The organism is Luteibacter sp. SG786 (genome assembly GCF_011759605.1).
Classification (GTDB): domain Bacteria; phylum Pseudomonadota; class Gammaproteobacteria; order Xanthomonadales; family Rhodanobacteraceae; genus Luteibacter.
In genome coordinates this window covers 686,661-741,991 of record NZ_JAAOYX010000002.1, presented here as the reverse complement: position 1 = coordinate 741,991, position 55,331 = coordinate 686,661, and the positions used below count along the sequence as shown (strand labels likewise).

General features: G+C 65.7%; 56 protein-coding genes (2 of these 56 cut by a window edge). 32 read left to right on the top strand and 24 right to left on the bottom strand.

Annotated elements, in window-relative coordinates; translation table 11 throughout:
• The 4 genes in view from FHS47_RS15200 to FHS47_RS15185 are tightly spaced (at most 29 nt apart) and all read right to left on the bottom strand, a layout consistent with a single transcriptional unit that may run on beyond the window.
• Positions 1–627: the 5' portion of a DUF3379 family protein gene (locus FHS47_RS15200; RefSeq protein ID WP_167029689.1), read on the bottom strand. Its footprint begins 108 nt before the window's first position; only the first 627 of its 735 coding nucleotides appear in the window; the start codon lies at positions 625–627; the stop codon falls past the left edge of the window.
• Positions 624–1,157 carry a sigma-70 family RNA polymerase sigma factor gene (locus FHS47_RS15195; RefSeq protein ID WP_167029686.1) on the bottom strand — a complete coding sequence of 178 codons (534 nt, stop codon included), beginning with the start codon at positions 1,155–1,157 and terminating at the stop codon, positions 624–626. The genes FHS47_RS15200 and FHS47_RS15195 overlap by 4 nt, the downstream gene beginning before the upstream one ends.
• Before the next feature lie 29 nt (positions 1,158–1,186).
• Positions 1,187–2,059, bottom strand: a complete 873-nt coding sequence (locus FHS47_RS15190) for a ParB/RepB/Spo0J family partition protein (protein ID WP_167029683.1) — start codon at positions 2,057–2,059, stop codon at positions 1,187–1,189.
• A gap of 15 nt (positions 2,060–2,074) precedes the next feature.
• Positions 2,075–2,929 (bottom strand): ParA family protein, encoded by an 855-nt coding sequence (locus FHS47_RS15185; protein WP_208382047.1) that lies wholly within the window; start codon positions 2,927–2,929, stop codon positions 2,075–2,077.
• Positions 2,930–3,189: 260 nt separating this feature from the next.
• Here FHS47_RS15185 and FHS47_RS15180 point away from each other — a divergent pair, with 260 nt between their 5' ends.
• Positions 3,190–4,509: an ABC transporter permease gene (locus FHS47_RS15180; protein WP_167029680.1), complete on the top strand. Its 1,320-nt coding sequence runs from the start codon at positions 3,190–3,192 to the stop codon at positions 4,507–4,509.
• Positions 4,510–4,519: 10 nt separating this feature from the next.
• Complete coding sequence (locus tag FHS47_RS15175) at positions 4,520–5,779, top strand: ABC transporter permease (protein WP_167029677.1); 1,260 nt, start codon at positions 4,520–4,522, stop codon at positions 5,777–5,779.
• A 31-nt stretch (positions 5,780–5,810) separates the two neighbouring features.
• On the opposite strand, the gene rsmG is transcribed toward FHS47_RS15175, so the two are convergent.
• Positions 5,811–6,440 (bottom strand): 16S rRNA (guanine(527)-N(7))-methyltransferase RsmG, encoded by a 630-nt coding sequence (rsmG, locus tag FHS47_RS15170; protein ID WP_167029674.1) that lies wholly within the window; start codon positions 6,438–6,440, stop codon positions 5,811–5,813.
• 100 nt (positions 6,441–6,540) lie between these two features.
• On the opposite strand from rsmG, the gene FHS47_RS15165 reads away from it, so the two are divergent.
• Positions 6,541–7,536 carry a restriction endonuclease gene (locus FHS47_RS15165; RefSeq protein WP_167029671.1) on the top strand — a complete coding sequence of 332 codons (996 nt, stop codon included), beginning with the start codon at positions 6,541–6,543 and terminating at the stop codon, positions 7,534–7,536.
• A gap of 51 nt (positions 7,537–7,587) precedes the next feature.
• On the opposite strand, the gene FHS47_RS15160 is transcribed toward FHS47_RS15165, so the two are convergent.
• On the bottom strand, positions 7,588–8,022 hold the full coding sequence (locus FHS47_RS15160) for a hypothetical protein (protein ID WP_167029668.1): 435 nt from the start codon (positions 8,020–8,022) through the stop codon (positions 7,588–7,590).
• A 245-nt stretch (positions 8,023–8,267) separates the two neighbouring features.
• On the opposite strand from FHS47_RS15160, the gene FHS47_RS15155 reads away from it, so the two are divergent.
• From FHS47_RS15155 to FHS47_RS15105, 11 genes are all read left to right on the top strand, one after another.
• Positions 8,268–8,537 carry a hypothetical protein gene (locus tag FHS47_RS15155; protein WP_167029665.1) on the top strand — a complete coding sequence of 90 codons (270 nt, stop codon included), beginning with the start codon at positions 8,268–8,270 and terminating at the stop codon, positions 8,535–8,537.
• Positions 8,537–8,797 carry a hypothetical protein gene (locus FHS47_RS15150; protein ID WP_167029662.1) on the top strand — a complete coding sequence of 87 codons (261 nt, stop codon included), beginning with the start codon at positions 8,537–8,539 and terminating at the stop codon, positions 8,795–8,797. Before FHS47_RS15155 ends, FHS47_RS15150 begins: the two co-directional genes overlap by 1 nt.
• A 2-nt stretch (positions 8,798–8,799) precedes the next feature.
• Entirely contained in the window at positions 8,800–10,398 is a 1,599-nt protein-coding gene (locus FHS47_RS15145) for a PepSY-associated TM helix domain-containing protein (RefSeq protein WP_208382046.1), read from the top strand.
• Between the two features lie 293 nt (positions 10,399–10,691).
• Positions 10,692–11,714: a LacI family DNA-binding transcriptional regulator gene (locus tag FHS47_RS15140; RefSeq protein ID WP_167029658.1), complete on the top strand. Its 1,023-nt coding sequence runs from the start codon at positions 10,692–10,694 to the stop codon at positions 11,712–11,714.
• Between the two features lie 244 nt (positions 11,715–11,958).
• A complete protein-coding gene (locus FHS47_RS15135; RefSeq protein ID WP_208382045.1) occupies positions 11,959–14,979 on the top strand; it encodes a TonB-dependent receptor in 3,021 nt (1,006 codons plus the stop codon).
• Positions 14,980–15,082: 103 nt separating this feature from the next.
• A complete protein-coding gene (locus FHS47_RS15130) occupies positions 15,083–16,603 on the top strand; it encodes a tryptophan halogenase family protein (protein WP_208382044.1) in 1,521 nt (506 codons plus the stop codon).
• Positions 16,604–16,722: 119 nt separating this feature from the next.
• Positions 16,723–18,204 (top strand): glucoamylase family protein, encoded by a 1,482-nt coding sequence (locus tag FHS47_RS15125; protein WP_167029649.1) that lies wholly within the window; start codon positions 16,723–16,725, stop codon positions 18,202–18,204.
• 35 nt (positions 18,205–18,239) lie between these two features.
• Positions 18,240–19,490, top strand: coding sequence for a sugar ABC transporter substrate-binding protein (locus FHS47_RS15120; RefSeq protein WP_247741498.1), 1,251 nt, complete (start codon positions 18,240–18,242; stop codon positions 19,488–19,490).
• A complete protein-coding gene (locus FHS47_RS15115; RefSeq protein WP_167029646.1) occupies positions 19,487–20,365 on the top strand; it encodes a sugar ABC transporter permease in 879 nt (292 codons plus the stop codon). The genes FHS47_RS15120 and FHS47_RS15115 overlap by 4 nt, the downstream gene beginning before the upstream one ends.
• Complete coding sequence (locus FHS47_RS15110) at positions 20,362–21,183, top strand: carbohydrate ABC transporter permease (RefSeq protein WP_167029643.1); 822 nt, start codon at positions 20,362–20,364, stop codon at positions 21,181–21,183. Before FHS47_RS15115 ends, FHS47_RS15110 begins: the two co-directional genes overlap by 4 nt.
• A 1-nt stretch (position 21,184) precedes the next feature.
• Positions 21,185–23,917 (top strand): discoidin domain-containing protein, encoded by a 2,733-nt coding sequence (locus tag FHS47_RS15105; protein ID WP_167029640.1) that lies wholly within the window; start codon positions 21,185–21,187, stop codon positions 23,915–23,917.
• Positions 23,918–24,130: 213 nt separating this feature from the next.
• Here the strand turns inward: FHS47_RS15105 and FHS47_RS15100 are convergent, their stop codons facing one another.
• From FHS47_RS15100 to FHS47_RS15045, 12 genes are all read right to left on the bottom strand, one after another.
• Positions 24,131–24,487 (bottom strand): hypothetical protein, encoded by a 357-nt coding sequence (locus FHS47_RS15100; protein ID WP_167029637.1) that lies wholly within the window; start codon positions 24,485–24,487, stop codon positions 24,131–24,133.
• A gap of 88 nt (positions 24,488–24,575) precedes the next feature.
• Positions 24,576–25,259, bottom strand: coding sequence for an HAD family hydrolase (locus FHS47_RS15095; RefSeq protein WP_167029634.1), 684 nt, complete (start codon positions 25,257–25,259; stop codon positions 24,576–24,578).
• A gap of 56 nt (positions 25,260–25,315) precedes the next feature.
• Positions 25,316–26,149, bottom strand: coding sequence for a pirin family protein (locus FHS47_RS15090; protein WP_167029632.1), 834 nt, complete (start codon positions 26,147–26,149; stop codon positions 25,316–25,318).
• Between the two features lie 289 nt (positions 26,150–26,438).
• Positions 26,439–27,110, bottom strand: coding sequence for a YecA family protein (locus FHS47_RS15085; RefSeq protein ID WP_167029629.1), 672 nt, complete (start codon positions 27,108–27,110; stop codon positions 26,439–26,441).
• The gene (gene xth, locus FHS47_RS15080; protein WP_167029626.1) at positions 27,107–27,874 is read right to left on the bottom strand and encodes an exodeoxyribonuclease III; all 768 of its coding nucleotides are present in this window, start codon (positions 27,872–27,874) and stop codon (positions 27,107–27,109) included. Before xth ends, FHS47_RS15085 begins: the two co-directional genes overlap by 4 nt.
• Before the next feature lie 53 nt (positions 27,875–27,927).
• On the bottom strand, positions 27,928–29,973 hold the full coding sequence (locus FHS47_RS15075) for a M3 family metallopeptidase (RefSeq protein WP_167029623.1): 2,046 nt from the start codon (positions 29,971–29,973) through the stop codon (positions 27,928–27,930).
• A 77-nt stretch (positions 29,974–30,050) separates the two neighbouring features.
• Positions 30,051–30,590, bottom strand: a complete 540-nt coding sequence (locus FHS47_RS15070) for a gamma carbonic anhydrase family protein (protein WP_167029620.1) — start codon at positions 30,588–30,590, stop codon at positions 30,051–30,053.
• A 59-nt stretch (positions 30,591–30,649) separates the two neighbouring features.
• Entirely contained in the window at positions 30,650–30,982 is a 333-nt protein-coding gene (locus FHS47_RS15065) for a hypothetical protein (RefSeq protein WP_208382042.1), read from the bottom strand.
• A 143-nt stretch (positions 30,983–31,125) separates the two neighbouring features.
• Positions 31,126–31,422, bottom strand: coding sequence for a hypothetical protein (locus tag FHS47_RS15060; protein ID WP_167029618.1), 297 nt, complete (start codon positions 31,420–31,422; stop codon positions 31,126–31,128).
• A 98-nt stretch (positions 31,423–31,520) separates the two neighbouring features.
• On the bottom strand, positions 31,521–32,054 hold the full coding sequence (locus FHS47_RS15055; protein ID WP_208382041.1) for a hypothetical protein: 534 nt from the start codon (positions 32,052–32,054) through the stop codon (positions 31,521–31,523).
• A gap of 186 nt (positions 32,055–32,240) precedes the next feature.
• Positions 32,241–33,155, bottom strand: coding sequence for an alpha/beta hydrolase (locus FHS47_RS15050; protein WP_167029615.1), 915 nt, complete (start codon positions 33,153–33,155; stop codon positions 32,241–32,243).
• A 24-nt stretch (positions 33,156–33,179) separates the two neighbouring features.
• Complete coding sequence (locus FHS47_RS15045; RefSeq protein ID WP_167029612.1) at positions 33,180–34,109, bottom strand: pyridoxamine 5'-phosphate oxidase family protein; 930 nt, start codon at positions 34,107–34,109, stop codon at positions 33,180–33,182.
• A 162-nt stretch (positions 34,110–34,271) separates the two neighbouring features.
• Here FHS47_RS15045 and FHS47_RS15040 point away from each other — a divergent pair, with 162 nt between their 5' ends.
• Positions 34,272–35,171 (top strand): LysR family transcriptional regulator, encoded by a 900-nt coding sequence (locus FHS47_RS15040; protein ID WP_167029609.1) that lies wholly within the window; start codon positions 34,272–34,274, stop codon positions 35,169–35,171.
• A 36-nt stretch (positions 35,172–35,207) separates the two neighbouring features.
• On the opposite strand, the gene aroE is transcribed toward FHS47_RS15040, so the two are convergent.
• Positions 35,208–36,044: a shikimate dehydrogenase gene (aroE, locus tag FHS47_RS15035; RefSeq protein ID WP_167029606.1), complete on the bottom strand. Its 837-nt coding sequence runs from the start codon at positions 36,042–36,044 to the stop codon at positions 35,208–35,210.
• Positions 36,045–36,233: 189 nt separating this feature from the next.
• Here aroE and FHS47_RS15030 point away from each other — a divergent pair, with 189 nt between their 5' ends.
• The gene (locus FHS47_RS15030; protein WP_167029603.1) at positions 36,234–36,452 is read left to right on the top strand and encodes a hypothetical protein; all 219 of its coding nucleotides are present in this window, start codon (positions 36,234–36,236) and stop codon (positions 36,450–36,452) included.
• Between the two features lie 117 nt (positions 36,453–36,569).
• On the opposite strand, the gene FHS47_RS15025 is transcribed toward FHS47_RS15030, so the two are convergent.
• Positions 36,570–38,054, bottom strand: a complete 1,485-nt coding sequence (locus FHS47_RS15025) for a RimK family protein (RefSeq protein ID WP_167029600.1) — start codon at positions 38,052–38,054, stop codon at positions 36,570–36,572.
• Positions 38,055–38,279: 225 nt separating this feature from the next.
• Here FHS47_RS15025 and FHS47_RS15020 point away from each other — a divergent pair, with 225 nt between their 5' ends.
• From FHS47_RS15020 to rbsB, 14 genes are all read left to right on the top strand, one after another.
• The gene (locus FHS47_RS15020) at positions 38,280–38,750 is read left to right on the top strand and encodes a GNAT family N-acetyltransferase (protein WP_167029597.1); all 471 of its coding nucleotides are present in this window, start codon (positions 38,280–38,282) and stop codon (positions 38,748–38,750) included.
• Between the two features lie 57 nt (positions 38,751–38,807).
• The gene (locus FHS47_RS15015) at positions 38,808–39,020 is read left to right on the top strand and encodes a lipoprotein (RefSeq protein ID WP_167029594.1); all 213 of its coding nucleotides are present in this window, start codon (positions 38,808–38,810) and stop codon (positions 39,018–39,020) included.
• A gap of 7 nt (positions 39,021–39,027) precedes the next feature.
• Entirely contained in the window at positions 39,028–39,855 is an 828-nt protein-coding gene (gene dapF, locus FHS47_RS15010) for a diaminopimelate epimerase (protein WP_167029591.1), read from the top strand.
• 75 nt (positions 39,856–39,930) lie between these two features.
• Positions 39,931–40,617, top strand: a complete 687-nt coding sequence (locus FHS47_RS15005; RefSeq protein ID WP_167029588.1) for a DUF484 family protein — start codon at positions 39,931–39,933, stop codon at positions 40,615–40,617.
• Positions 40,614–41,525 carry a tyrosine recombinase XerC gene (locus FHS47_RS15000; RefSeq protein ID WP_167029585.1) on the top strand — a complete coding sequence of 304 codons (912 nt, stop codon included), beginning with the start codon at positions 40,614–40,616 and terminating at the stop codon, positions 41,523–41,525. The genes FHS47_RS15005 and FHS47_RS15000 overlap by 4 nt, the downstream gene beginning before the upstream one ends.
• Before the next feature lie 205 nt (positions 41,526–41,730).
• On the top strand, positions 41,731–42,264 hold the full coding sequence (hslV, locus tag FHS47_RS14995) for an ATP-dependent protease subunit HslV (RefSeq protein WP_167029583.1): 534 nt from the start codon (positions 41,731–41,733) through the stop codon (positions 42,262–42,264).
• A 4-nt stretch (positions 42,265–42,268) separates the two neighbouring features.
• A complete protein-coding gene (hslU, locus tag FHS47_RS14990) occupies positions 42,269–43,606 on the top strand; it encodes an ATP-dependent protease ATPase subunit HslU (protein WP_167029580.1) in 1,338 nt (445 codons plus the stop codon).
• Between the two features lie 39 nt (positions 43,607–43,645).
• Positions 43,646–44,263 (top strand): hypothetical protein, encoded by a 618-nt coding sequence (locus FHS47_RS14985; RefSeq protein WP_167029578.1) that lies wholly within the window; start codon positions 43,646–43,648, stop codon positions 44,261–44,263.
• Positions 44,264–44,387: 124 nt separating this feature from the next.
• Positions 44,388–44,741 (top strand): DUF971 domain-containing protein, encoded by a 354-nt coding sequence (locus tag FHS47_RS14980; protein WP_167029575.1) that lies wholly within the window; start codon positions 44,388–44,390, stop codon positions 44,739–44,741.
• A gap of 82 nt (positions 44,742–44,823) precedes the next feature.
• On the top strand, positions 44,824–45,720 hold the full coding sequence (gene rbsK / locus FHS47_RS14975) for a ribokinase (RefSeq protein WP_167029571.1): 897 nt from the start codon (positions 44,824–44,826) through the stop codon (positions 45,718–45,720).
• Positions 45,717–46,115: a D-ribose pyranase gene (gene rbsD, locus FHS47_RS14970; protein WP_167029568.1), complete on the top strand. Its 399-nt coding sequence runs from the start codon at positions 45,717–45,719 to the stop codon at positions 46,113–46,115. Before rbsK ends, rbsD begins: the two co-directional genes overlap by 4 nt.
• Positions 46,115–47,596 (top strand): sugar ABC transporter ATP-binding protein, encoded by a 1,482-nt coding sequence (locus FHS47_RS14965; protein ID WP_167029565.1) that lies wholly within the window; start codon positions 46,115–46,117, stop codon positions 47,594–47,596. Before rbsD ends, FHS47_RS14965 begins: the two co-directional genes overlap by 1 nt.
• Before the next feature lies 1 nt (position 47,597).
• A complete protein-coding gene (locus tag FHS47_RS14960) occupies positions 47,598–48,542 on the top strand; it encodes a ribose ABC transporter permease (protein ID WP_167029562.1) in 945 nt (314 codons plus the stop codon).
• Between the two features lie 17 nt (positions 48,543–48,559).
• Positions 48,560–49,495: a ribose ABC transporter substrate-binding protein RbsB gene (gene rbsB, locus FHS47_RS14955; protein WP_167029559.1), complete on the top strand. Its 936-nt coding sequence runs from the start codon at positions 48,560–48,562 to the stop codon at positions 49,493–49,495.
• Between the two features lie 153 nt (positions 49,496–49,648).
• Here rbsB and FHS47_RS14950 read toward each other — a convergent pair whose 3' ends face one another.
• Together FHS47_RS14950 and FHS47_RS14945 are read right to left on the bottom strand one after the other, a co-directional pair.
• Entirely contained in the window at positions 49,649–52,162 is a 2,514-nt protein-coding gene (locus FHS47_RS14950; protein ID WP_167029556.1) for a DNA translocase FtsK 4TM domain-containing protein, read from the bottom strand.
• Positions 52,163–52,319: 157 nt separating this feature from the next.
• Complete coding sequence (locus FHS47_RS14945) at positions 52,320–53,114, bottom strand: SDR family NAD(P)-dependent oxidoreductase (RefSeq protein ID WP_167029553.1); 795 nt, start codon at positions 53,112–53,114, stop codon at positions 52,320–52,322.
• A gap of 80 nt (positions 53,115–53,194) precedes the next feature.
• On the opposite strand from FHS47_RS14945, the gene FHS47_RS14940 reads away from it, so the two are divergent.
• Positions 53,195–53,638, top strand: coding sequence for a helix-turn-helix domain-containing protein (locus tag FHS47_RS14940; protein ID WP_167029550.1), 444 nt, complete (start codon positions 53,195–53,197; stop codon positions 53,636–53,638).
• 3 nt (positions 53,639–53,641) lie between these two features.
• Here the strand turns inward: FHS47_RS14940 and FHS47_RS14935 are convergent, their stop codons facing one another.
• The gene (locus FHS47_RS14935; RefSeq protein WP_167029547.1) at positions 53,642–54,004 is read right to left on the bottom strand and encodes a hypothetical protein; all 363 of its coding nucleotides are present in this window, start codon (positions 54,002–54,004) and stop codon (positions 53,642–53,644) included.
• A gap of 3 nt (positions 54,005–54,007) precedes the next feature.
• Positions 54,008–54,952: a hypothetical protein gene (locus FHS47_RS14930; protein WP_167029544.1), complete on the bottom strand. Its 945-nt coding sequence runs from the start codon at positions 54,950–54,952 to the stop codon at positions 54,008–54,010.
• A gap of 165 nt (positions 54,953–55,117) precedes the next feature.
• Between FHS47_RS14930 and FHS47_RS14925 the strand changes: the two genes are divergently transcribed.
• Positions 55,118–55,331, top strand: the 5' end (the start) of a protein-coding gene (locus tag FHS47_RS14925; protein WP_167029539.1) for a hypothetical protein. It continues 653 nt past the right edge of the window; 214 of the gene's 867 nt are visible here — the first part of the coding sequence; the start codon lies at positions 55,118–55,120; the stop codon falls past the right edge of the window.

Below are 55,331 nucleotides of genomic sequence, written 5' to 3'. Positions count from 1 at the left end.
GGTACCGCCGCTCAAGGGAATCTCGCGGCCGTCCCAGCCGTCGCGATGGAAATCGGCGCCCTTGTCGATCATCTTGCCCGGCATGTACAGCGCCACGACCGGCTCGTCATTCATTCGGGTGACCACGTGCACCGCCGGATAGGGACCTACCATGCAGTCGTGCACATAGGTGACGCCGGCCGGCGCCGGCCCCTTGAGCCGGGTGGCCCGGCCGACGAAGCCGGCTTCCACCTGCGCATCGGTAATTGCCTGGGTGAGGTTCAGCGCGCCCATCTCTTCGGGCATGTGCGCCACGGCCAGCGCGGGCAGCGACCGGAGATCGGCCTGACGCCAGAAGAGGCCGGCGCCGGTGAAGGCGATGAGCAGCGAGGCGGCCAGCGCCATGAAGGCACGGCGGCGCCCCACCTGCCGCCGGCGCTCGCCGGTGGCCTGGGCAAGCAGGATGCGATCGGCGAGGCCTTCGGGCACGGGCACTGCCAGCGCGGCTTCGAGGTCGTCCTCGAAACGCTGGGCACGCTGCCAGAAGGCGGCGCAGCCTTCCTTGCAGGCGTCGCGGTGGGCGAGCAGTTCGGGATCGCGCGAGCGCGGCTCGGCGCCGATGCGGCGGCGGAAGTCGAGGCAGTTCATTTCCGGCCCCCCTCGGCCGAGGCGCGCCCGCCGAGCAGGGCCTTCAGGCGCTGGCGGGCACGGAACAACTGGGTCATCACGGCACCGGGCTGCTGCCCGGTGCTCTCGGCGATTTCCTCGCACGTCATGCCGCCCAGCACCTGCATGGCGAGGGGATCGCGATACTTGTCGGGCAGCTTCAGCATCGCCTCGCGCACCTGCGCGGCGTCGCCGCTGCGCTCGGGGCTGGCAAAGGCGGCGTCCTCGGCCACGTTGTCGTCAAGGTCCACCAGGTCGAGCCGTTTGCGCTCGTACAGGCGGGCGTGTTCGCGGCGGAGGATGGTAATGAGCCAGGGCTTGGCCGCATCCACCTCGCGCAGGGCGTCCAGGTTCTTCCACGCGCGCAGGAAGGTCTCCTGGACCAGGTCCTGGGCGACGGCTTCGGAGCGCGACAACCAGAAGGCGTACCGGTAGAGGTCGGCCGACAGGGCGCGCACCATGGCTTCGTACTGGCGCTGCTTCGGATTCACACCCTCTTTGACCGGCGCCATGGCGTTTCTCTTACAGGCGATGCCGCGCTTCAGCGGACCTTGCTGAGAATGCCGTCCAGCTCGTCGAGGCTGTGGTAATGGATCACCAGCTTGCCTTTGCCGCCGCGGCCGTGCGCCACTTCGACCCGCGTGGCGAACCGTTCGGCCAGTTCGCGCTCGAGGTTGGCGATGTTCGGGTCCATCGGGGCGGACTTCGCCTTGCCCTTGGGCGCCAGCTGGGCCTTGCGCGCGGCTTCTTCCAGCTCGCGCACCGTCCAGCCGTTGCGCGCGGCCTCGAGCGCCAGCGGTTCGGCGACTGTCGAAGGCAGCGTGAGCAGTGCGCGGGCGTGGCCCATTTCCAGCTTGGCCTCGTCGAGCAACTGCTTGATGGACTGCGGAAGCTCCATCAGGCGAAGGAGGTTGGACACCGCCGCGCGCGAGCGGCCGACGGCATCGGCGGCCTGCTGGTGGGTCAGGTCGAACTCGTCGATGAGGCGCTGCAGCGCCTGGGCTTCTTCCAGCGGCGTCAACTCCTGGCGCTGGATGTTCTCGATGAGCGCCATGGCGAGCACCGACTGCTCGGGCACGTCTTTCACCAGCGCCGGAATGTCGCTCATCGACGCGCGCTGCGCGGCGCGCCAGCGGCGCTCGCCGGCAATCAGCTCATAGCTGTTCTTGCCGATGGCGCGGACCACCACCGGCTGGATCAGGCCCTGGGCCTTGATCGAGGCAGCCAGTTCGTCCAATGCCTCGTCGTTCCAGTGGCGACGCGGCTGGTACTTGCCGGCCTGGATCTGGTGGATCGGCAGCGTGCGCAGCTCGCCCTCCTGTTCGATGACCGAGGGTGTGGCCGCGGGACCCGCACCGCCGCCGAGCAAGGCGTCGAGGCCACGGCCAAGTCCACGTTTCTTCGCTGCTGCCATGGGTACGGATGCTCCTTAAAAGGTCGTCGGGGCGGCGCCTGGGGCCGCCTGTGCTGCGTCGCCGGGATCGGTCGCGTCCGCCGTTTCGGTGCCGCTGCCGCCGCTCATCGCCCGCTCGCGCCGGATGATCTCGCCGGCCAGACCGATGTAGGCGATGGCGCCGCGCGAACCGCGGTCGTAGAGGTGGATCGGCTGTCCGTGGCTAGGCGCCTCGGCCAGGCGCACGTTGCGCGGAATGATCGAACGCAGCACCTTCTCGCCGAAATGCTGGGTCAGCTGGGCCGAGACCTCGTTGCCGAGGTTATTGCGCACGTCGTACATGGTGCGGAGCAGGCCTTCCACTTCCAACTGCGGGTTCAAGCGCTGGCGCACGGCCTCGATGGTGTCGAGCAGGCTCGACAGGCCTTCCAGCGCGAAGTATTCGCATTGGACGGGAATCAGCACCCCGTCGGCTGCCGTCAGTGCGTTCAGCGTGAGCAGGTGCAGCGAAGGGGGACAGTCGATCAGGATGGTGTCGTAGCGGTCGGCCACCTTCGCCAGCTGTTCCTTCAGGCGCTGCTCGCGGGCCAGGCCGTCCATCAGCTTGAGTTCCGCGGCGGTGAGGTCGCCGTTGCCCGGCAGGAGGTCGAACCCCGCTTCCGTCCGCACCAGCACGTCGGCGATCTGGGCTTCGTCGAGCAGCACCTCGCAGCCATTCGGCTTGGCTTCGTGCTTGTCCACGCCGGATGCCATGGTGGCATTGCCTTGGGGATCGAAGTCGACGAGCAGCACCTTCCGCTTCGCGGCGGCCAGGGCCGCGGCAAGGTTCACGGAGGTGGTGGTCTTGCCGACGCCGCCCTTCTGGTTGGCGACTGCGATGATGCGGGCCATGGGGTATCGGTAGCTGCCGTGCGCTGAAAGGGCGTTAGGTTAGCATCGACCGGGCGCCTCGCCCTAGGCAAATGCCCGCCGCGGCGCTCGCGGCGAGGTAGCGGATGTCCGGCCATCGTCCGCCCGTGGTGTCCGCGGACAACCCCTTCGCTGGGGTCAGAGGCCCGACGGTGCTCCGGCAGGGACTTTCCCGGCCCGGCGCGCATGGCACGACACTTGCTCCGCAGCTTGGCCGGACACGTGTCCGCAAGGGGACAATCATGCTTGGTTACTACGTTGAACTGGCCTTGCGCAGTCTGAAGCGCAGTCGCGGACTGACGGCACTCATGGTTCTGGCGATCGGCTTCGGGGTGGCCGCATCCATGACCACCTACTCCGTGTTCCGCGCGGTGTCGGGCGACCCGATTCCCTGGAAATCGTCGCGGCTGTTCGTTCCGCAGCTCGATGCGTGGGGGCCGAGCACCCTACGTAACCGCGACAACGAACCGGTGGACGCGCTGACCTACACCGATGCCATGGCGTTCATGCGCGACCACCGGGCAAAGCTGCAATCGGCGATCTACGTCATCTATCCCTCGATCGTGCCGTCGCGGCCCGGCGAACATCCGTTCAATATCGGCGGTCACGCGGTGTATGCCGAGTTCTTCCCCATGGTGGAAGCGCCGTTCAAGTTCGGCGGCGCCTGGAGCGACGACGACGATCGGCAACGCTCCGCCGTGGCAGTGATCGGCAGCAAGTTGAACCAGAAGCTGTTCGGCGGCGAGAACAGTGTGGGCAGGTCGATCGACGTCGACGGCAAGAACTATCGCGTGGTCGGCGTGCTGGACAACTGGAACCCGCAGCCCCGCTTCTACGACATACAGAACACCGGTGGATTCTCCGTTGCGCCCGACGAGCTGTTCCTGCCCTTCACGCGCGCCATCGAATCGGGCGTGGCGAATGACGGCAACACCAACTGCGCCAAGCCTCCGAAAGAGCCCGGCTTCGTCGGGTTGCAACGCTCGTCCTGCGTATGGGTGGGCTACATGGCGGAGCTGGACGACGCCGCGGCCGTCACCTCGTACCGGAGTTATCTCGAGAACTATGCGCGCGAGCAGCAGAAAGCGGGGCGGTTCAATTGGGCGCCGAACTACCGCCTGCGCGATATTCCCGCCTGGTTGGACAGCCAGCAGGTAGTGCCGTCGGACACCAAGGTGTCGCTGCTGGTGGCGCTCGGCCTGCTGGTCGTGTGTCTGGTCAACACCTCCGGCCTCTTGCTGGCGAAGTTCCTGCGCCGAAGCGGAGAGATCGTGGTGCGGCGCGCCTTGGGCGCCGCACGCTTCGCCATCTACGCCCAGTTCCTCACCGAGGCCGGACTGATCGGACTGGCCGGTGGAGTGCTCGGCCTCGTGCTTACCGGCGTGGGTACGCTGGGCATGGGGCTGGTGCTGCCGAAAGATATCGCCGAACTGGCGACGGTGGACCTTCCGTTGTTGTTGATGACACTCGCGATGGCCGTCGCTTCCACCCTGGTGGCGGGCATCTACCCGACGTTCCGTGCCGCGCGCCTGCAACCGGCCTTGCAGCTGAAGTCGAACTGAGGACAAGGACATGACTCTTCATCCCATACTCGCGGCGCTGCGCAAACACAAGGCGGGCGTCACGCTGATCGCATTGCAGATCGCCTTGACCCTGGCCATCGTCTGCAATGCCCTTTTCATCATCGGCCAGCGGTTCGCCAGCATCAACCAGCCCACCGGTCTGGAGGAAAACGATCTGGTGCTGGTGTCGCAGCAATGGGTCGGCGCGCCCAACGCCGATCTGCCCGAAGGCGTCGAAAAGCTGGACGCCATGTTTAAAGAGGATCTGGCAGCCCTGCGAAACATGCCGGACGTGCAAGCCGTGACGTCCACCAATTCGTTGCCGCTGTTTACCTCGTCGCGGGCCGGTTCCGTCGGTATCAACCCTGGCGACGGTTCGTACGACGGCACCAGCCCGGGCACGACGCGCACCAGCTATTTCTTCTTCGACGAGCAGGGAATCGCCGCGCTCGGACTGAAACTGGTAGCCGGGCGCTACTTCGACGCCGGCGAAGTGCAACATTACTCCCTGCGCGAGGATCGCCCGCCGGCAGTGATCGTGATCACCAAGGCCATCGCGGAGAAGCTGTTTCCGGGCAAGGACGCGGTGGGGCAGGTCCTGTACGTCGACGGCACCGCCACGCCGTCGAGGGTGATCGGCGTCGTCGACCGCCTGCAGGGCGCCGTGTGGGCAAAGACGTTCGCATGGAATGTCGTGGTGATACCCGCGCGCCAGAACGGCAACTTCTCCCGTTATGCCGTGCGCGCAAAGCCGGGACGGAGGGATGCCGTCATGAAGGCCATACCGTCATTGCTCTATGGCATCAATCCCATGCGAGTGCTCGACGAGCAAACGGCGGTGATGTCGTTCGAACAGATCCGCAACAATGCCTATCGGGGAGACGTGGGTATGGCCATCCTGATGGGATCGGTGTCCATCATCCTGATCGGTGTGACCGCCGCAGGCATTGTGGGCCTCACCAGTTTCTGGGTGGGCCAGCGGCGCAAGCAGATCGGTATCCGGCGCGCCTTGGGTGCAAGGAAGGTCGACATCCTGCGTTACTTCCAGCTGGAGAACTTCGCCATCGCGAGCGGAGGCGCCACGGCAGGCATCGTACTGGCGGTGGCCCTCAACTTCTGGCTCATGCGGGACTTCGGGATGGACCGCATTCCCGTGCCGTGGGTAATGCTGGGCGTGGCGACGGTACTCCTCCTGGGCCAGTTCGCCGTTTTCGTACCGGCGCGGCGCGCCTCGACCGTGCCGCCGGTTGTTGCGACACGGACTATCTGAGGCCGAGCGCCGGCGAGGTCAGCGGGCACGATCAAGCGCGGCGGATGACCACCAAGTGCCGCTCGCCTTCCACGTCCGGCACGGTGAGGGCGTGGATCGCTTCCACACGGAAACCTTCCGGCACGCCGTCCAGTTCCTCGGCCGGGTGTCTGCCCTTCATGGCCAGCCAAACGCCGTTGGGCGCCAGCAGGTGACCGCCCCAGCCGAGCATGTCCGCAAGCGAGGCGAAGGCCCGCGCGGTAACGCATTCGAAGGTGCCTTCCACTTCTTCCACGCGGCTTTGCAGGGCCCGGGCGTTTCCGAGCTTCAGCGAGCGAATGGCCTCGCGCAGGAAGCGGACCTTCTTGCCGTTGGAATCCACCATGAGCACTTCGCGCGCGGGTTCGGCGATAGCGAGCGGAATACCGGGAAGCCCCGGCCCCGTGCCGAGGTCGGCCAGGGAGCGTCCGTGCACGTAAGGAAGGATGGCGAGCGAATCCAGGAGGTGCCGGGCGACCATCTCGCGGTCGTCGCGGATCGCGGTGAGGTTGTAGGCCGAGTTCCAACGCTCGAGCAGTTCGCGATAGTCGAGCAGGCGCTCCACCGCGCCGTCGGGCAGCGACGTACCGAGGGTGGCGATGCCACGTTCGAGCTGGGTTTGCAGGGCTTCGCGCGTGGTCATGCGGCTAGCGTGGCGTCGGGCAAGGGTGAGAAGTATGAAAGCCCGGGCGCCGCGCCGCCAGCCTGGCGTATCATCGGGCCGCACTCGACAAGGAACGACGATGGGTCGCTGGAAGAAGCCGCCGGGACGCGAACTGACCGGAAAGCACTACGACGACGAACTTGCCCGGATCCATTGGCGCGAGTTCGAACGGGTCATGGGGCGCTGGTACACCTTGCAGGGATACGAGGTGGAAGAGCGCGGCACCCAATCGGGCACGCGCCTCACGGATGGCGGCGTGGATCTTGTCCTCAAAGGCCGCGGCGAAAAGGTGCTCGTGCAGTGCAAGCACGAGAAAGTCCTGCAGGTCCCCCACAACGCGGCGATGCAGCTGCGTGGCCTGATCCACGCGGAGGAGGCGGATCGCGCCATCCTCGTCACCACCGGTGAATTCACACCGGAAGCGCTAAGGAAGGCGGCCAAGGCCGGACGCCTGGAGCTGATCGACGGCGAAGCCGTGCGACGGATGCTGGGGGCGGAACTGCCACGGCTGAGGGACGCGACCTGGGTCAGGCCCGCGGCGCCGGAGCCGGAGCCGGAAGCATGGGGCCGCCTCGTGCCGCCAATCGATCATGTCGCCCGCGCGACCGAGCCCGCCCGGCACGTCGTGTCGCGTCCCATGTCGTCAAAGCTGGCGGCGTACACGCTGCTCGCTGTCGTCGTCGTGTCGACGGTCGTCGCGACGATGGGCGTTCGGCTGTGGGGCAGGTCGCCACCCTCGCCGCCGGCCATCGCCGACCCCACCATGACCAAGCCCGTCGCTGCCGCACCGGCAACGAAGCCTGCAGAAAAGCGGCCGACCGAACGCAAACCCCTCCGGCACGTCGCTTCGACAACCAGACCGAAGGCGAAAGTAGCGGCACCCGAATCGGCACCGGCCACAGCCGAGGTCATCTATAAATCCGCAGACATGAGCGATGCGGAATTCGAGGCTTGGAAGCTACGCAAGGCGCGGCGCGAGGGAATGGCGAGTCAGGACGAAGCGGAAGCGGTGCCCACGGGCCCGGCCACGCCGGCGCAGACCATGCAGGTCATCCTGCGAACCAACCGGCATTGAAATGACGCCATTGGCAATTCAGCCAATGGCGTTGTCCGAGGGTCGAACGAATCAGGCGGCGTCGAGTTCGACGCGGGTGACGAGCATGCCGCGGGCGCGGAGCGACCCGTTCACGGCGTGCTTGAGCTGCGTGCCCACGGCGCGGCGGTCGGCCGCGTGGGCGGTGGCCGCGTCGCGCAAGGCGGCGACGACGTTGGTGCGGATCAGTTCGGGCGCCTCGTCGATGACCTCGTCGGCCACTTCGGGCTCCAGCACCTGCCAGTACACGGTGCCGCCCTCGAAGCGCAGCACCTGACCGCCTAGATCGATCTTGTGCGCCACCCGGTCGATGACGGGGAGCACGACATGGGTGCCGGCGGTAAGGAGAGCAGGAGCGCGACCCAGGCGGCGGACCGAGTAGACCTGACCCTCAGGGATGCGCCGGACCGAGATCGCCGCGAGGGCGAAGGCAACGAAAGTCGTGGCAATGAGGGCGGTGGTCAACATGGCTGCTACATCAACGGGTTATCGGCTTTTCCTGTCGCATCGCGCAACGAGATGTTGCAGGGCGATGAATCGATGGGGTGTTAATTCTAATTTAACGGCATGGGTTAACGCAAGTTTTACCCGGTACCGTTATTCAGTTAACGGCCGGGTTGGTCACGACTTGAGCAGTGCCCGGCGCCTCCGGTTTGACCGGTCGACGCCAAATGATAATAATTATCAATCAGTACATCACCCGGCCTATGCCCATGGATATCCTCGGCTGCGTGGCGGCCTTCGCCGCCATGGCTCTCGCCTACCTTTCCTCGCGCAATCAGCGGCTCCTGACGCGAGCGCTCGGCCGTCCGGCAAGGTTCGCCGCCGGGGCATGCGCCGCTCTGGCGCTGGCCCTGTGGATCGCCGGCGAGACCTCGCTTCCCGGGATCTTCGCAACCCTGACCGCCCTGATGCTCGGCGCGGTAGCCCTGCCGTACGTCACCTGGTTCTTCCGACCGGCCGCCGAACGGAAGCCGCGCTGATGCTCGCCAAGACGTTCGCCGGGGTGCTGCTCGGCCTGCCGCTGTCCATGGCCCTGATGTCGCTCGCCATCTGGCTCTGGCCGCACAGCGAATCGGTGGTGATTCCGATGCTCGTCCTCTTCTTCCCCGTGTGGATCGGCATCATGGCCGCGACCTTCCTCTTCCGCAGTGGCCCCCGCGCATGGGCATGGCTCGCGGCGGCCAACGCCGGCGCGTATGCCGCGCTCTTCCTCGCCAAGCACACGTTGCCCGGGCTCTGACGATGAAAGCTTCCACGATCCGCACCTTCACCACGGTGCATACCTGGACCGGCCTCCTCGCTGGATTCGCTCTTTTCATCGCGTTCTATGCGGGCGCGTTGACCATGTTCCATGAAGAGATCGACGCCTGGGCGCTTCCGCAGGCGACGATGGCCCGCGCGGACACGATGGATCGCGCGCACGCCATGCTCGACGACATCGTGGCGAAGCATCCCGCCGCGCGCGAGCAGGTGGGCGTGACCTTTCCCGCGGACCATCCGTCGCACGAGGTGGCCGCGTACTGGATGGAGAAGGACGGCTCGTGGAAGACGCAGTCGCTGGACGAGGCGGCGTCGCGGGACTCCGACGACCATGAGCATGGCCTTGCGGACTTCATCTACGAACTGCATTACGACCTCGGCATTCCCGTCGTCGGCATCTACCTCATGGGCGTCGTCAGCATCATCTACGGACTGGCGCTACTGACCGGCCTGCTGATCCACCTGCCCAACCTCGTGCGCGAACTGTTCGCGCTACGCCCAGGGCACAACCTGAAGCGCCTGTGGCAGGACGCGCACAACGTCATCGGCATCCTCAGCCTGCCGTTCCACATCGTTTTCGCCATCACCGGTGCGCTGCTGTGCCTGACGCTGGTAACCCTTGTCGCATTCAACACGGTGGCGTTCGACGGCAAGCTCATGGGCGCCTTCGAGCGGATGACAAGTTCCCTTCCCGAAACGAAGGACAAGGGCGGAAGCGCGGTGATGCTCTCGCCTGCCGAGCTGGGCGCGCGCGCGCGGCAGGCGGCACTCGCGGCAGGCGCCGCGACATTCGATCCCGACTACATGCGCTACGTGCATTACGGCCGGCAAGGCGCCACGGCGGAAGTGCGCGGCACGTCGAAGAAGACGCTTGGGGAATACGGTTCGGTGTCGCTCGATGCCGTGGACGGACGCGTGTTGAACATGCAACTGAGCGGCGTTCGCGATGCGAACCACGCCACGTACTCGGCCATCTTCGGACTGCACTTCGGCACCTTCGGCAACTTCTCCCTGCGCTGGCTCTACTTCCTCCTGGGCCTGGCCGGCGCCTTCCTCTTCTATTCGGGCAACCTGCTGTACATCGAAACCCGGCGCAAGCGCCGGCAGGCCGACCAGCCGTTGAAGGTGCGCGCCATGGCCACGGCCACCGTGGGCGTCTGCATCGGCGCGTGCTTCGCGATTTCGATGACCTTCCTCGGCAACCTGCTGCTGCCGCTGTGGGGCGCATCGCCCACGGCGATCGTGCAACCGGTCTGCTTCGCCAGCTTCGCCGCCGCGATCCTCTGGACCTTCTGGCGACGGCCGGCCAGGGCCGCCGTGGAACTGCTGTGGGCCACGGCGGCCGTGAGCATCGCTATCGGGCTGCTCGATGTGGTGATCCATGGCGATCGCATGGTGCGCACGGTTGGCGAAGGCGATTACGCGGCGCTGGGTGTCGATCTGGTCGCCATTGCCATGGGCGTGGGCTTCGCGTGCCTTGGCGTCGCCACCCGCAAGCGAGCGGTGGAAGGTGACCCTTGCAGCGTGTGGTCATCGCGGCGCACGCAAAAGTCGGCCGTGCCTGAGCTACAGGAGGCCTGAGAAGTTTCCCGGATGTAACGCGCGTTACGTAATTCTATGCATGACAGGTATTTAGCTGGGTGAACGTTTCGTGTGCGTGAGCTGCGGCGGCGCAGCAATTTGCCGAATACCACTCATTCGCCTGATAAAACACGAATTTTTAACTCCACCCGCATAGTGGTATTGCTACGGCCCGACGATCTTGCGGCAGCGCAGCAACCGGTTGTTTTTGCACGCTTTACAAGCCCGTGTGAAAACGTTTACGTTCCGCGCCGTCGAGCCCCGGGAGGGGTTGGCTCAAGGGCGAGAACCACGTGAGTGTGACGATCAAAGACGTCGCGAGGATGGCCAACGTATCGGTGGCCTCGGTCTCGCGCGCGCTGAATGGACACGGCGGCGTGACCGCGGAAACGCAGAAGCGCATCCGCGAGGTGGCCGCGCGCCTCCGCTACGTGCCGCACAACGCGGCGCGCAGCCTGATCACCCGCCGCACCCAGACCATCGGCGCCCTCCTGCCCGACCTGCACGGCGCGTTCTTCTCCGAGCTGATCCGAGGCATCGACCTCGCGGCCCGCGCCCGTGGCCTGTACATGCTGGTGTCCAGTTCGCACGGCGACGCCACCGAGGCCGCCATCGCGCTCCGCGCCATGCAAGGACGGGTGGATGGACTGCTGGTGATGTCACCGCATGCGGACGAGGCTTTCCTCGACGAGAACCTACCGATCGTGCTGCCCACGGTGCTGATCAACAGCCATGTGCGCTCCGATCGTCACGCGGCGCTCGATGTCGACGACTACGGCGGCGCTCGCGCCATGACCGAACACCTGCTTGGCCTGGGCCGCAAGCGCATCGCGTTCATCGCGGGCCCTGAGGTGAACCACGACGTGCAGGAGCGCTGCCGCGGTTATCGCGAAGCGCTGGCCGCCGCGGGGCTGGCCGATCGCGCCATCGTGCTTCCCGGCGATTTCACCGAGGAGTCCGGCTACCACGCCGGCAAGCAGGCGCTGGCCATGGTGCCGCGTCCCGATGCGATCTTCGCGGCCAACGACATGATGGCCATCGGCTGTCTGTCCGCCTTGTCGGAAGCCAAGGTACGCACACCCGAGGACATCGCCGTAGCCGGCTTCGACGACATCCCCATGGCGCGCTATGTCACGCCTCCGCTTTCCACTGTCCGTGTGCGCATCGCCGAATTGGGCGAAGCCGCACTGGAACGCCTCGTTCGCATGATCGAGGCGCCCGACGATGCCGCGCCCGAACCGCGCACCGTCGTCGGCACCGAACTCGTCGTACGCGCCTCCTGCGGCGGTAACGACGCTGTACGACGACGAGCCTGATCGCTCGTCTGATTCGCGGCTGGCCGGGCCCTGGAAGGATTCTGCAGGACGGCGTCTTCACAGGACATCCGCTTTACCGGCTGCGCCGCCCGCAGGGGAGGACGCGGCACACGGGGAAGAACGTTTGCATAAGAGTGGCCAGACCACCGCGTCGCGACGAAAGTCGACCACCGTGTTTCGCGCTACGGCCGGGATAAGAAAACACACACGGAACATTTGGGAGAGGGGAACAATGAAAGCCTCGATGCAGTTGAAGAAAAAGATTCTCACGAGCGTCATCACCGCGTCGGTCGCCGCCGCGGCGATGACGCCTTCGGCGTTCGCGCAGTCGGCCATCGCCACCCTGCGCGGCAAGACCACACCCGGCGCCACGGTTACCGCGTTCAATCCGCAGACCGGCCTGAGCCGCAAGGCCACCGCCGGCGCCGACGGCACCTACGTGATCAACGGCCTGCCCCCGGCCACCTACCAGGTGGACGCGGGTCCGGGCACGCAGCAGAACGTGACCCTGACGGTCGCTTCGACCGCGACGCTTAACCTGACGGCACCGGCCACGGCGGCACCGGCAGACGCCAGCGCCGCCACCGCGATGGAAGGCGTTACCGTCAGCGCGACCACGCTGAACGAAGTGCGCACGCCGGAAGTGGCGAAGACCATCTCGCTGCACCAGATCCAGACCATTCCGCAGGTGTCGCGCAACTTCCTCGAGTTCGCCGATACCGTGCCGGGTATGGTGTTCAGCGTGGACGAGAAGGGCCACACGTCCCTCCGTGGCGGTGCCCAGAACAACAGCTCGGTGAACGTCTTCATCGACGGCGTGGGCCAGAAGAGCTACGTGAAGGAAGGCGGCGTGTCCGGCCAGGTGAACAGCCAGGGCAACCCGTTCCCGCAGCTGGCCATCGGTGAATACAAGGTCATCACCTCCAACTACAAGGCCGAGTACGACCAGGTGTCGTCGGCGGCCATCACGGCCGAGACGAAGTCGGGTACGAACGAATTCCACGGCGAGACGTTCTACACCTATACCTCGGACAAGTACCGCAGCCGCACGCCCGCCGAAGAAGATTCGACCAAGGCGCGCTCCTTCGAGAAGGAATACGGCTTCGCGCTCGGCGGTCCGATCATCAAGGACCAGATGCACTTCTTCGTGACCTTCGAGCAGAAGAAGTTCGACACGCCGATTACCGTGACCCCGGGCTCGGACGTTCCCGCCAATGCGATCGGCCTTCTCCCGGCCGCCGCCCAGGCCGAACTCGGACCGGCCAACCTGCCCTTCGACGAAAAGCTGTACTTCGGCAAGATCGATTGGGAGCTCACCGACCGCGACCGCATCGAGCTCAGCACGCAGGTGCGTCGCGAAACGCAGGCCGACAACATCGGTGCCGGCCAGTCGTATTCGCAGTCGATCGTGACGGAAAACCACGATACGCGCGGCACCTTCCGCTGGCAGCACAGCGGTGAGTGGTTCTTCAACGAGTTCAAGGCGTCGTATGAGAACTCGTCGAACGATCCGCTGCCGATCAACTACGGTAATGGCTACAACTACACGTGGCGTCCGAACAACGACGCGCCGATCATCGGCATTGGCGCAGCATCACCGCTTGCCACGCAGATCAAGGGCCAGGAAGGTCCGATGATCTCGGACGATTTCACTTTCAATGACCTGACCTGGCACGGCGACCATGTCGTCAAGGTGGGTTACAAGTACAAGGAAGTGACGCTGCACGCTCAGGACGCGCAGGACACCAATCCGCAGTTCTTCTATAACGTCACGCCGGACGGAGGCACGAATGCGCTGCCCTACAAGGCGCAGTTCTCGAACCCGGTGCCGGGCCTGAACCCGATCTCGGAAACGAACAGCAAGCAGTACGGCGCCTATATCCAGGACGATTGGTCGGTGAACGACCACCTCACCCTGAACCTCGGCATCCGTTGGGACAAGGAAAAGACGCCTTCGTACCTGGACTATGTCACGCCGCAGAACGTGATCGACGGCTTCAACTCGCTCGACGAGAATGCCCAGGCACAGTTCCCCGGACAGACCTACGCGCAGACGCTGGCGAAGGGTGGCATCAATTACCGCGACTACATCAGCACGGGTAACAATCGCCACGCGCAGAACCAGTGGGCGCCGCGCCTCGGCTTCTCGTACGACCTGTTTGCCGACGAAGCGCACGTGATCCACGGTGGTGCCGGCCGCTCCTACGATCGCAACCTCTACGACTACCTCCAACTGGAGCAGACCAAGTCGGCGCTGCCGTACCAGGAAATCCTGTTCAACATTCCCGGTCGTCCCTGCACGGTGGGTCCCAACACGAACTGCGTGAACTGGGACCCGGCGTACCTCAACGGCCTCGAGAACCTGCAGGCCCTGGTCACCGGTACGAACAAGGGCCAGGAAGTCGACATGCTGAACAACGATCTGAAGGCTCCGTATTCGGACCAGTTCAGCATCGGCATGGCGAACAAGCTGGGCGACTGGAACACGGATGCCACGATCACGCGCGTGCTGTCGTACGACGGCTTCGCGTTCACCCTCGGCAACCGCTATCCGGATGGCTCCTTCTTCCAGGGCGGTTCGCAGCCCTGGGGCAACGGCATCCCGGGCTTCGGCTCGATGATCATCGGCAACAACGGCATTCGTACGCGCACCACGCAAGTGCTGTTGTCGGCCGACAAGCCGTATACGCGTGAATCCGGTTGGAGCGCCAACTTCGCGTACACCTATACCCGCGCGAAACAGAACCGCGACATCGGCGAGCACTACTCGTTCGACGAGCCGACGATCTTCGATTATCCGTTCATTACGTCGAATGCCGCGTCCAAGCACCGCTTCGTGGCGACCGGTTCGATCGACGGCCCGTGGGGCTTCAGCTTCTCCGCGAAGCTGACGCTGGCGACGCCGTTGCCCTGGAATGGCAACTACGGTTATGGCGCCACCTTCCCGGATGGTTCTCAGAACATCCCGAGCGCTTACACCCCGCCGGGCTCCAAGTTCCTCGTCGGTGGCAAGATCTGGGGCTATCGCGACCTCGACATCCAGGCCACGAAAGACTTCCCGATCGGCGAAGGCGACATGACGAAGTTCTACATCCGCTTCGACATCCTCAACGTCTTCAACTGGAAGAACTTCAACGACTACACCACGAACTTCGGATCGAACGGCATTCCGAGCAATGCCAGCAATCCGGTCGTGTTCAACAAGACCGGCAACATCCAGTTCGTGCCGCGCACCGCACGCTTCACAGCTGGCTTCAAGTTCTAAGCGCTTCACCGGCGCATCCGGCTCGCATGGCCGGATGCGCCGTCATTGGCGCCCGCGAGTCTCCCCGCGGGCGCACTTCTTTTTTCTCTTGCGTGCGACGGTCATGACCTACGGCATCACCCATATCGTCGTTGTCGGTGGCGGTACCGCCGGCTGGATGGCGGCATCCGCGCTCGCACGCGTCCTCGGGAAGCAAGTCACCGTCCGGCTGGTCGAATCCGACGAGATCGGCATCGTCGGCGTGGGCGAGGCCACCGTTCCGCACATCAAGCTGTTCAACAACCTGCTCGGGTTGAACGAGGCCGAATTCGTCGCGCGCACGCAAGGCACGTTCAAGCTCGGCATCCAGTTCAGGGACTGGGGCAGTCTGGGCAGTTCCTACATCCATGGATTCGGCACGATCGGCCACGACGTGGGCCTGACGCCGTTCCATCAGTATTGGTTGAAAGGGCGGCTCGCGGGTTTCGCGGCCGACCTGGACGAGTATTCCGTGAATACCGTGGCGGCGGCGCGCGGCAAGTTCATGCCGGCGCCCGTCGACGTACCCGCGAGCAATCCGCTCGGCGGCATCGGCTATGCCTACCACTTCGACGCCGCGCTGTACGCGCGTTTTCTTCGTGCCTACGGCGAGGCGCGCGGCGTGCGCCGTACCGAGGGCAAGGTTCAGCACGTGGAGCTGCATCCGGAGTCGGGCGATGTCACCGCCGTGGTGCTGTCCGACGGTGAGCGGGTGGAAGGCGATCTCTTCATCGATTGCTCCGGTTTCCGCGGCATCCTCATCGAAGGCGCCCTGAAGACGGGCTACGAAGCCTGGACCCACTGGCTTCCTTGCGACCGCGCGCTGGCCGTACCTTGCGAGCGGGTGGCCACGCCGACGCCCTATACCCGCTCCACCGCCCGCGAGGCGGGATGGCAATGGCGCATTCCGCTGCAGCACCGCACCGGCAATGGGTATGTGTATTCGAGCGCGCACATCGGCGACGACGAGGCCGCCGCGAAGCTGTTGGCAAATCTCGACGGCAAGGCGCTGGACGACCCACGGCCGCTGCGCTTCACGACCGGCCTGCGCAGGAAGGCGTGGAACCGCAACGTCGTGGCGCTCGGTCTGGCCAGCGGCTTCATGGAGCCGTTGGAATCCACCAGCATCCACATGATCCAGATGGGCATCTCGCGCCTATTGCAGCTTTTCCCGGCGGACGGGCGCATGGACCCCGTGCTGGTGGACCGTTACAACGCGCAGACGCGATTCGAGGCGGAGCGCATACGCGACTTCCTCGTCCTGCACTACAACGCCACCACGCGTGACGATTCGCCCTTCTGGAACGATTGCCGCACCATGGCCATTCCGGAATCCTTGCAGTCCTATATCGATCTTTTCCGTCACAGCGGACGCTTCTTCCGCAACGCCGAGGAAATGTTCGGCGTGGTGAGCTGGGTCCAGGTGATGATCGGACAGGGCATCATGCCGCACGGATACGATCCCCTGGTGGACCAGATGCCGGAACAGGACTTGCCGAAGTTCCTCGCCAGCGTGCGCGACGTGGTGTCGAGGAACGTCGACCTGATGCCCACGCACCAGCAGTTCATCGATCGCGAATGCCGGGCGCCGGCGGTAGCGGCTTGATGGCCGCGGCAATTGCCACGCGGCGATTCGGGCCGTATGGTTCCAGAGACCACCAAGGCCCTCCGGGGCCTTTATCCGATCTCTCGATGTAAACGTTTACGCCATCAGGAATCCGCTTCATGCAAGCCAAGACGATCAAGCGCCTTTCCCTCACCCTCGGGCTCGTGCTCGCCTGCGCCGCACCGATGGCAATGGCTCAGAAGGCGGTGGCGACGAAGCCGAAGCCCGCGGCGGCCGGCGTACGCGATGTCCATCCCGTGCCGCCCATGATCGCGGACCTGGAAAAGCGCACGTTCCAGTGGTTCTGGGACAGCGGCAATCCGTCGAACGGGCTGGTGCCGGATCATTACCCGACGAATTCGTTCGCCTCCATCGCATCGGTGGGGTTCGGCCTCACGGCGTATGGCGTTGGCGTCGAGCGCGGCTACATCACGCGCGACCAGGCGGTGGAGCGCACGCTTGCCACGCTGCGTTTCTTCCACGATGCGCCGCAGAACGACTCGGAAGACGACGCCACCGGGTACAAGGGATTCTTCTATCACTTCCTCAACATGGACACCGGCAAGCGGCACGACCGCTGGGTGGAGTTGTCCACTGTGGACACCACGCTGCTGCTGGGTGGCGTGTTGTTCGCGCAAAGCTATTACGACCGCGACGACGCGAAGGAAAAAGAAATCCGCCAACTCGCCGACGACATCTACAAGCGCGTGGACTGGACATGGGCGCAGAACCACAAGCCGCTGATCAGCATGGGCTGGACGCCCGGCGGCAAGTTCATTCCGCATGACTGGGCCGGCTACAACGAAGGCATGCTGGTGTATATCCTGGCCCTTGGCTCGCCCACGCATGCGGTGGGTGACGACGCATGGCCCGCCTGGACGAAAACGTACGACAGGACCTGGGGCGAGTTCCACGGCCAGACCTTCCTGAACTTCGCACCGCTGTTCGGTCACCAGTTCACCCACACCTGGGTGGATTTTCGCGGTATCCGCGACGACTGGAACAAGGCGAAGGGTCTGGATTATTTCGAGAACAGCCGTCGCGCCACGTATTCCCAGCAGGCCTATGCCATCGCCAATCCGGGCGGCTGGAAGGGTTATGGCAAGAACATCTGGGGCCTCAGCGCCAGCAACGGTCCGGGCGGCCTGATCATCAGGCAGGGCGACAAGGAACGCACGTTCTATGGCTATACCGCGCGCGGCGCAGGGCGTGACTATATTTCCGACGACGGTACCATCGTGCCGATGGCCGCCGGCGGCTCCATCGCCTTCGCACCGGAAATCGTCATTCCGGCGCTGGAGGAAATGAAGAAGAAGTACGGCCAGTACATCTATTCGAAGTACGGCTTCGTCGACGCCTTCAACCTGAGCTTCGACACGCGTACCGAATTGCGTACCGGTCGCCTCGTGCCCGGCTTTGGCTGGGCCGACACGGTCCACCTGGGTATCGACCAGGGCCCCATCGTCCTGATGATCGAGAACTATCGCAGCGAGTTCATCTGGAACGTGATGAAGAAGAACCCGTACATTCGGAAGGGCCTGGAGCGGGCCGGCTTCAAGGGCGGCTGGCTCGACGACGAAGTGGCGACCAACCTGTGGTGAAACGTGGCGTCCGCACTGTTTGCCTGAGCGCGGTACTGGCCCTTGCCGGTGCGGCACTGGGCGGCTGCGCGAAGGAAGAACAAGGCTCCCGTACGCTGCAGTTCTGGACCATCGGGCGCGAAGGCGAAGCCGTGGCGAAGCTGCTGCCCGACTTCGAACGCGAGCATCCGGGGCTGCACGTGGCCGTGCAGCAACTCCCCTTGACGGCGGCGCACCAGAAGCTGCTCACGGCCTATGCCGGCGATTCCACGCCGGACATCACGCAGCTGGGCAACACCTGGATTCCGGAGATGGTGGCGCTTGGCGCGCTCGAACCGCTCGATGCGCGGGTGGCCGACTCCAAGGTCGTGGATCGCGACGACTATTTTCCCGCCATCTGGTCCACCAACGTCATCGACGGGCATCTGTATGGCGTGCCCTGGTACGTGGACACGCGCCTCCTGTTCTACCGGAAGGACCTGCTGGCAAAGGTCGGCTACGACCACCCGCCCCGCGACTGGGCGGAGTGGAAGGCCATGATGGCGAAGCTGTCGCAGCCGCCGGGCAAGACCTACGGCGTGCTGCTGCCTACGAACGAGTTCGAGCAGCTGCTGGCGCTCGCCCTGCAGCAGGGCGATCCGCTGCTGCGCGACGACGGCCGCTACGGCAATTTCCGCAGCCCCGGATTCAAGAAGGCGCTGGCCTTCTACGTCTCGCTGTTCAAGGACCAGCAGGCGCCCATGATGACGAACGTGGGCATCGGCAATCCCTGGGCCGCGTTCGGCCAGGGTTTCTTCACGTTCTACCTCTCCGGCCCCTGGAATATCGGTGAGTTCCGCAAGCGCCTGCCGCCGGATCAGCAGGGCGATTGGGGTACCACGCCGTTGCCCGGGCCGAACGGCCCCGGCGCGTCGAACGCCGGCGGTTCGAGCCTGGTGATCTATCGCAAATCAAAGCACAAGGACGATGCCTGGGCGCTGGTGGAGTTCCTTTCGCGCCCGGAAATCCAGGACCGGTTCTATCAACTCCTCGGCGACATGCCGCCGCGACGTTCGTCCTGGAATGCGCCAGCCCTCAAGAACGACGACAAGGCTGCCGCTTTCCGTGACCAGCTGGAGCGCGTAAAGCCCACGCCGCCGGTGGCCGAATGGGAACGCATCGTCACCGAGATGCAGCTGGTGGCCGCGCAGGCGGCCCATGGCGATCTCACCATCGACCAGGCCGCGGCGGAAATCGATCGCCGTGCGGACCGCTTACTCGAGAAACGCCGCTGGATGCTCGACCACGGCCACAAGGCTTCGCCATGACCACTTCCCGTGCCGCCTGGTGGTTCATCACGCCCGCGCTGATCGTGCTGGGCGTGTTCTTCCTTCTGCCCGTGGTGGCGGCGCTGGTGCTGTCGCTCACGGACTACGACCTCTATGCGCTGGCGGATATCCGCAACCTGCGCTTCGTTGCCCTGGAGAACTACTGGGCCCTGTTGCAGCGCCCGCTGTTCTGGTCGGCGCTGGGACATACGGTCTATTTCGTGGTGGTGGGCGTGCCGTTGTCCATGGCGGCGTCGCTGGGCGCGGCCATGCTGCTCAACTCCCCGCTGGCTCGCTTCAAGGCCTTCTTCCGCACGGCGCTGTTCGCGCCGGTGGTGACCACGGTCGTGGCGGTGGCGGTGATCTGGCGCTACCTGTTCAATACCAAGTACGGCCTGGTGAACTATGCCTTCGATTCGCTCGGCATACCCACCGTGGACTGGCTGGGCGACCCGCACTGGGCCATGCCCACGATCATCCTGTTCGCGGTGTGGAAGAACTTCGGCTACAACATGATCATCTTCATGGCCGGACTCCAGGCGATTCCGGGCGATCTCTACGAAGCCGCGCGCATCGACGGCGCGTCGGCCATGGCGCAGTTCCGCCATATCACGCTGCCCATGCTGAAGCCGACCATGGTGATGGTGAGCATCCTCACCGTATCCGGTTATTTCCAGCTGTTCGCCGAGCCTTACGTGATGACCGAAGGCGGGCCGCTGCAGAGCACCACGTCCGTGCTGTACCTCATGTACGAGGAAGGCTTCAAATGGTGGAACCTGGGGTCCGCCTCGGCGGTGGCGTTCATCCTCTTCGTCATCATGTTCGTCGTGACAGCCGCGATCCTTCGCCTTTCGAAGCAGGGAGCCCCGGCATGAGCCCGCGCGTTGCGAAAGCCCTCATCAACGGCCTTCTCATCGGCGGCGCGGCCATCGCCATCGCGCCCCTGCTGTACATGGTGTCGGTGTCGTTCATGCCGCAAGGACAGGCCAGCTCGCTGCCGCCGCCCGTGCTGCCCACGCATGCGACGCTGGACAATTACCGGCAGCTTTTCATGAATGCGGGCATGGGGCGTTACCTGTTCAACAGCCTGCTGATCTCCACCTGCATCACGGTGATCTCGCTGGCCTTCAACCTCATGGCGGGATACGCCTTCGCGAAGCTCGAGTTCAAGGGCCGCCAGCGCATCTTCCAGGTGCTGCTGGGGGCCCTGGTGATCCCCGCACAGGTGGCGATGCTGCCGCTGTTCCTCCTGCTGAAATACATGGGCCTGGTGAACACCTACGGGGCCGTGATCGTACCCGCGCTGGCGACGATCTTCGGCATCTTCCTCGTGCGCCAGTACGCCAGCGGCATTCCGAACGACCTGATGGAAGCCGCGCGCATCGACGGCGCCGGGGAGTTCCGCATCTTCGCCACCATCGTGATGCCGCTGCTCAAGCCGATCATGGTCACGCTGGCCATCTTCACCTTCCTGGCCGCGTGGAACGACTTCATGTGGCCGCTGATCGCGTTGACGGGTCAGGAACACTACACGCTGCCCATCGCGCTCGCCTCGCTCTCCCGCGAGCATGTGCAGGACAGCGAATTGATGATGGCGGGCTCCGTCGTCACGATCCTGCCGGTGCTCGTGCTGTTCCTCGCCTTGCAGCGCTACTACCTCGAAGGGCTGCTCATTGGCAGCGTGAAGGGCTGAGATGATGAAGCTACGGCGTGCGGGCGCGCTCCTGCTCTTGCTGTCATTTGGGGTGCATGCCGGTGTGCTCGATGGGTTCGACACCGCGAGCGGCTGGCAGGCGACGCACACCGACGACGTGACCGCCACCTTGCGCACGGCGGCGGGGGCGACAGGGCAGGCCGTGTGCCTGAACTACGACTTCAACGGCGTCTCCGGCGCGGCATCGATTCGCAAGACGCTACCGATCGATTTTCCCGACGGCTTCGCGCTGAGTTTCGACGTACGCGGCGCCATGCCGCCGAATACCCTGCAACTGAAGTTCATCGACGACAGTGGTGACAACGTCTGGTGGTTCCAGAAGGCATCGTTCGCACCGCCGGCAAAGTGGCAGACGATCGAAGCGACCAGCCGGCAGGTGGAATTCGCCTGGGGGCCGACGAAGGATCGCACCCTGCGGCATACGCGCGAGGTGGAATTCGTCATCTACAAGGAAGCACCCACGCCTTCTTCGCACGGGAGCGCCAACCGGGGTGAGGTGTGCTTCGACAATCTGCGCATCATCGCGCGCACACCGGAAGCGGTGCCGGCCCCGCCACCGACACCGAACGCGGTTTTCGAAGCGCGCGCGAAACAGGTTCGGCGCGGTCTTTATCCCCGTGGGTTCTCGGGCGAGCAGTCGTACTGGACGATCGTTGGCGTGGACGGTGGCAGTCGCGATTCCGCGCTCATCTCGGAAGATGGGGCCGTCGAGGTAGCGCGTGGCGGGTTCTCCATCGAGCCCTTCCTCATCGAAGGCGGCAAGCTGGTCACCTGGGCCGACGTCAAATCCTCCCAGTCGTTGCGCGAACGCTACCTGCCGATTCCGTCGGTGCGTTGGGAGGCGGGTACGCTGGCCCTGACGACGACGGCGTTCGCGCAAGGCACGCCGGGGCATTCGCAGCTGGTGGTGACCTATCGTGTGGCGAACGACGGCGATACGCCGCGCGACGTCACCCTCGCACTGGCGGCACGGCCGTTCCAGGTGAATCCCCCCACGCAGTTCCTCAATGCGCCGGGCGGCACGAGCCGCATCGACGAGCTTTCATGGAACCACGGCGTGCTCACCGTCAACGGCACGCGCACCGTGCTGCCGCTGCAACGGACAACAGCGTTCGTGGCCAGCGGCAACCAGCCGAGAACGCTCGCCGAGCGCCTCGACGCCGGCGAGCGCCCCGTGGTCGAAAAGCTGCATGACGATGAGGGCTTCGCACAGGGCGCACTCCTTTACGACCTGCGCGTGCCAGCCCATGGTCATGTGGACCTCGGTGTGATCGTACCCGCGAACCCGGCGGAGCGGATTCCCCAGCCGCGGGATGCCGGCGCATGGCTGGCGACGCACGCCGACGCGGTGGCCGCGGCGTGGCGCGACAAGCTCGATCGCGTGACGGTGGAGGTGCCGGCAGCGGCGCAGCCGATCGTGGACACGATGAAGAGCGGCATCGCGCAGATCCTCATGTCCCGTGACGGCCCGGCCCTGCAGCCCGGTACGCGCTCATATTCGCGCACCTGGGTGCGTGACGGCGCGATGATGCTGGAGGGCCTGCTGCGCACCGGTCACGAGGACGTGGCGGGCGACTTCATCCGCTGGTATGCGCCGCACCAGTTCTCCAACGGCAAGGTCCCATGCTGCGTCGACGCGCGCGGCTCCGATCCGGTGCCGGAGAACGACAGCCATGGCGAGCTCATCTTCAGCGTCGCGGAGCTGTGGCGGTATACGCACGACCGCGCCACTGCGCAGGCCCTCTATCCGCACGTGCAGAAGGCCGTGTCGTATATGGACCGGCTGCGCGCCAGCGAGCGCCAGCCCGCACGACTCGGCGGAACCGACCGCGCGCTTTACGGGCTGATGCCGGCGTCGATCAGCCACGAAGGCTATTCGGCGAAGCCGATGCACTCCTACTGGGACGACTTCTGGGCGCTGAAGGGCTACGACGACGCGGTGGATCTCGCCAAGGCGCTGGGGAAGGAAGGCGACGCCGTGCGTTTCGCCGCTGCCCGCGATCAGTTTCGTGGCGACCTGCATGCGTCGATCGCCGCCGCCGTGAAGGCGAAGGGTATCGACTTCATTCCCGGCTCGGCCGAACTCGGCGATTTCGACGCCACCTCCACCACGATCGCCTTGTCGCCGGGCGGCGAGCAGTCGCGCCTGCCGCGAAAGCTGCTGGAGAACACCTTCGAGAAGTATTGGCAGGGTTTCGTCGCGCGCCGCGACGGCAAGACGGCATGGAAGGATTACACGCCGTACGAGCTCCGCACGGTAGCCACGTTCGTTCGCCTCGGCTGGCGCGACAGGCTGGACGAACTGCTGGCCTTCTTCTTCGCCGACCGCCGGCCTGCCGCGTGGAACCAGTGGGCCGAAGTGGTGGGTCGGGACCCTCGCGAACCGCGTTTTGTCGGCGACATGCCACACGCGTGGATCGCTTCGGACTATGTGCGCTCGGCGCTCGACATGTTCGCGTACGACCGCGACTCCGATGGGGCGCTGGTGATCGCCGCGGGCGTGCAGCCTTCATGGCTGGAGGGCAAAGGCATCGCCGTGCGCGACCTTCGCACGCCGTACGGACGGTTCGGCTATACGTTGAAGGCGGAGGGCGGCGAGGTACTGCTAATCGTGACCCAGCCGGTGAAGGCACCGGGGGGCATGGTGCTGTCGCTACCCTCCGGCGAGATAAAACTGCCCCAAGGGCAGTTAACTCTCCGCGCGCCGCTTTAGAGGTGCCTATCCTGTTGAAGCCGCTTCAGCGGCGATGGGCGCTTGCGGCACGCATGCCTGCTGCCGCGGGATCGCCGGCACAGCCGGCTCCCACATAGAGCAGACTGGCTTTTTGTGGGAGCCGCTTCAGCGGCGATGGGTGCTCGCGGCCAACTGGCCTGCTGGCGTGGGATCGCCGGCTCCCACAATGGGTCGGCTCCCTGACCAGGTAGGTCAGTGGGTCGCCACGCGGGTGCGGAGCAGGGCGTCTACCGCTTGCTGCCACTCGGCGGAGCCGGGCTGGCTCTGCGGGGCTTCCTGACCGAGCTTGCGATTGACGGCCTGGTTCCATTCCGCGGTGCCGGCTTGCGGACCGTGGCCGTCGTCGCTGACGGCAAGCACCCTGTCCACCCAGGCGTACCACTCGGGCGAGCCAAGCGCGGCGTTGGCCGGGGCCGTCTTGCCGGGAGCGGGCGACGCAGCCGTGGACGCCGCCGCCGGAGAGGCGACTGGCGCGGTGGGCTCGGAATGCGAGCAGGCCGCGATGATGAAGGCGGCGATAAGCGGAACCGCAGTGAAGACAAAGCGCATGGTCGGTCAAATCCTTTGCTTACAGGCCAATGCTACGAACCCCTACCCGTCCCCCGGCTAAACGCCTAAGGGAACTTGTTGAATCCGTTCAGCTTCGCGCCGCGATTTCGTCGATGTGCCGGAGCATGTCAGCCGGGTCTTCGAACACCCGGTAGGCCCCCGCCCGTTCCAGTTCGTTCTCGCCGTATCCGCCCGAGAGCAGGCCGATCCCGAGGGCCCGGGCCCGCTGGGCTGCCAGCATGTCCCAGATGGCGTCGCCGATCACCATGGCGTCGCGAATGTCGGTGCCGAGGCGCTGGGCCGCCGTGACGAACAGGTCGGGATCCGGCTTGGCGTGGCGCACCTGGTCGCGCGTGACCACCGGCACCTTGGCCGGATCGACGCCCAGGGCGGCGATGTTGTGCGAGGCCGTTTCCATGCGCCCGGAGGTGGCGATGGCCCAGGGAATCCCGGCGTCCGTCAGCCAGGCAAGCAGTTCGACGGCGCCCGGCAGGGGGCGCACGGCACCGGCTTCGGCCAGCCGGCCATAGGCCGCCGCGTGGTTGCGACGCAGGCGGTCGATGCGGTCCGGGGTAATTTCCGTGCCGGTCTCGCGCAGCAGGATGTCGGTGAACAGGCCACCGCTCATGCCGATCTTGCGATGGATACGCCACACGGAGAGGTCGATGCCCTCCATGTCGAGCGATTCCTTCCACGCGAGCACGTGCTGGTAAACGCTGTCGACGAGGGTGCCGTCGAGGTCGAACAGAAAGGCATGCTTTTGTCTGGACATGCCCATCAGATTACAGCCTGTCCGGGGCCTTGTCGCGAACGGCTTCCGCGAAACCGTCAGAACTTGCCGGCCCGGAAATCCGCGATCGCCTCGTGGATCTGCGCAGGCGTGTTCATGACAAACGGACCGTATCGGGCGACCGGCTCGGCGAGCGGGCGACCGGCCACGAGCAGGACCCGGGCGGGTTGCGTGGCGGCGAAGCTCACGGAATCGCCCTTCGAAAGCACCGCCAGTTCGCTGCGCGCCAGCGATTCGCCGGCCACCGTCGCGGATTCGCCGTCGAAGACATAGGCGAAGGCGCTATGGCCCTCCGGCAGCGCCAGATCGAAATGCGCGCCGGCGTCCAGGGCGATGTCGAGGTACACGGGCTCGGTGCTGATGCCGCTGACCGGGCCCTTCGCTCCCGCCAGTTCACCGGCCACCACGCGCACCGTGACGCCTTCGGCCGGATGCACGACCGGGATCGAGGCAGGCGGGATGTCCTGGTAACGGGGCTCGACCATCTTGTCCGCAGCGGGCAGGTTCACCCACAGCTGGAAACCCCACATGAGGCCCTCCTCCTGCTGCGGCATCTCGGAGTGCAGGATGCCGCGGCCCGCGGTCATCCACTGCACGCTGCCGGGACCGAGGTCGCCGCGATTGCCATGGTTGTCGCCGTGCTGCATGCGGCCGGCCAGCATGTAGGTCACCGTCTCGAAACCCCGGTGCGGATGCTCGGGGAACCCTTCGATGTAGTCGCCGGCCTGGTCGGAGCGAAATTCGTCGAGCAGCAGGAACGGGTCCAGCATGTCGAGCGCAGGCTGGCCGATCACGCGCTTGAGCTTCACGCCCGCGCCGTCGGAGGTGTCCATGCCGCGCACGCGGCGGGTGATGTGGCGTTGGGTGGTCATGGGGTGCTCCTTTGTTGGGGCACAAGATGCGCTCTGGGTAACCCCGCGCCAAGACGTGCCGCGCGAACGCTGCGTTTCCGGGCAACGCCCATTATGCGAGCCACTTCAACGGCCACGGAACGCTGGCCCGCTGCCGCGGTATCGCCGGCATAGCCGGCTCCCACATAGTGCGGACTGGCTTTTTGTGGGAGCCGCTTCAGCGGCGATGGGTGCTCGCGGCAAGCTGACCCACTGCCGCCGGAGAGCCGGCGGAGCCGGCTCCCACAATCCGTCGCCGCCCGTTGTGCGATCAGTGCACCCAATGTCCGGCGCGCTGTCTTGGCGGGCCTTCCTCGCCTTCCGTGCGGGGGCGGGTGAGGGCCTGCAGTTCGGCCTCGGTGGGGGGGTTTTCGCGCCAGTAGTCGCCCACGGCGTTGAGCACCCCGGGCAACTGGCCCAGGCACTCGTCGTATTCCTCGTCGGTGAGCTTCTCGAACTCGGTGTCTGCCTGGAGCACGCCCTCGTCGACGGCCAGGGCCATGATCGGACCGAGCAGCTGCATCAGCGTGGGGTCTTCCGCCAGCCGGTTTTCCCAGATCTGGGCGCGCATGTCGATGCCGCGGCTGAAGCCTTCACACCAGCCCGCGGCCGAGAGCAACGGGCCTTCTTCCGTGTCGACCTCGCCCAGGATCGGCTCGTACGCGTCGACGTCCAGTTCGGCGCTGATGGAATCGTTGAGCTTGGCCAGGAGGGCGAGCACCCGATTGCCCTCGTTCTCGTCGTCGAAAGCGTCGTGCAGCACCTCGTGCAGCCACTCCTCGGGCTTGACCTCCAGCGGACCGATGGCCACCGCCGAAAGGAGCCCGTGCACGCCGTCGAGCATGAGGTCGCCCTCACCGCCGTGCGCGCGCAGGTACGTATCGAGTTCTTCGAGTTCCTTGTCGTCGAGGGAGCTCGGCCATTCGGACTTGGGTGTATTCAAAGGTTCAACTCCAACGCGACGGGCGCGTGGTCGGACGGCTGTTCCCACTTGCGCGGCGCCTTGTCGATGATCGACGAGGTCGCGATGGATTTGAGCGCATCGCTGATCAAGATGAGGTCGATCCGCAGCCCCATGTTGCGACGGAAGGCGGCCTGTCGGTAGTCCCACCAGCTGAAAAGGCCGGCATCTTCGGTGAAAAGACGGAAACTGTCATGAAGGCCGACATCGAACAGGGCCTGGAGCGCGGCGCGCTCCGGCGGCGAGCAGAAGATGTCCTCGCCCCATGCCACGGGATCGTACACGTCGCGGTCGTCGCGGCAGATGTTGAAGTCGCCGAGCACCACCAGCTTGGGATGACGGGCGATCTCCGATGCGAGGAAATCGCGCACGCGGGCCAGCCAGTGCAGCTTGTAGTCGTATTTTTCGTCGCCGATGGCCTTGCCGTTCACCACATAGAGGTTCACGACCCGGATGTCGCCGACAGTGGCGGCGAGGATGCGCCGCTGGGGGTCGTCCAGGCCTTCGATGTCGGTCACGACGTCGACGGGCTGGTCACGCGCCAGGATCGCCACGCCGTTATAGGTCTTCTGGCCCGAGAACACCGCCCGGTAACCCATGGCCGCGATTTCGTCGACGGGAAACTTCTCGTCGACGATCTTGGTTTCCTGCAGGGCGACGATGTCTGGCTGCGCCTCCGCCAGCCACTGCTGGAGGTGGGGCAGGCGGACCTTGAGAGAGTTGACGTTCCATGACGCGATCTTCATGGCGCCATTGTAAAGGAAAGCCGCGCGGCGACCGGCGCCGCGCGGCAGCCGGCTCAGGCCAGGCCGTAGCTCTTCAGCAGTGCGTCCGGACGCGGCTCGCGGCCACGGAAGGCCTTGAACGATTCCAGGGCGGGACGCGTGGCGCCCACCGCCAGCACTTCCTTGCGGAAGCGCTCGCCCGTGGCGCGGTCGAGCACGCCGGCCTCCTCGAACGCCTCGAAGGCGTCGGCGGAAAGCACCTCAGCCCAGAGGTAACTGTAGTAACCCGCCGAATAACCGCCCGCGAAAATGTGGGTGAACGCATGCGGGAACCGCTGCCACGCCGGGGGATGCAGCACGGCCACCTCCCTCCGCACCTCCTCCAGTACGTCCAGCGGGCGGGCACCCCGGGCCGGGTCGTATTCGAGGTGCAGGCGGAAATCGAACAGGCCGAATTCCAGCTGGCGCACGAGGAACAGGCCGGCATGGAAGTGGCGCGCGTCGAGCATGCGCTGGTACAGGTCGTCGGGCAGCGGCTCGCCGGTTTCGTAATGCTTCGCGAACGAGCGCAGCGCATCGCGATCCCAGGCGAAGTTCTCCATGAACTGGCTCGGAAGTTCCACGGCGTCCCATTCGACACCGTCGATGCCGCCCACCGACGGAATGTCCACCTCCGTCAGCATGTGATGCAGCCCGTGGCCGAATTCGTGGAACAGGGTAAGCACGTCGTCGTGCGTGAGCAGGGCCGGTTTGCCTTCGGTCGGCGGCGGGAAGTTGCAGGTAAGGAAGGCCACGGGCAGCTGCAGCCGGTCGCCGTCGCGGAAGCGGGCCGCGCACACGTCCATCCAGGCACCGCCGCGCTTGCCCGACCGCGCATAGAGATCGAGGTAGGCACCCGCGAAGACCGTGCCGTCGGCATCGATCAGGTCGTAGTACGTGACGTCCTTGTGCCATGTGTCGACGTCGGAACGCGGCGCGAAGCGGATGCCGTACAGGCGCTCCACCACCATGAGCAGGCCGTCGATCGCGGCGGATGCGGGGAAATACGGTTTGATCTGTTCTTCGTCGATGGCGTAGAGACGCTGCCGCAGGCGCTCCGCGGCGAAAGCCACGTCCCAGGGTTCCAGATTGTCGATCTTCAGCTCCTCGGTGGCGAAGCGCCGCAGTTCGTCCAGCTCCTTGCGCGCCACCGGCTTTGCCCTCGCAGCCAGGTCGCGCAGGAAGGCGAGCACCACGTCGGGCGAGGTGGCCATCTTCGTGGCGAGCGATTCCTCGGCGGCATTGGCGAAGCCGAGCAGCTGCGCGGCCTCATGGCGCAGCGCGACGATCTTCTCGATGCGTTCGGAGTTGTCGAACTTGCCTTTCGAGGGGCCCTGGTCGGAAGCGCGCGTCTGGTACGCGTAGTACACCGCCTCGCGCAGGTCACGCTTCTCGGCATAGGTCAGCACGGCCTGCACGCTCGGCTGTTTCAACGTCACCAGGAAACCCTCGAGGTTTTCCTCGCGCGCGTATTCGCGCAGCACCGCGCGGCCCGACGCCGGAATGCCGGCGAGATCGCGCTCATCGGTGATGTGCTTGTGCCACGCCTCGGTAGCATCGAGCACGGCGTTCGAGAACTCGGTGGTTAAACGGGAAAGCTCCACGCCGATCTCGCGGAAGCGGCTGCGCGCAGGTTCCTCCAGCGCCACGCCCGAAAGGCGGAAGTCGCGCAGCGCATGGTCGACGGCGGCACGCGCGGCCACGGGAAGGGAAGCGAAATCGTCGCGGTCGGCCACGGCCTGCACGGCGGCATAAAGATCCCGATTCTGGCCGACTTCGATACCCAGATCGGTGAGCTTCTCCTCGGCGTTGCCGTGCGCCTTGCGCAGGGCCTCGGAATCCGCCACCGAATGCAGGTGGCTCACCGGCGCCCAGGCCCGGGCCAGGGTCTGGTCGAGGCGCTCCTGGGCAAGCATCACGTGCTCGAAATCGCGCACGCCGCCGGGTGCGGCAATGTGCTGGATGGCGGCCCGCTGCTCCGCCACGAGGGCGTCGATGGCCGGTTCCACGTGCTCGGGCCGGATGGCCGAGAAGGCGGGCAGGCCGTTGGGGTCGAGCAGGGGGTTGGTCTGGGTGTCCATGGCTGATCTCCTGTCAGGCGATCAGCGTGGTGCCCCGGCGAATCCAAATCAAGCAGGAAGACGTGCCGGGGCCCCGGCTAGAGGCTCGCCAGATAATCGTCCTTCAGGCGGACGTAGTTGGCGGCGGAGTAGTAGAGCTGTTCGACCTGGGCGTCGGACAGCACGCGCACCATCCGGGCCGGGTTGCCCAGCCAGAGTTCGCGTTCGCCGACCACCTTGCCGGGCGCGACCACGGCACCGGCACCCACGAATCCGTTTTTCCTGACCACGGCTCCGTCCAGGACGGTGGCGTGCATGCCGATAAGACAACCGTCCTCGATCGTGCAGGCGTGAATGACGGCGCCGTGGCCGATCGTTACATCGCTGCCGACGATCGTGGGGAACCCGCCAGGCGTGTACGGGCCGTCGTGGGTCACGTGGACGATGGCGCCGTCCTGCACATTGCTACGCGCGCCGATACGGATATGGTGCACGTCGCCGCGGAGCACCGCTCCCGGCCAGATCGACACGTCGTCGGCCAACTCGACATCGCCGATGAGCGTGGCGGCGGGGTCGACATAGGCGCGTGCGCCGAGGCGCGGGAGGATGCCCCGGAAAGGGCGGATCGGGGATGACATGGCGCCATTGTAGTCGCTGGCCCCGGGGAAGGAACGCCCTGGCGGGCGTTCCCTGCGTCTTACTGGAAGTAGCCGCCCACGATGCGGCCGAACGAATCGACCTCGGCGAAGTAGCGGCTGTTGTCGCTACGGAGCTCGCGGGTGGAGAAGTCGCCCGGAAGAACCAGGTGCACGCAGCCGTATGCCGCCTGGAATGCCGAGATGGTCGGCCGTCCCGCAATGAACTGGGCAAAGGAAACGAGGTCGGTCACGCCGCACGAACCGCCGGCAGGGACGAGCACGCCACCACCGTGCACGCCGCGCGTGGTCTGGGAGGAACCGGTCTGCGCCGTTGCGGCGAGCGGGGCCGCCATGAGCAGGGCGACGAGGGCTGTGCGGATCATCTTTTCCATGATTCAAGGACTCCATTAGCGTTGAAGGGCTTCACCGCGACCTGCGGTGGGATACCCGCAGGCACGTTCGCCTACACAGCCCCTGCGTTACCTGAATCAGCCCTTCTGTTATGCCCACAGAAAGCGTAGGGCTTCGCACCGTGTTACATGAACGATCCACCGACGATGCGGCCTTCCGCATCCATCTTCGGAAAATAGCGACTGTTGTTCTGGCGCATTTCCCTCGTCGTCATGGTGCCGGGCGTCACGAGCATGACGTCGGGGTAGGCGATATGGAATTGTTCGGGCGTGGGCTTCGTCGCAATGAAGGCGTCGAACGCTTTCATGTCGGTGACAAAACCGGCGACGGGTTTGGTATGCGTCGTCGACCCCGCATGACAGCCGCCGACAGCGGCCACGGCGAGAATCAGCGGAAAAAAGAGCGAACTCACTCGGCTCATGGAAAGGCTCCTTGCCTGCTTGGGGTCGGCATTATCGCGCCGTGGGCCGTCCCCTGCGTGACCCCCGGCCAAACGGTATGTCCCCGACCTGAATTCGGCTAGCCGTTGCGCCGCCGCATCGCGTCGGCCTTCGCCTCGTCTTCGGCGGTGACGACCTGCTGTTGGGCATCCAGCTTCGCACCCAGGATGATGAGTGTGTAGTTCGTCGCGTCGTAGTCGCGGAGCAAGGCGATTTCACGACGCGCCTCGTCCAGCTGTCGGCGGTTGATCAGCTGTTCGATTTCCTGGGCGGCGAAAGGTAGCGTCTCGCGCAATGCATCCTGCGCGGTGGCGTTCGTCGGTTCCAGCTGAATCACACTGAGGTAGTACTCATACGCATTGTTGCCCTGCGGCGACACGAGGCGACCGTCGCGCGTGGCTTCGCGCGCCAGCCCAAGGAGGATGTCGACGCCGCTCGAGCCGGCATCGTCGCTCGCGGCGGTCGCGGGGGTGTCGGTATCGGACGTGCCTGCGCCGCCCGTGCGGTGCAGGTGCATCGAGGCGAACGCAGCGGCCGCTGCCACGACGACGACCGCGGCGGCAACGATGACAGCCGCGCGGCGGGGAGGCGCGGCGAGGTGGAGCTTCAACATGGGGAGATCCGGAGGAGCATCCCGCGACCAGGCAGGCCCCCTGTCGGCCGGCCCCGGCGGGCGCGCCATCTTCCCGCCCGATTGTTGCAGCCCGGTGGCAGCGGCTTCGCGGCCAAACGCGACAAGAACGGTAACAACCACTCCCGCCGTCGGGCGGGAGCGGTTGTCGCCTTCCTTGCCGTGGACTCAACCCTTCGCGTGGCCGATGCGGCGGTCGAGGAAGTCGCGGATCATCGGGATGACTTCGTCGCCACGATCCTCCAGCACGAAGTGGCCCGTGGGGATCAGGTGGAATTCCAGATCTTCCAGGTCGCGCTTGTACGGGTGGGCACCGTCGGCGGGGAAGATCGTGTCCCGCTCGCCCCACACGATCAGGGTCGGCGGCTGGTGCTTGCGGAACAGCCGCTGCACCTCCGGATAGAGCGGCACGTTGTTGCGATAGTCGTACATCACGTCCATCTGGATGTCTTCGTTTCCGGGCCGGTCGAGCAGCGCCTGGTCGTGGATCCAGTTGTCGGGCGAGATGCGCTCCTTGTCGTCGACACCGTCGGTGTACTGGAAGATCGTGGTATCGAGCTTCACCAGCCAGCGCAGTGCGTCGCGGCTCGCGGCCGCGCCGTCGGCCCAGTAGATCTTGATCGGATCCCAGAACGCCTTGAGGCCTTCTTCATAGGCGTTGCCATTTTGCACGACGAGCGCGGTGAGCTTGTCTGGATCTTTCACGAAGAGCTGCCAACCCACGGGCGCACCATAGTCCATCACATACATGGCGTAGCTCTCGACGTGGAGGCGCTCCAGCAGCGTGCGTATCAGGTTCCCGAAGTTGGCGAACGTGTAGTCGAATGTCGAACGATCGGGGCTGCCGCTCTCGCCGTAGCCGGGATAGTCGGGCGCGATCACATGGTAGCGATCGGCCAGGGCGGGAATGAGATGCCGGAACATGTGCGACGACGTAGGGAATCCGTGGAGCAGCAGCATCACCGGCGCACCGGCGGGGCCGCTTTCACGATAGGCGAGCTTGACGCCGTCGATCTCCATGTTGCGGTGGTAGACGACGGGAAGGCGTGCGGAAGGGCGGTTGGCCGTGGCGTTGCTGCTCATGTCGTATTCCTCGGATGGGAAGGTTCAGGTCCGCGGGTGCGGGTTGTACGGCGATGCGTCGATGTAGTCCCAGGCGGCGCGCTGCATCGCGTCGCGCAGTACCCAGTGCTGGATGCGGAAATCCCAAGACCGGCCCGTGCCCCCGGTGTCGTCGTCCAGGCCTTCGTCGTTCCAGCGCAACGTTGCCGTGCCGGTCAGTTGCAACAGGCGTCCGTTCTCGAAGTCCGGGATGGCGATGGCCGCGTGGGGATCGACGGCGAAGTTGCCCAGGGTGTTGAACAGGCTGTTGCCGGCGTAGTCGGGGATACGCAGGGTGGCGGGGTCGACGATCCGGGCGAAGCCACGGTCGCCGCCGCGGTGTGACACGTCGAGGCCGGCGCTCGGGTGACGGCTTGCCACGAACAACGTATCGGCCTGCGTCACGATCGCGGCGACGCTGCCGGCAAGCACGGTGCCCGAGGCCGATTGCGCCCTTCGTGGCGCCTCGTCCAGCGCACGGAGTTGCCGCCGCTGGATGTACTTCGGGCAGTTCGGAAATGCCTCGCGTACCACCACCTCGAAGCCGCCCTCGTCGATCTCGCGCAACGCGCCATTCACCCGGTAGCGGCGGCGCGTGCCCAGATCGATGAACAGCAAGCCTACTGGCACGCCGGCGCGCAAGGCATTCCAAAGCGGGTCTTCCATGTCGCGGGTGCCGCACGGGGCATCAATGCGCACGGTACTGCCGTCGGACGAACGCGCGAACCCAGGCCGGCCGTAAAGTATGGATGCCCAGGGCCTGTCATGCCCGTCGACGCTGCCGACCACCACCATGAACTGGCTCTCGATGAACGGCCGTGCGCCGCGAACGACGGTGGATGCGACCATGGCCCCATTGCGCTTCGCGATGAAGGCTTCACCGGCGCGGAGCTGCACTGCGCGTTCACCGTCATGGAAGTTGCTGGAGTCGTTCATCGCGATCGTTCCGCCGTGGGTGGACGCATTCTGCGAACCGGCGGAAGGGGCGGGAACGTGGCGGGCTGGAATTCACTGTTGCGCCGGGCGCAAGGAATGCGTTCCCCGGGCACGCCGCATGCCGCAATAATCCGTCGAGGCAATTACCGCGGGCGACAGACGATGGACCAGCTCCACCTGATGAAAGTGTTCGTGGGCGTGGGCGAGGAAGAGAGCTTCGCCGCCGCGTCGCGTCGGCTCGACCTGTCTCCGGCCGCCGTGACGCGCGCGATCGGTGCGCTGGAGGAACAGCTGGGCGTGAAACTGCTGACCCGCACCACGCGCAGCGTGCGACTGACCGAACCCGGCCGGCGCTATCTCGACGATTGCCGGCAGATCCTGGCCAGCATTGCCGAAGCGAACGACGCGGTCGCGGGCGAGAACGCCGCACCGCGCGGCCATCTGTCGGTGACGGCGTCGGTGCTGTTCGGCAAGGCATTCGTCATGCCGTGCATCGTGCGTTACCTCAAGGAATATCCGGCCGTTGAGGTTTCCGCGTGGTTGCTGGATCGCACGATGAACCTGATGGACGAAGGCATCGACGTCGCCGTGCGCATCGGCCACCTGCCCGACTCCGGCATGCGCGCCATCCGCGTGGGCCAGGTGCGGCGCGTGCTCTGTGCTTCCCCTGAGTACCTGGCGCAGCACGGCGTGCCCGAGCATCCCGCCGACCTCCTGCATCACACGGTGATCGCCGCCAGCGGCATCTCGCCCCGTGTGGACTGGAAGTTCGGCGGCCCCGACGATGCCACCTCGGTTCGCATGCACCCGCGGTTGACGGTCACCAGCAACGATGGCGCGCTCGTCGCCGCCCTGTCCGGCCTCGGCATCGCCCGCTTGCTGTCGTACCAGGTGAACGAAGACGTGGCGGCCGGACGACTACGCCTCGTGCTCGAAAGCTACGAGGAGGAGCCCTGGCCGGTACACATCCTGCACCGCGAAACCCGGTTCGGCTCCGCGAAGGTGCGCGCATTCATCGACATGCTGGCGCAGCACCTGCGCGAGCATCCCCACCTGCGATAGGACGATGCGGCACCGGCGAGTGCATCGAAGGAGGCGTCAGTAACGCTGGCGAAGCATCGCGTAGACCGGATCGGTGTCCGGGCGCTGGCCATGCCAGCGTTCGAATGCGTCGGCGGCCTGTTCCACGAGCATGCCGAGACCATCGCGGAACCAGTCCGGGCGCACGCCCGCGGCGAGCGACCATCCCTTGAATGCCGCGGCCGCCGTGCCGTAGCACAGGTCGTAGCATGTGGAATGGTCTTTCAGGATGGACGTGGGCAGGTCGAAGCTGCCGCCGGTCACCCCGATGGAGGTGGCGTTCACCACGAGATTGAAGGATTCACCGTCGAGGCCGTCCCAGTAGCGCGTGTAGCAGCGGCCCGGTTCGCCGATGGCGTCGGCGAGTTCGTCGGCGCGCTCGGGGGTACGGTTGATAATGGTGAGGCTCTGCACGCCGGCGTCCATGAGCGCCCACGCCACAGCCTTGGCTGCGCCGCCGGCGCCCAGTAGGAGGGCATCGTGGCCGCGCAGGTCGAATCCATGCCTGTCGGCGATATCGCGCACGAAGCCGCTGCCGTCGGTGTTGTGCGCCTCGATGCCGCCGTTCACCAGCGGCGTGAGGGTATTGGCCGAGCCGGCCCGCGTGGCGGCTTCGGTGCGATTGCCGGCCAGCGCGAAGGCAGCCCCCTTGTGGGGTAGGGTGACGTTGGCGCCGAGGCCACCATCGGCGAAGAACCGGCGGACGGCGTCCTCGAACTGCCCCGGGGCGACATCGACGGTCTCGTAACTCAGGCGGATGCCAAGCTGCGCGGCGAAGGCCTGGTGGATCTCGGGGGACAGCGAATGCGCGATCGGATGACCGAAGACGGCGTAGCGGTGCGCTTCAGCGCTCATGGATTTTCCCTTGGCTCATGCTCGGACAAATTATGGCAGGTGTGGTGCTGTTCGAAAGGGCTTGCGGTGCGCCGTGACATGCCCCCGCCGCCATGGCGCTCCTGCGGATGCCGGACCGTGCCGGTCGCGGCTTTTGAGACGGCGGCGGCCTAGGCTCCTTCCATCCGCCACCGATGCCAGGAGTACGCCATGCACGACACGCTCTCGCCGCGCCGCCTGCGCGCCCTCATCGCCCTGGCCTGGCTGGTCGGCGGCGCATTGCTGCTCCTGCTGACACCGCTTTCCGGACACAGCGAAACTCTCGGCTGGACGCCGGCGTTCTGGCTGCTGATAGCACCGGCAAGCGTGCTGGTGGCGATGAACCCGGCACTGCCGATGTCGCTGCTGGCCGCGCTGCTACGGCGCTGAGGCGGCCAGGGCTCGTGTGGGAACCGCTTCGGCGGCGATGACTGCTCGCGGCCGACTTGCCCGCTGCCGCGGGATCGCCGGCGTAGCCGGCTCCCACAGGTTCCTCATTCCGGAGGCTCAGCCCTGGATGCCCAGGCGTTTCAACTCCAGCCGCCGCAGGAACTCCTGCATGATGCGCAGGTAGAGGTCCTCGCCCAGGTAGGCGTCTTCGACACCCGCATCGATCGAGGGGTTGTCGTTCACCTCGATCACCACCGGCCGGTCGCCGACCTGCTTCAGGTCGACACCGTACAGACCGTCGCCGATCGTCTGCGTGGCCTTGAGCGCCAGCTTCACCACCTCGGCGGGTGCCTCGCGCACGGGCACCGTGCGGAAGCCGCCGGATTTCGCCGTGCCCTTGGCCCCGTGGTTGTAGATCTGCCAGTGACCGCGCGACATGAAGTACTGGCACGCGTAAAGCGCTTCGTGGTTCAACACGCCGATGCGCCAGTCGAACTCCGTGTACAGGTATTCCTGCGCGATGAGCAGCGCGCTGTGCGAGAACAGTTCGCCTGCCGCCTTTTCCAGGGCCTCGCGGGTTTCCACCTTCACCACGCCCCGCGAAAACGAACCGTCCGGAATCTTGAGCACGATGGGCAGGCCCAGCCGGTCCGGCAGGTCGCGCAGCCGGCGTGGGTCGTCCCGGTAGAGGATCTCGGTGGCCGGCGTCGCCAGCTTGCGGGCAACCATGAGATCGTTCAGGAAGATCTTGTTGGTGCAGCGGAGGATGGAGGTGGGATCGTCCATCACCACCATGCCTTCCTTCTCCGCGCGGTGCGCGAAGCGGTAGGTATGGTTGTCGCTCGCCGTGGTCTCGCGGATGAACAGCCCGTCGTATTCGGCAAGGCGCTGGTAGTCGTTCTTGCCGATCGGATCGACCTCGATGCCGAGATGCTTGCCCGCCTCGATGAAGTGCTTCAGTGCCTTCTTGTTCGAAGGCGGCATCGCCTCGTTCGGATCGACCAGCATCGCGATGTCGTAGCGGAAGCGACGCCTCGTGCGGGGCTTGCGCCAGATCTTGCGCGAGAACTTGTCCAGGGCCTGTGCGAAGGCGTCTTCCTGCGCGTCGTCGAGCGTCTGCAGGCCCACGGCCTTGATGGACGAGACCTGCCATACGCGGTCGCGCTCGAATTCGATGCGCATAAGCGGGCAGGGGAACAGGTCGAACAGCTGCCTCGCAAGATCCTGCAGGTCGGGATAGGCGGTTTCGCCGAAGTACACCAGGATGCCGAAGTCGGTGGTGTCGCGCCCGCCCGCGGGCAGGAAGTTGGCGAGCTTCTGGTTGAGGTCGTCGATGTCCAGGCCGTACAGCGAGCGGCGGCGCAGGTCGTTCACGGTGCGCACGGAGGGAATGACCTTGTGACCGCGCGCTTCCGCCAGCAGCGATACGTAATAGCCGGTACCCAGGTATTTGTAACTGCGGCAGAGGTTGATGACGTGGGTGCGCTCGTCGTCGCTGCCCACCGGCTGACGCAGGTAATCCATGGCGGTGACGACATCGGCGGACGGGTAATACGAGCCCCAGTCCGAGGCTTTTTCCACGACGATGACGAGCCGGCTCATGAGACCTCTGCAAGCGGCGAATGCCATTCCCTCGACCCCGCCTGGGATCGATCGTATCGCCGGTGCCGCAGTGTGAGCTTCCAGCGGCGCGACGCACAAGCCGGACGCCGCCTGGGTTCATGAAAAAGTCATTGATCCGTGCGTCGCCGGGGTCTACAGTGCCGCGCTTGCCTGACCCCGCCCGATCCCTCTCGTCCCCCCATCCGCGCCGGAGTTTCCAAGCGCATGCGTCCAACCCCGGTTACCGCCGCGGTGCGCGTTCGTCGCGCCGAAGTCAGCGATCTCGACGATCTCGTTGCGCTCGAGGAATCGAGTTTCGCGCAGGATCGCCTGAGCCGCGCCCAATATCGCAAGCACCTCGACAGCGAGAGCGCCCTCGTGCTCGTGGCCAGCGCCAATCATCGCCGCTTCCTGGGCACGGCCGTGGTGTTCTTCCGCAAAGGCACGACCGTTGCGCGGCTCTATTCGCTAGCCTCCAGTCCGCAGGCACAGGGCAAGGGCGTGGGCACGGCGCTCGTCGAGGCCTCGGAGGAGGCGGCGCGCGCACGCGGGTGTCGCGCATTGCGACTGGAAGTGCGCAAGGACAACGCCGTGGCCATAAGGCTTTATGAGCGGCTGGGTTACACGCGCATCGGCGAATACGCTAAGTACTACGCCGACGGCGCCGACGCGTTCCGTTTCGAAAAGCAGCTTTGAGCGGCCCCGAGGCTATATCCCCGAGGCTATACTGGCGGTCGTTCAAAGGAGTTGCCCATGCGCCGACTCATCCTGCCCGTCGCCCTCGCCGTCACCGCAACCGCCCTGACCGGCTGCGGCAACAAGGGCCCGTTGTACCTTCCGCCGCCGCCCGCGGCCGGCGCCACGGCCAAGCCGCAGGCTGCCGCCCCGGCCAAGAGCAGCGACGCGCACGCGCCGCCGCCGGCGAGCACGTCCAGCCAGCCGTTCAACTCCGTCATCCATCCGTAAAACCGCGATGCCTTCCCGATTCACCAAGATGCATGGGATCGGCAACGACTTCGTCATCGTCGACTGGCGGGAAGACCCGCCCCGCGTTCCGAATGCGGCGCGCGTCGCGGCGCTGGCCGACCGCCACACCGGCATCGGCTTCGACCAGCTGATCAGCATCGAAGCGGCACGCGACCCATCCTGCGCGTTCTATTACGGCATCTGGAACGCCGACGGTTCGCCGTCGGGCCAATGCGGCAACGGTGTCCGCTGCGTAGCGGCATGGCTGTACCGCGACGGTGCCATCGAGCGGAACACGGATATCCGGCTGGAGAGTCCCTCCGGCCCGGTGACGGTTCGCGTGCTGGACGAGGGCACGGTGGTGGTCGACATGGGCGAACCCGACTTCGACCCCGCGTCCCTTCCGCTCGACCTGCCGGCGCATGCGACCTACACCGTGCATGTGGACGGCGAGGACGTAACCTTCGGCGCCGTCTCCATGGGCAATCCGCACGGGGTCGTGTTCGTCGACGACGTGACCGATCCCCGCGTCGATCGCCTCGGCCCGCTGCTCACGTCGCACCCGGTCTTTCCCGAGGGCGCGAACATCGGCTTCGCACAGCGACTGGGGCCAGACCGTATCCGTCTGCGCGTACACGAACGCGGCAGCGGGTGGACACGCGCCTGTGGAACCGGCGCCTGCGCGGCCGCGGCGGTCGCCCATGCGCTGGGGCTTGCCGCACCGGTCGTCGCCGTGGAACTGCCCGGCGGCACGCTCACCATCGAATGGCACGGGCCCGGTCGCACCTTGTGGATGACGGGCCCCGCCGCCTTCGTCTTCGAAGGCGAAGTGTGAAGGCGGAATGCGCAGCGCGCTTCCCACAGACTTGCTAAGTTACCCACAGGCATTGCCCGTACCCGAGGACACCCCATGACCGACACCACGATCGACGGCGCCATCGAGCCAGCCACCGTGGCGTCCTACCTGCGACAGCACCCGGACTTCCTTGTCGCCTATCCCGAACTGGCGAACGAGCTGGTGCTGCCGAGCACGAACGGCCCCGCGTCGTCGCTGGCGGTGCACCAGTTGCGCGGCCTGCGCGAAAAGAACGCCGAGCTGGAAACACGGCTGAGGGAACTGACCACCGTCGCCGGTGACAACGAGAAACTGATGCGTCGCGTGCACGGGCTGATGCTCGCGCTGCTGCGCGCCGGCGGCATCGAGGACACCGTGCGCCAAGTCGTCCGCCGCCTCACCGACGACTTCCAGTCCGAACGCATCCGTCTCGTGTTCTTCGGCGATCTGGCTGGCCTGCCCGACGAACCGTGGCTCCTGCGCGAGCCGCATGGCGCCGCCGGGCTGCCGGAGTTCGCTTCCTTCCTCGAACACGGCGACCCGGTGGCCGGTCGCCTCGCGCCCGACAAGCTGCATCGCCTGTTCGGCGAGGCGGCGCCGGAGGTTCGCTCCGCCGCGCTCATGCGCGTGGGCAACGACGCCTTGCTCGCCATCGGCAGCGCCGATCCGAACCGCTTCCACCCGGGCATGGGCACGTTGTTTCTGGACATGATCTCCACCACGGTCGGCTCGGCGATCGAACGGGCGCGGAAGGTGGCGTGACCCCCCGCGCCGCCGTCGAGGCCTTCCTCGGCCATTTCGCCGCCGAACGGGCGCCCTCGGCCCACACCCTCGCGGCGTACCGGCGCGACCTGGACAAGCTCCTGGCCTTCATGGAGGAGGAGGGCCTGGACAGCTTCGACCGGCTCACACCCGATCGGATGCGAACCATGATCGCCCGGCTGCACCGGCCGCCGCCCGGCAAGGCCGCCCGCGAAGGCCTCGAGCCCACCAGCATCCAGCGCCTGCTCTCCGCCTGCCGAACGCTGTTCCGGTATCTCAGCCGGGAAGGCCGTCTGGACCACGACCCGGCCGCGGGCGTTCGCGGCCCCAAGGTGCGACGCAAGCTGCCCCAGGTGCTCGACGCCGATGAGGCGAAGGAACTGGTGGAAACCAGCCTCGGGGGGCCGCTGGCACCGCGCGACACCGCGATGATGGAACTGTTCTACTCCAGCGGCCTGCGCCTTTCCGAACTCTGCGGCCTGCACTGGGGCGACCTGGATCTGGAAGACGGGCAGGTCCGGGTGCTGGGCAAAGGCCAGAAGACGCGCATCCTGCCCGTGGGGCGCTTTGCCGTGGCCGCCTTGAAGGCGCTGGCGGCGTTGGGCGGCGCCGGGCCCGGCCAGCCGGTGTTCAAGGGCCGGGACGGGGCGCCCATCAGTCCCCGCACCGTGCAGCAACGGCTGGCCAAGCTTTCCAGCGGCCAGGCGAAACGGGTGCATCCGCACATGCTCCGGCACACCTTCGCCAGCCACATGCTGGAGTCCTCCGGCGACCTGCGTTCGGTGCAGGAACTGCTCGGCCACGCCGACATCGCCACCACGCAGATCTACACCCACCTCGATTTCCAGCACCTCGCGAAGGTGTACGACGCCGCCCACCCCAGGGCCAAGCGGAAGACCCGCCCGTAGCGGCCGCGATCCTGTGGGAGCCGCTTCAGCGGCGATGGGTGCTCGCGATTGCCCTTGCGGGAAGCGCGCTGGAGCGCAAACGGGCGGTCGCGACAAAGTGGCCCGCTGCCGCGGGATCGCCGCCGTAGCCGGCTCCCACAGGGTTCGCTCCTTGGGTCGGGACCGGAGCACCCCCACCTCTGGCCTCTCCCCCAAGGAACGCACTATGGAACCGATGCACGCCACGACCATCGTCTGCGTCCGCCGCGGCGGCAAGGTCGTCATCGGCAGCGACGGGCAGGTCACCCTCGGCAATACCGTCATGAAAGCCAACGCCCGCAAAGTGCGACGGCTGGGCAAGGGCGACGTGCTGGCCGGCTTCGCCGGCGCCACGGCGGATGCCTTCACCCTTTTCGAGCTGTTCGAGGAAAAGCTGGTCAAGCACGGCGGCAACCTCACCCGCTCGGCCGTTGAAATGGCGAAGGAATGGCGGACCGACCGCCGCCTGGGCCGCCTGGAGGCCATGTTGGCCGTGGCGGACAAGGAGGCCTCGCTGCTCATTTCGGGCAACGGCGACGTGCTGGAACCCGAACACGGCCTCATCGCCATCGGTTCGGGTGGCCCCTACGCCCAGTCGGCAGCCCTCGCCCTGATGGAGAACACCGAGCTGGATGCCCGCACGATCGTGGAAAAAGCGCTCAAGATCGCCGGCGATATCTGCATCTACACCAATCACAACTATTCGATCGAAGAGCTCTGAGCCGATGTCCGAACTCACTCCCCGCGAAATCGTCAACGAACTCGACCGCTACATCATCGGCCAGCACGACGCCAAGCGCGCCGTGGCCATCGCACTGCGCAACCGCTGGCGCCGCATGCAGCTGGATCCGGGCATGCGCGACGAGGTCACGCCGAAGAACATCCTCATGATCGGGCCCACCGGCGTGGGCAAGACCGAGATCGCACGCCGCCTCGCCACGCTGGCCAACGCGCCGTTCGTGAAGGTCGAAGCCACGAAGTTCACCGAAGTGGGCTATGTCGGCAAGGATGTGGAGTCGATCATCCGCGATCTGGCCGATGTCTCCTACAAGCTGCTGCGCGAGCAGGCCAAGAGCCGCGTGCGCAGCCAAGCCGAGGACGCCGCGGAGGACCGCCTGCTCGACGCGCTGCTTCCCCGTCGGCAGGCCACCGGCTGGGACGACACCGGCAGCGCCGCGCCCGCCATCGACAGCGACACCCGCCAGAAGCTGCGCAAGCAGCTGCGCGAAGGGGCGCTGGACGACCGTGAGATCGAGCTGGATTTCGCCATGAACGTCGGCGTGGAAATCATGACCCCGCCGGGCATGGAGGAAATGAGCCAGCAACTGGGCAAGATGTTCCAGAATCTCGGCGGGCAGAAGGCACAGAAGCGGAAGATGACCATTCGCCAAGCCCGCCCCCTCCTGGTCGAGGAAGAGGCCGGCAAGCTGCTCAACGACGAGGAACTGCGCAGCCGCGCCGTGGAATCCGCCGAGCAGAACGGCATCGTCTTCATCGACGAGATCGACAAGGTGGCGCAGCGCTCCGAGTGGGGCGGGGCCGGGGTGAGCCGTGAAGGCGTGCAGCGCGACCTGCTGCCCCTGGTGGAAGGTTCCACCGTCTCCACCCGTTACGGGTCGATCAAGACGGACCACATCCTGTTCATCGCCTCGGGAGCGTTCTCGCTGGCGAAGCCCTCGGACCTCATTCCGGAGTTGCAGGGCCGCCTGCCGATCCGCGTGGAGCTCAATGCCCTCTCGGTGGACGACTTCAAGCGCATCCTGCGCGAGCCGAACAACGCGCTGACCAAGCAATATGTTGCGCTGCTCGATACCGAGGGCGTGTCCCTGGAGTTCACCGATTCGGGGATCGACCGGCTCGCCGACGTCGCCTTCCAGGTGAACGAGCGCACCGAGAACATCGGCGCCCGCCGCCTGCATACGGTGATGGAGCGGCTCCTGGAGCGCATTTCCTTCGAAGCGGCAGACAAATCCGGCGAAAAATACTTGATCGACGCCGAATATGTCGACAACCATCTCGGCGCGCTGGTCAAGGACGAGGATCTCAGCCGTTACATCCTCTGAACACCGGAGGGGACCCCCTCTGCTAAACTATTGACGTATATGGGCAAGGTTATCCAACTCAAAACCAACGGCCAGCGAGCAACCCTGCGCGAAGCACAGGATAATAAGCAGCTGGTGCGTCTGTGGCGTAGCGAACTCGAGCACGGCAGCTTCTGCGGCTATGTCGGTGGAGTCGGCCGCGAGTTCTTCTTGTTGTGGGTGGTCGGCGACGGTGTCAGCTACGACGGCATGTACATCATGCGGCACCGCGACATCTCGGAATTCGAGGCGCCGGACAAGCACGCGGGCTTCCTTGAGAAGGCGCTGGCAATGAAAGGCATTCAGCCGACACCGCCGGCCGACTTCCCGCTCGACGACATCTCGCAGGTCGTGCAGGCCGCCGCGGCGCATGCGCCGGTCATCGGCGTGCACGTCGACAGCGAAGACGAATCCGAGGTCTGCTACATCGGCCGCGTGGTGAGCGTGGAAGACGAGGGCTTCAACATGCAGGAAATCACCCCCGACGCGGAGTGGCTGCGCGAGCCGTCGTTCTTCGCCTGGGACGAGGTGTCCACGGTGAGCATGGAAGACGCCTACGCCATGGCCCTGCTGGCGGTTGCCGGCGATCCGCCTCCGCTGGAGCAGGGCACCGGCGACGGCTTCGGTCGCGCGCACTGAGCCTGTGACGAATATTGGGATGGCGGTGAACTGTGGGAGCCGCTTCAGCGGCGATCCCGCGGCAGCGGGCCAGGCCGTCGCGAGCTCCCATCGCCGCTGAAGCGGCTCCCACAAGAAGCACGGCATGTCCTACCCTCGCCCCACCGACATCGTCCTCCACGCCACGTCGCGCATCCTCGAAGTGGCGTTCGACAACGGCGAGCGGTTTCGCCTTCCATGCGAATACCTTCGCGTGAACTCCCCGAGTGCCGAGGTGCAGGGCCACGGTCCAGGACAGAAGGTTCTGGTCTCGGGCAAGCGCGAGGTCGGCATCGCGGCGCTGGAACCCACCGGCCACTACGGCGTACTCATCCGCTTCGACGATGGCCACGCCAGCGGTATCTTCGGCTGGGACACCTTGTACGAACTCGGCCGGGCCTATGATACGGCGTGGCCCGCCTACCTCGCCGAACTCGAGGCGAAAGGGCTTTCCCGCTAGGGAAAGATAAGCCGATGAAAGCCGCACTCGCTTCGACGACGTATATTGGCGCGTCCTACCGCGCATCCCGGAGCGAACCAGCATGACGCGAATCGTCGTCGTCGGCAGCATCAACATGGATTTGGTCACGCTCTCGCCGCGTTTCCCCGATCCGGGCGAAACGCTTACGGGCGATCGTTTCCTGACCGTTCCCGGCGGCAAGGGCGCCAACCAGGCCGTGGCCGCTGCCCGTCTGGGGGCGAACGTGTCGATGGTCGGCTGTGTCGGCGACGATGCCTTTGGCAAGCAGCTGCACGAAGGGCTGGTGGCGGAGGGCGTCGATGTCGCCCATGTAACCCGCGTCGAAGGCGTCGGCAGCGGCACGGCATCCATCACCGTCGCCGGCGGCGAGAACAGCATCGTCGTGGTGCCCGGCGCCAATGGCCGGGTTACTCCCGCGCAGGTGGAAGCTGCTCGCGACATCGTGCGCGGCGCCGATGCCGTGCTCGTGCAACTGGAAATTCCCCTCGACGCCGTCGAGGCCACCCTGCGCGTTGCGCAAGAAGAAGGCGTTCCGGTGATCCTCAACCCGGCTCCGGCGCAGCGCCTGCCTGCCGAATGGCTGTCGCGCCTGCGTTTCCTTACGCCGAACCAGCACGAGCTGACCACGGTGCTCGGTGCGCAAGGCGGAACGGATTTCCAGGAACTCATGCGCCGTGCGCCTTGCCCGGTCGTACTGACCCGCGGCGAGGACGGCGCCTGGTTCCGCGAACAGGGCGAAGCACCGCGACACCAGCCGGGCTTCAAGGTCGAGGCGGTGGATAGCACGGGTGCCGGCGACACCTTCAACGCCGCGCTCGCGGTCTACCTTTCGGAAGGCCTCGAGACCGCCGTGCGCAAGGCGTGTGCCGCCGCCGCCATCGCCGTGTCGCGCCTGGGTGCACAGGCCGGCATGCCGCGCGCCGACGAGGTGGACGCTTTCCTGGCTTCGCAATCATGAGACGCAGCGGACTCCTCCACGCCGAACTCAACCGCGTCGTCGCGGCCATGGGCCACACCGACACCCTGGTGATCGGCGACGTCGGCCTGCCCGTGCCGCCCGGCATACCGTGCATCGATCTCGCCGTAGTTCCGGGCACACCGTCCTTCGGGAGCGTGTTCGAGGCCGTTTACGCGGAACTTGCCGTCGAACGAGTGACGGTGGCCCGCGAAATCCACCAACGAAACCCCGCGATGGTGGCATTGGCGGCCCGGCTTCGTGGCGACGGCATCGCCGTGGACGAAGTCAGCCACGACGACCTGAAAGCGCTATGCGCACGCGCGGTGGCCGTGGTGCGTACCGGCGAAACGTCGCCATACGCGAATGTCATTCTCCATGCAGGCGTCACCTTCTGATGAACACGCCGCTCGTCCGGATGCATGGCATCCACAAGTCCTTCGGCCCGGTGAAGGTACTCGAAGGCGTGGATTTCGAGTTGCTGCCCGGCGAAGTGCACGCGCTGATGGGCGAGAACGGCGCCGGCAAATCCACGCTCATGAAGATCCTCACCGGCATCCACGCGCCGGACGCGGGCGGCATCGAGGTGGACGGCAGGGCCGTGGCGATCGCCACGCCGGCCGATGCGGAGAAATACGGCATCGCGATCATCCACCAGGAACTGAACCTGATCCCCTCGCTCAGCGTGGCGGACAACCTGTTCCTCGGCCGCGAGGTACACCGCTTCGGCCTGCTCGACCGCCGCGCCATGAAGCGGCGCGCCACGGAATGGCTGGCCCGCGTTGGCATGGAGCGGCTCGACCCCGGCATGCTGATCGAGCGCCTGTCGGTCGGCCAGCAGCAGATGGTGGAAATCGCGCGTGCGCTCGGCCAGGAAGCGCGCGTGCTGATCATGGACGAGCCCACCGCTGCCCTGACCGAGCACGAGACCGCCACGCTCTTCAAGCTCATCCGCGAGCTGCGCGAGCAAGGCAAGGGCATCGTCTACGTCTCGCATCGCATGGAAGAAATCTTCGCCATCTGCGACCGCATCTCGGTACTGCGCGACGGCCAGTTCGTCGGCACGCGCCCGGTACCGGGCCTGGGGTTCGACGAGGTGGTGAAGATGATGGTCGGACGCACGCTCGATGCGCGCTATCCCGTACGCACCCCGAAGATCGGCGAGGTTCGGCTGAAGGCCGAGCATATCGGCGGGGGGCCGGTGCACGACGTGAGCTTCGAGCTGCATGCCGGCGAAGTGCTCGGCGTGGCCGGGCTGCTGGGTGCAGGCCGCACGGAACTGGCGCGACTGATCTTCGGCCTGGACCGGCTCTCTTCGGGCAAGGTCACGCTCGACGGCATCGAGGTGACACCTAGGTCGCCCAGCGAAGCGATCCGCGCGGGGTTCGGTTTCGTGACGGAAGATCGCAAGGCCCAGGGCCTGGTGCTCGACCTCAGCCTGCGCGAGAACGTAAGCCTGCCACGCGTTCCTGCACGCGCGGGGCTCGTCGATCGTGCCGCCGAAACGAAGCAGACGCGCGGACTCATCGACGCGCTGAAGATCCGCACGCGCGACATGGAACTGGAGGCACGCTCGCTCTCGGGCGGAAACCAGCAGAAGGTGGTGCTTGCGAAATGGCTGGCGCTTAAGCCGCGCGTGCTCATTCTCGACGAACCCACCCGCGGCGTGGACGTGGGGGGCAAAGCCGAGATCTACCACATCATCAATCAACTCGCGGAGCAGGGCGTCGCCATCCTCATGATCTCCTCGGAACTGCCCGAAGTGCTGGCCATGAGCGACCGCATCCTCGTGATGCACGAAGGCCACGCCACAGCCCTGCTCGACGCCCATGGCGCCACGCAGGAAGCCGTAATGACCGCCGCGACCGGAGGCAAGTGACATGACGTTGCATTTCGACCGGAGCCGCGCCATCACGCTCCTCCAGCGCCTGGGCTCGGTGATCGGCCTCGTGCTCCTTTTCGTCGTGCTCTCGATCATGAGCCCCGACTTCCTCACCACCGACAACCTGCTCACGGTGCTGCGCCAGGTCTCGATCAACGCATTGATCGCCTTCGGCATGACCTTCGTGATCCTCGCGGGCGGTATCGATCTTTCCGTCGGCGCGATCCTCGCCCTGACCGGCGCGGTGACGGCCGGTCTGATGGCCGCCGGTCACGGCATGCTTCTCTCCGCCGGAGCAGGCCTGGCGCTCGGCCTCCTTCTGGGCATCGTCAACGGCGCACTGGTCTCGTGGGGACGGGTAGCGCCGTTCATCGCTACCCTCGGCACGATGACGCTGCTGCGCGGGCTCACGCTGTCGTATACACAGGGCAGCCCGATTCCGGTAACGAACAGCGGCTTCGCCCTGATCGGCGGCGGCTACGTCGCTCACCTGATCCCACTACCCGTGATCTGGATGTTCGCCGCCTTCCTCGTGTGCGGTTTCCTGCTGCGCGGCACCGTCTTCGGCCGCCACGTCGTGGCGATAGGCGGCAACGAGGAAGCCGCACGCCTCTCCGGCGTGCGCATCTCTCCGATGAAGCTGGCGATCTACGGCCTCTCGGGGCTGCTTTCGGCATGTGCCGGCATCGTGCTGACCTCGCGCCTGTATTCCGCGCAGGCCACCGCCGGTGCCGGCTACGAACTCGACGCGATTGCCGCGGTGGTGCTCGGCGGCACGAGTCTGTCCGGAGGCCGCGGCTGGCTGTTCGGCACGCTCGTCGGCGCGCTGCTGATCGGGTTCCTCAACAACGGCCTCAACCTGCTGGGCGTCAGCTCGTTCTACCAGCAGGTCGTCAAGGGCATCGTCATCCTGATCGCCGTCCTGCTCGACAGGCGGCAGTGAACCACGAGGTACTTCCCATGCGCATACCAGGTTTCCTTACCGCCGCGGCGGTCACGTTGCTCGCCGCCTGTTCCCAGCAGGGACCGGGCGAATCCGCCCCGGCCACCAGCGGCACGGCTGCGGGCGCCGCTTCCTCCGGAAAGCCGGTGGTGGGCCTCGCGCTCTCCACACAGAACAATCCGTTCTTCGTCGAACTGAAGGACGGTGCACAGAAGGCGGCGAACGATGCCGGAGTTAACCTCCTGGTCGTGGATGCGCAAGACGATCCGGCGCGGCAGATCTCCAGCGTGGAAGACCTGATCCAGCGGCGCGTGTCGGTAATCCTGCTCAATCCCACCGATTCCTCGGCGCTCGCCGGCGCGGTGCAGTCGGCGCAACGCGCCAACATCCCCGTGGTGACGCTCGATCGCGGCGTCGACGGGGTCGACGTCGCATCGCATATCGCTTCCGACAACGTCGCCGGCGGCAAGATGGCTGCCGATTACCTGGCCAAGGCCCTCGGTGGAAAGGGCAACATCATCGAATTGCAGGGTGTGGCAGGCACCTCCGCCGCACGCGAGCGCGGCAAGGGCTTCGACGATGCGATCGCCGGCACCGGCATGAAGATCGTCGCCAGCCAGCCCGCGAACTTCGATCGTGCGCAAGGCCTGTCCGTCAGCGAGAACCTGCTGCAGGCACATGGCGACGTGCAGGCGATCTTCGCGCAGAACGACGAAATGGCGCTGGGCGCGGTTCAGGCGCTTGCCGGCAAGAACAAGAAGGTGCTCGTCGTCGGCTTCGACGGCACGCCCGACGGCAAGACCGCCGTGCAGAACGGAACGATGGCGGCAACGGTAGCCCAGCAACCCGAGGAAATCGGCAGGCTCGGCGTGGAAACCGCCAAGAAGCTGATCGACAAGCAGCCGGTCGAGAAGTCGATCGCGGTGCCGCTGAAGCTGCTGACGAAGGAATAGACCCACCGCCTTTCTGGGAACTCCGCTTCCGGTTGGCAAAGCCGCTGTTGTGGGAGCCGCTTCAGCGGCGATCCCGCGGCAGCGGGCACGCTTGGCGCGAGCACCCATCGCCGCTGAAGCGGCTCCCACAGAAGGCCGGTTGTCGCTAAAGCATCAGTCCTGCGGCCCCGGCGCAATCACTTCGCGTTGGCCGTTGATGCCCATCGACGACACCAGGCCGGCGGCTTCCATGGCTTCCACGAGGCGCGCCGCGCGGTTGTAGCCGATGCGGAACTGGCGCTGCACGAACGAGATCGATGCGCGGCGCGAGCGCAATACGAATGCGGCGGCTTCGTCGTAGAGTGGATCCAGCTCCGCGTCCATGCTTTCGTCGCCGGGCTCGCCGTCGGCGGCTTCGCTGGCGGGGCCGGCGAGGATCTCGTCCTTGTAATCCGGCTCACCGAACTGCTTCAGCCACGCCACGATACGGTGCACTTCCTCGTCGGCTACGAAGGCACCGTGGATGCGCTGCGGGTAACCCGTGCCGGGCGGCAGGAACAGCATGTCGCCCTGGCCTAGCAGGCTTTCCGCGCCCATCTGGTCGAGGATCGTGCGCGAATCGATTTTCGACGACACCTGGAAGGCGACGCGCGTGGGGATGTTCGCCTTGATGAGGCCGGTGATGACGTCGACCGACGGACGCTGCGTGGCAAGGATGAGGTGGATGCCGGCCGCGCGCGCTTTCTGGGCGAGGCGGGCGATCAGTTCTTCGATCTTCTTGCCCGCGACCATCATGAGGTCGGCCAACTCGTCGATCACCACCACGATCATGGGAAGGGTGTCGAGGTGCTCGGGCACTTCCGGGTGGGCCGGGAACGGATTGAACAGCGGCTTGCCGGCTGCGCGCGCTTCGCGCACCTTCTGGTTGTAGCCGGCCAGGTTGCGCACGCGCAGGTCGGACATCACCTTGTAGCGGTTTTCCATTTCCGCCACGCACCAGTTCAACGCGTTGGCCGCGAGCTTCATGTCGGTGACCACGGGCGCCAGCAGGTGCGGGATGCCTTCGTAAACGGAAAGCTCCAGCATCTTCGGATCGATCATGATCATGCGCACGTCTTCAGGCGTGGCCTTATAGAGCATCGACAGGATCATGGCGTTCACGGCGACCGACTTGCCCGAGCCGGTCGTTCCGGCGACGAGCATGTGCGGTGCCTTTGCAAGGTCGGCCACCACAGGCTCACCGGTGATGCCCTTGCCCATGGCGAGCGTGAGTTGGGAATCGGATTCGCGGTACTCGGCGGAATCGAGGATTTCCGACAAGGCGATCATCTGCCGTTGTTCGTTCGGCAGTTCGAGCCCCATGCATGTCTTGCCGGGAATCGTTTCGACCACGCGAATGGACGTCCGTCCCAAGCCCCGGGCAAGGTCCTTCATCAGCGCTACGATCTGGTTGCCACGCACGCCGACCGCGGGCTCCACTTCGTAGCGCGTGATCACCGGCCCCGCGGATGCGCCGACCACTTGCACCGGCACCTTGAACTCGCGAAGGCGCTGCTCGATCAGTTCACCGGTTTCCGCAAGCTCGGCGTCGGAGATCGACAAGGCGTCGTGGCGTGGCGCCGCCAGCAACGAAAGGGGAGGCAGACTCGGCGATTCGCTGCGGCTGCCGCGCAGCGGCGCCGTCGTGGTGAGCGTGGCGGTGCGTCGCGGCGGCGCTTCGTCGAGGGTCTCGTCATTCGCCGCAATAGCGAAGCGCGAGACCGGCCGGGGCACCGGCACCTCGGGCGCGGCGAATGCGCTGGCGGGCACCGGCGTGTTCTCTTGGACGACAGAACCACGTTCGTGGACCGGCTCGAGCTGCACGCCGAACGCCTCGTTCTCGGGCGTCGGTCGCCCGGGGACAGTGTGCGCATCGATCGCATCCTCGGCATCGGGATACGCCGGCTGGCGCGCTGTCTGCCGCCCGGCGGACCGAAGCTCCGACGTCGGCAAGCGGCTTGTCGCCATGCCGCTTGCCATGGTGTTGGACGAGGCTTCCACCTTGCGCGGCGCCAGCCACGGTTCGCGAATGACCGTTTCCGCCTGCGTGTGATGTCGCGTCGGCGCGGGCGCCGATGGTGCTTCGACATGACCGGCCACGTGTCGCGCCGGCCGCGCGGAAGGCACGGCGTCCTTCTTGGCGTCCACCCTGGCCCTTCGCCGTACGGGTGGGCGATCCGCGCGCCGCACGGCGGCGGCCTGACGGCGGCTCGTGGCACGGGACCCCGTCCGCGCGAGCAGCCGACGTGTTCCCGCGATGGCCAGCGCGCCCAGGGGTTCGAGCATGGCGTTCGCGCGTGCGAGAAACGACGACCATGGCACGCCGAGGTACCAGGGGAGCGCCAACGCAAGAACCGCGACACTGAGCAGGGCGGCGAGACCGCCACCCGGGAAGCTGGCCCCCGCAGCGGCAAGCGCACGACACACCACGCCACCCACTGAGGGATCGTCGGTGTAATGGGAGACGACAAGCCCCTCCAACGTGGCGCTTGCCAGCAGCACCAACACGAATCCCGTCCAGAAGCGGATCGCACCGGGCCCGACCGTGGGCGGCCGGCGACGGCGGATCAGGGCCGCGGCCACACGCCAGAGCAAGGGGATGAACCAGACCGTGGAAAGTCCGAACGCGCCGAACACGAAGGAAAGCATGCCTAACCGCAAGAATCGAGCGAGTCCGCTAGTTTAGCCGGCATTCGTGCCGAATGACGCACAAATGACGCGTAAGCTGCTGGCAACGCTCGGAGGATGGCATGCCTGTCGAACGGCGGTCCCGGCGAATCGCTGTGGCCGGGACCGCTTCAACGGGTTACGCCCGGTAGCGCGTCCCCACGTCCTTGCGAGACAGGTTGGGTGCCATGGCAAGACGAGCCGCCTCGTATGCCTTGTACTGGCCTTCGTCTTCGAGCGGGGGGATGGTCACCACTTCGCCACGGTCGTAGCCGATGAGCGCGGCATCCACGAGGTCCGCCGTGTCCATGACCATGCCCGGGAGGATGGCGTCCACGTCCTTGCCCGATTTCTCCCAGATCTCGGAACGCGTGGCCCCCGGCAGCACGGCCTGGGCGCGCACATTCGTTCCCTGGAGCTTGGAGGCGAGGCCAAGCGTCATGTTGATGAGGTGGGCCTTCGTGCCGCTGTAGAGGCCATCCATCATTTCCGGAACCAGCGCCAGCACGGAGGCGATGCTGATGATGCCGCCCTTGTTGCGCGCGACGAAGGCCTTCGCGGCCGCGGCCGCCAGCACCGTGGGAGCCAGCGTATTGACCACGATGAGCTGTTCGATTTCCTTGCTGCCGTTCTCCAGGATGCTGCCATTGAGGGAGATGCCGGCGTTGTTCACGAAGAGGGTGATCTCAGGATCTTCGGCCAGGCGGTGTTCGACAGCGGCGATACCTTCGCGCGAGCCGAGGTCGGCCTGCAGGGTTTCCGCGTGTCGGCCCGTGCGCGCGCCGATGTCCTTCGCCAGGGTTTCGAGGCGATCCAGGCGACGCGCGACCAGGATCAGGTCGTAGCCGCGGTCGGCCAGGCGCCGGGCGTAGACTTCGCCGATGCCGGACGAAGCGCCTGTAATCAATGCCTTACCTTTATTTTCAGTGCTCATGAACGTCGACTCCGCATGGTTAGTTGCAAAACGATAGCTACTACGTTGCCATACGATAGTGACGTCGCTATCATAATGCAATGGACACCGACAAACTTTCTTCCGGCACCTGCGCGATCTCCCGCGGCCTCGCCCTTGTGGGCGACGCCTGGAGTGCGTTGATCCTGCGCGATGCGAGCCTGGGCATGACCCAGTTCGACCAGTTCCGGACGAGCCTCGGCATTGCGCCGAACATCCTGTCGCGTCGATTGAAGGCCCTGACCGAAGCCGGTGTCTTGGAGAAGCGGCGCTACAGCGAGCGCCCGCCGCGCGACGAATACGTGCTGACCCAGGCGGGTCGGGATTTCCTTCCCATCCTCGCCGCCATGGGCGAATGGGGTCGTCGTTATAACGGCACGGGCAAACTGAGCCACCTCGTGGTCAGTGAAACCGGCGAACGGGTTCGTGCGACAGTGGTCGACGAAATATCGGGTAGACCGCTACGCGATCTGCCCTTGCGTTTGGTCATGCCTGAAGCAGGATGAACATCAGGAAATAATCGCTATGACCTTGGTTACCGTAACGACCAGAGTGGTCACGTGGGTTATCGCTTTCCCAAGTTTGGCGATGTCCCTCATGGCCTGGTCTACGGACGCGCTGACCTTTTCAAGGTCGCGAACAAGGTCTTTCCATTCCGTCGAAGTCACCACCAGCAAGTCTTTCTTGCGATAGAGCTGGAATTGCTGGACGGAAAGATCGAGCGCCGTTCTTGAGAGGGTTTGCGCGTCTTTGTCGTGTCCGTCCCTGATAGCCAGCTCGCAGAGGGTGTTGAGGCCACCGATCGTGTCGCGCAGTTTCTCGATCTGGCGTTCGATTGCGGCCAGCGAACCCTGAGTTGTCGTGGCGTTCATGGCTTACCTCGCTTCCGCAACGGCGTCGTAGGCCTGCTTGGCCGACGCCGCATAGGCCGCCATTTCGGCGGCAAGGGCCCGAACGTCGACCTTCGGATCCTCCAAGGCGTGCAGCAGCTTCGAATGCGCGGTCCGCACCTGGACGAAAGGTATGGCCATGTCTGCCGAAGTCAGCGCGCGAAGACGCTGTGCGCCCCGGCTTGCGTCCTCCAGATCGCGTCGCTTGGCTGCGCGCGCGCTCTCGCTACGGGGACTGCCTGCACCATTTGCGCCGGTGACAAGGTTGATCACCCGGTTGCGCTCGTAGCCTATGACGAAGCGCTGCCGCTCCCGAATGCGATCGACAAGGCGCTCCGAGGCGAGTTGCACGGCAGGGTCGGCCGTGGAAACGGCTTGGCGGATTGCGCTAAGTCGCCGGTGTTCGAGGAAGACATCAACGACGGGCTTCGCGACGGCGATGACCGCAGCTGCCTGCTTGCCCGAATTGCCGTCCTTATCGGCCATCGCGAAGAGCTTTCCGACCGATTGGGAGAGCTTGTCCGCGCTCGCGTTGAATTCCTCCGCACTCTGCGCGTCGACAAGGGCGGTCAATGACCGTGCGTAAGTATCCAGTGCCGTCGCAAGAACGGATGTCTCGGCGGCTGGATCAGTCTGATACACGACCGCATCCGTTCGTAAATCCCGCAGACTGCAATCCGGGTCCTCGACGGCGACATCGCAACGCGTAGCCGAGAACAGCAGCTTGCGATCGCGCCCGGAGTCGCCCTCGATATCCGCAGTGACCTCCTGCTCCTTGACCATATCGTCGGAGACCTTGGCTGTCGCTTTCGCCGCGGCGGCCGTTACAGCGAACGCGTGTACAGGAACCTTGAACCGATTCGCCGAACATCCGCTTGCGGCGGCGACGACCCATGCCCCGAGAACGAACCAGCCAATCACGCCTCTCATGTCGCCTCCTGGCTAACCCCTGTGGAGAATCGGCTCCGGATACACCTACGCGCTGAAATCTAACCCGCGCTGACGACATGCCACATAGGCCACTTGGACGATGGCACGAGCGCCTGGGAGGGGTTCATGCTTGCGCTGCCAAGACCGTCTCGCGGGAGGTGCGACATGGATTTCGTGGCTTATCTGAAGTATGGCTTGCCCGGGCTTTGCCTCGGTCTCGTCCTCGGCCTGGTGGGGGCCGTATTGAGCAAGAAGGTGACTTCGCAGCAGCACCAGACTCTGAAAACATCGTTCTTCTTCGCGTGTTTCCTGTTCTTTCTTGTCTGGTCTTCAACCCTCGCGACCGAATATATGAATTACGCGAAGTCGACGCATACCC

What these genes read in the sequence shown, in the direction of transcription:
- FHS47_RS15195 (WP_167029686.1), bottom strand. Translation starts at nt 1,157, where the DNA reads ATGGCGCCGGTCAAAGAGGGTGTGAATCCGAAGCAGCGCCAGTACGAA.
- FHS47_RS15190 (WP_167029683.1), bottom strand. Translation starts at nt 2,059, where the DNA reads ATGGCAGCAGCGAAGAAACGTGGACTTGGCCGTGGCCTCGACGCCTTG.
- FHS47_RS15185 (WP_208382047.1), bottom strand. Translation starts at nt 2,929, where the DNA reads ATGGCCCGCATCATCGCAGTCGCCAACCAGAAGGGCGGCGTCGGCAAG.
- FHS47_RS15180 (WP_167029680.1), top strand. Translation starts at nt 3,190, where the DNA reads ATGCTTGGTTACTACGTTGAACTGGCCTTGCGCAGTCTGAAGCGCAGT.
- FHS47_RS15175 (WP_167029677.1), top strand. Translation starts at nt 4,520, where the DNA reads ATGACTCTTCATCCCATACTCGCGGCGCTGCGCAAACACAAGGCGGGC.
- rsmG (WP_167029674.1), bottom strand. Translation starts at nt 6,440, where the DNA reads ATGACCACGCGCGAAGCCCTGCAAACCCAGCTCGAACGTGGCATCGCC.
- FHS47_RS15165 (WP_167029671.1), top strand. Translation starts at nt 6,541, where the DNA reads ATGGGTCGCTGGAAGAAGCCGCCGGGACGCGAACTGACCGGAAAGCAC.
- FHS47_RS15160 (WP_167029668.1), bottom strand. Translation starts at nt 8,022, where the DNA reads ATGTTGACCACCGCCCTCATTGCCACGACTTTCGTTGCCTTCGCCCTC.
- FHS47_RS15155 (WP_167029665.1), top strand. Translation starts at nt 8,268, where the DNA reads ATGGATATCCTCGGCTGCGTGGCGGCCTTCGCCGCCATGGCTCTCGCC.
- FHS47_RS15150 (WP_167029662.1), top strand. Translation starts at nt 8,537, where the DNA reads ATGCTCGCCAAGACGTTCGCCGGGGTGCTGCTCGGCCTGCCGCTGTCC.
- FHS47_RS15145 (WP_208382046.1), top strand. Translation starts at nt 8,800, where the DNA reads ATGAAAGCTTCCACGATCCGCACCTTCACCACGGTGCATACCTGGACC.
- FHS47_RS15135 (WP_208382045.1), top strand. Translation starts at nt 11,959, where the DNA reads ATGCAGTTGAAGAAAAAGATTCTCACGAGCGTCATCACCGCGTCGGTC.
- FHS47_RS15130 (WP_208382044.1), top strand. Translation starts at nt 15,083, where the DNA reads ATGACCTACGGCATCACCCATATCGTCGTTGTCGGTGGCGGTACCGCC.
- FHS47_RS15125 (WP_167029649.1), top strand. Translation starts at nt 16,723, where the DNA reads ATGCAAGCCAAGACGATCAAGCGCCTTTCCCTCACCCTCGGGCTCGTG.
- FHS47_RS15115 (WP_167029646.1), top strand. Translation starts at nt 19,487, where the DNA reads ATGACCACTTCCCGTGCCGCCTGGTGGTTCATCACGCCCGCGCTGATC.
- FHS47_RS15110 (WP_167029643.1), top strand. Translation starts at nt 20,362, where the DNA reads ATGAGCCCGCGCGTTGCGAAAGCCCTCATCAACGGCCTTCTCATCGGC.
- FHS47_RS15105 (WP_167029640.1), top strand. Translation starts at nt 21,185, where the DNA reads ATGATGAAGCTACGGCGTGCGGGCGCGCTCCTGCTCTTGCTGTCATTT.
- FHS47_RS15100 (WP_167029637.1), bottom strand. Translation starts at nt 24,487, where the DNA reads ATGCGCTTTGTCTTCACTGCGGTTCCGCTTATCGCCGCCTTCATCATC.
- FHS47_RS15095 (WP_167029634.1), bottom strand. Translation starts at nt 25,259, where the DNA reads ATGTCCAGACAAAAGCATGCCTTTCTGTTCGACCTCGACGGCACCCTC.
- FHS47_RS15090 (WP_167029632.1), bottom strand. Translation starts at nt 26,149, where the DNA reads ATGACCACCCAACGCCACATCACCCGCCGCGTGCGCGGCATGGACACC.
- xth (WP_167029626.1), bottom strand. Translation starts at nt 27,874, where the DNA reads ATGAAGATCGCGTCATGGAACGTCAACTCTCTCAAGGTCCGCCTGCCC.
- FHS47_RS15075 (WP_167029623.1), bottom strand. Translation starts at nt 29,973, where the DNA reads ATGGACACCCAGACCAACCCCCTGCTCGACCCCAACGGCCTGCCCGCC.
- FHS47_RS15070 (WP_167029620.1), bottom strand. Translation starts at nt 30,590, where the DNA reads ATGTCATCCCCGATCCGCCCTTTCCGGGGCATCCTCCCGCGCCTCGGC.
- FHS47_RS15065 (WP_208382042.1), bottom strand. Translation starts at nt 30,982, where the DNA reads ATGGAAAAGATGATCCGCACAGCCCTCGTCGCCCTGCTCATGGCGGCC.
- FHS47_RS15060 (WP_167029618.1), bottom strand. Translation starts at nt 31,422, where the DNA reads ATGAGCCGAGTGAGTTCGCTCTTTTTTCCGCTGATTCTCGCCGTGGCC.
- FHS47_RS15055 (WP_208382041.1), bottom strand. Translation starts at nt 32,054, where the DNA reads ATGTTGAAGCTCCACCTCGCCGCGCCTCCCCGCCGCGCGGCTGTCATC.
- FHS47_RS15050 (WP_167029615.1), bottom strand. Translation starts at nt 33,155, where the DNA reads ATGAGCAGCAACGCCACGGCCAACCGCCCTTCCGCACGCCTTCCCGTC.
- FHS47_RS15045 (WP_167029612.1), bottom strand. Translation starts at nt 34,109, where the DNA reads ATGAACGACTCCAGCAACTTCCATGACGGTGAACGCGCAGTGCAGCTC.
- FHS47_RS15040 (WP_167029609.1), top strand. Translation starts at nt 34,272, where the DNA reads ATGGACCAGCTCCACCTGATGAAAGTGTTCGTGGGCGTGGGCGAGGAA.
- aroE (WP_167029606.1), bottom strand. Translation starts at nt 36,044, where the DNA reads ATGAGCGCTGAAGCGCACCGCTACGCCGTCTTCGGTCATCCGATCGCG.
- FHS47_RS15030 (WP_167029603.1), top strand. Translation starts at nt 36,234, where the DNA reads ATGCACGACACGCTCTCGCCGCGCCGCCTGCGCGCCCTCATCGCCCTG.
- FHS47_RS15025 (WP_167029600.1), bottom strand. Translation starts at nt 38,054, where the DNA reads ATGAGCCGGCTCGTCATCGTCGTGGAAAAAGCCTCGGACTGGGGCTCG.
- FHS47_RS15020 (WP_167029597.1), top strand. Translation starts at nt 38,280, where the DNA reads ATGCGTCCAACCCCGGTTACCGCCGCGGTGCGCGTTCGTCGCGCCGAA.
- FHS47_RS15015 (WP_167029594.1), top strand. Translation starts at nt 38,808, where the DNA reads ATGCGCCGACTCATCCTGCCCGTCGCCCTCGCCGTCACCGCAACCGCC.
- dapF (WP_167029591.1), top strand. Translation starts at nt 39,028, where the DNA reads ATGCCTTCCCGATTCACCAAGATGCATGGGATCGGCAACGACTTCGTC.
- FHS47_RS15005 (WP_167029588.1), top strand. Translation starts at nt 39,931, where the DNA reads ATGACCGACACCACGATCGACGGCGCCATCGAGCCAGCCACCGTGGCG.
- hslV (WP_167029583.1), top strand. Translation starts at nt 41,731, where the DNA reads ATGGAACCGATGCACGCCACGACCATCGTCTGCGTCCGCCGCGGCGGC.
- hslU (WP_167029580.1), top strand. Translation starts at nt 42,269, where the DNA reads ATGTCCGAACTCACTCCCCGCGAAATCGTCAACGAACTCGACCGCTAC.
- FHS47_RS14985 (WP_167029578.1), top strand. Translation starts at nt 43,646, where the DNA reads ATGGGCAAGGTTATCCAACTCAAAACCAACGGCCAGCGAGCAACCCTG.
- FHS47_RS14980 (WP_167029575.1), top strand. Translation starts at nt 44,388, where the DNA reads ATGTCCTACCCTCGCCCCACCGACATCGTCCTCCACGCCACGTCGCGC.
- rbsK (WP_167029571.1), top strand. Translation starts at nt 44,824, where the DNA reads ATGACGCGAATCGTCGTCGTCGGCAGCATCAACATGGATTTGGTCACG.
- rbsD (WP_167029568.1), top strand. Translation starts at nt 45,717, where the DNA reads ATGAGACGCAGCGGACTCCTCCACGCCGAACTCAACCGCGTCGTCGCG.
- FHS47_RS14965 (WP_167029565.1), top strand. Translation starts at nt 46,115, where the DNA reads ATGAACACGCCGCTCGTCCGGATGCATGGCATCCACAAGTCCTTCGGC.
- FHS47_RS14960 (WP_167029562.1), top strand. Translation starts at nt 47,598, where the DNA reads ATGACGTTGCATTTCGACCGGAGCCGCGCCATCACGCTCCTCCAGCGC.
- rbsB (WP_167029559.1), top strand. Translation starts at nt 48,560, where the DNA reads ATGCGCATACCAGGTTTCCTTACCGCCGCGGCGGTCACGTTGCTCGCC.
- FHS47_RS14950 (WP_167029556.1), bottom strand. Translation starts at nt 52,162, where the DNA reads ATGCTTTCCTTCGTGTTCGGCGCGTTCGGACTTTCCACGGTCTGGTTC.
- FHS47_RS14945 (WP_167029553.1), bottom strand. Translation starts at nt 53,114, where the DNA reads ATGAGCACTGAAAATAAAGGTAAGGCATTGATTACAGGCGCTTCGTCC.
- FHS47_RS14940 (WP_167029550.1), top strand. Translation starts at nt 53,195, where the DNA reads ATGGACACCGACAAACTTTCTTCCGGCACCTGCGCGATCTCCCGCGGC.
- FHS47_RS14935 (WP_167029547.1), bottom strand. Translation starts at nt 54,004, where the DNA reads ATGAACGCCACGACAACTCAGGGTTCGCTGGCCGCAATCGAACGCCAG.
- FHS47_RS14930 (WP_167029544.1), bottom strand. Translation starts at nt 54,952, where the DNA reads ATGAGAGGCGTGATTGGCTGGTTCGTTCTCGGGGCATGGGTCGTCGCC.